We start from the raw sequence: 54677 nt of genomic DNA on the forward strand, positions 1-54677 counted from the left end.
TAATCAACAATTTCGGGGCCATCACCGAACGTGATAGATATTGTTTGAGCTTATTTTGTCGTTTGGCAGTTGAGAGTTGCAACATCAGTTCAGCTGCCGTGGTAAAGCGGGTTTTCTTCTTGGCCTGTACTGCTTTTAATCCTAACCCAATAGCTAAATGCGTTTTGCCTACACCGCTTGGGCCAAGCAACACGACATTTTCATTACGTTCAATAAACGTTAATGCGCTTAATTCCTGTATGTGTTGTTTGGGGATCCCCGTTGCAAACTTAAAATCGAACGTATTAAGTTCTTTATGTGCTGGGAATCCTGCCATCCGACTCAAAAGATTACGGGTTCGTTCATCTCGTTGTTGTTGCTCACATTTTAATAGGGACAGTAAAAACTCTCCGTAGCTTTTGTCTTGGGCAATGCATTGTTCGGCAAGTGATGACCAATGAGTCGGAATAGAATTTAATTTCAATGACTCACACAGGTGTTCAATTTGTTCATGCAATAACATGTTCACCTCCCAGCAATGCTTCGTATACGCTGATTGAGTGTTGCAAACTGACAGATTCAAGGGGCGGTACGATACGGATATTAAGCGTATCAGTCTGCGGGATAGATTGGCAAACCCTTGCTGGTAAGGGTAGAAGATACTTAACTTCCTTAGCTAGTCTATCTGCTGGCTTCTCTAACGTTGTTCCATGAATCCGCTGATGGGCAACGCGTTGTAACCAGGGCCCCACTCTTGCATTAGCTATCTCAATATCCAGTTCAAGATTATGAGCACGAAGGTCGGTATTTAATGGTACGATAAAGCTGTTTTTTAAATAGTGGTTAAAGCGCTCTACTTTCCCTTTAGTTTTTGCCCTGTAGGGCTTGCAAGCACACAATTTAAACCCGTAATCTTTCGACATTTGAAGCATTTCGACATGTAATTTATGTTCACCTTCTGCATAAGCATCCCGTTCGATGATGAGGGATTTTGCGTTATCACACAATATTTCCTGTGGTACACCACCAAAATAGTCGAAAGCTTCTCGTAAACCTTGTTGCCAGGATTCTGCTCGTTCATTATCAAAGAACTTTACATAACTCGCACGCGAATAGCCTAGCGTTGCACCAAACGCTTTTAGTGATTTTTTACCTCGCCGGATGCTGGTGAAGTCGATTTGCATTTGTTGACCTGGCTGTGTTTCAAAACGGACGACAGCTTCGGGAACAATGCTTGGTTTAAATTGACAAACAAATCGGCGTAATTGAGCAATACCGCCTTGATAGCCGCTTTCAACTACTTCATCAAATAAGACTGTTGCAGGGATCCAATCAGGTTTAGCCAGTTCAATTCGCTGAAGCAAATAAGGTTTAAAGGGTGCTAATTTAGTCGGTTGTTGACTTCTTTTAGCATAAGTTGGCATTGTCTGTTGTTGTAAATGATGTTTTACGGTGTTACGGGATATGCCCAATTCACGGGCAATTTTTCGAAGGCTTTGTCCTTGTGCAAAGCGAACATGAATATCCACAAATATCTCCTTGGTTAACATAAATTATCCGTACAAAAATGTGCGAATAATACCAAGTGGATCAGTTTTAGATGATCGTTAGTGGATCAGTTTTGCATGATCGGTGACACCACCATTTGCGTTGTTTATTGAAAAGAAAAAAACGTTATTAATTTTTATGGTATAAGCGATAAACCGGCTGCGTGCCGCCAAAAGCCGTTACAGTTTGTATCATTAGTTAATGTTAGTGGATACTGACCTTGCTGATTAGCTCTAAATTGTTCCAAAATACTGATTGAATCTAGATTTTTAGCGGAGATCCGCACGATATCGACTAATCGGCCATTGACGTTTGTTCATTGCCTAGATTATAGCAGTAGCCACTTTGCGTCTGGGTACCATTTAGGGTAAAGAGTAATTGCTTTTCCTGCGAAAAGACTTTTCTACCCTGTGGATATTTTTCACAACAAGTATCACAGTTATCTTTATGGCGATTTTCTGAGCAGGCAGTAAAACAGCGAGCTGACAGTGCTAGTGGTAGATGTCCATAACCACACGAGTTTCGCAATCTCCAAAAAAGAAGTATAAATTTAAAAACAAGAAAAAATCAGGGTGTTCATATTTTGTCGGGTTATCCATGTATTAAAGATATCCACGAGTTTCGCACAGGCCTATAAAATTCTAGAAATGGCTTAAAAGTAATGATTAATCTGCAAGTTACTGAAATGCATAAATTTACTTAATTTACAATAAGTTATATTTAATTTATAAGGTTTTATCTATTTATATATTATGCTGAATTAAACTTAAAAATAGAGCGTTTTTTTATTGGTGCGAAACTCGTGAACCAAATACTTCGACTTCAAAATTGTGGCGAAATCCTAGCTGTTCACATTGATAAAGCAGATCTTGTAACCAATCACGAGAAAGTTCAATCGGTAAGCACCAACGTATCATTCCTTGGCGATAAAGCAGGCGTAAGGTATAGGCATTGTAGCAATTGAGTCCATATCCTGCCATAAAGGGTATTTTTTGCTCAATAAGCTTATTAATGACACCGAAATCGTGTGCTTCAACTAAAAATTCACCATTATCGACCAATTTAGCTATTTGTCGAAGCTCGGCCGCGTTTTGCAATAAAGATAAACTAGAGATTACTACTTGTTTACCGTGTAAAGTTATTTCTTTTGCTAGTTCAAGCCAGTCTGCTGCTTGCATTTCTCGACGCTTACTACAAACCGTTTCACCAAGATAAATAATATCTGCGCTACTGTTCATCGCTTGTTGATAAAACTGAATTAATGTTTCTTTTGACCAATAATAAAGTACTGAACCTAAGGAATATTTCATTTTTCGTCTTATCCTATTGCCATTTACGATGATAAGCACCTAATGTGGTCTGTTTACCTTCAGAGAGATTTTCCAATACATTGCTCCAGTTTTGATTGGTAATGAATCTTTTAGGATCATTTTTGCAATAATCAATAGGTTGCCGCCAGATATGGGTAACCTGAGTTCGGGATAAGCATTATCAATTATACTTGAAGATACGTACCTGCAACAGGTATCTTTGGTTTAGATGGCATTAAACAATATGCAACCAGTCCGCCTAATAAATTCACTACAAAGTTAGCCGGAGAGCGATGTCGCGTATGCTCTATTTGACAAAGATTTTTTAACTCATCAAATACCGTTTCAATGACAGAACGATGACGCAAGATGGCTTTGTCGAAACAAGTCTGTTTAATAGGCTTCATTTTCTTCTTGATATTCGTTATAAGGCTAATTCCCATCGTTTTGAGTTGCTGTTTCAGTGAAGCCGATAAATACCCTTTATCTGCGTACAAACAACCAGAAAGATCCTTTGTCAGCTCAGGCAATGGTTTCCGATCATCGGTGTTTCCTGGTGTGAGTCGAAAACTGAGTATTTCCCCCAAATGATTGATAATTACATGAAGCTTGAAACCAAAGAACCAACCTGTTGAATTTTTTCCCCGTTCAGCTATCCCATTGAAGACTTTATGTCTGCGGATCCGTAAGTTATCACACACCGCTATCGGAGTAGAATCGGCAACCGATAGCCCCGTGCATTTTCCCTTAATTGACTCAAACAGTGCCGTTAACGCTAAGGCACTACGCGGAAGTAACTCTACACAGCGTGAATAGGATGGCAAGTTAGGAAATTCCTTCCGGAGATATAAGCGGACATAATAGAGATAAAATACCTTGAATTGCCTGAATCGGAGTTGATGAAACAACACAACCAGTGTCATCATTTCCGCCAACGAAAGCTGAGTAGACCGTCTACGACGCTTAGTACCGTTAGTCAGCAAATATTCATGCATTTTTGGCTCGAAGTCTTTGCAAAAATCATCCATCAGGCAATAAAGTTCAGTAAGATTTTCCATAATTGTTTAACAATGCTCTACTCTTTAACCAGACTGTTAGAGTATTTTAACAAAACAGGCTCATTCAACTATTTGAATATCAAGACTTTCTCTTTATTTCTTATCCCGAACTCAGGTTATGGGTAACGTCGCCAACATAAGTTGGGCTTCGCTGGTGGCCTTCGATTTTGACAGCGGCAATATCTGCCAGCATCAATTCTGGTAACAATTCCAACGTATTTAGGCTAGTAGGCTCTTCTAATACATGATATTTTTTTCCATTGAGACAGTATCTTCCTTTACAAAGAGTTGGGTAACTAGCATTTTCATTATTTGAATAGCAATCGATTAAAATGTTATTTAAGCGCGACTCCATACCTTGGTCGGTTTGTTGCCAGCGTACAAATCGGGCTGGAGAACAAGCCCCCACGGTATTGGGTGATTCTCCTGTCAGATAAGAAGAAAGATAACAGCGTCCTTCCGCCATGATGCAAAGGCTGCCGAAAGCAAAAACTTCCAATGCTACCGGGCTGGTTTTGGCTAACTGTTTAACTTGATGTAATGATAGAACACGAGGAAGCACTATTCGTTGGACAGCGAAATTACGGTGATAAAATTGAATCGCTGCAATATTTGTCACTGAAGCTTGAACGGAAACATGACGTTCAATATGGGGATATTTATTGGCCGCATATTCTAAGATAGCCAGATCAGCCAGGATTAGCGCATCAACACCGATTTGCGCAGCCATATCAACGGCGGATAGCCAGCGATTAAAACCATTGGGGTGAGCAAAAGTATTGATAGCAACATGTAATTTGCAATTATGATCATGAACGTATTTGACGGCTTCAACCAATTTTTTTTCGCTAAAATTTAAACCAGCAAAATGACGTGCATTAGTGTCATCTTTAAAACCAATATAGACCGCATCAGCGCCATTATCGACAGCTATTTTAAGGCAGGCAGGTTGCCTGCCGGACATAATAATTCCATTGATGATCCTGGCATATAGTTAGATGTCTATCGATTGTAGTCAAGGTGTAATATGGTTGTTTTGACTTAAACCAGATTACTTTCTTTTGTGAATTGATTTTGCTGGATGGAGCATAAAATTGAACGGACTTAATCGATTGTTGGTTAAATTTTGATGTGGATTCAAGGATATTAATTAATAATTTGGCAGAATTGATGATTATCATTAATGCTTAAAAATATATCATAAAAGTGTAAGAGGAATTTGCAACGTGTTAAAAAAAATTCGCCAGCAAATTATCCAACAAGGGCCTAAATTGATGCGTTTACCATTAAAAGCTACGCCTTTTATATTAGAGCGTCAAATTCTGGAGCAATTACTAAGTTGGCAATTTCAGCAGGCATTAAACGATGGCGAACTGGATTTTTTGCAGAATAAATGGCTAAGAGTTGAGGTGCAAGATGTACAACTTGTTTGGTATATTAGCCTGCAGGCAGGTAAAATCATAGTTAGTAAGGATCAACAAGCAGATGTCAGTTTTTGTAGTGATGCGAATGATTTAATTTTAATTGCCGCGCGTAAAGAAGATCCTGACACCTTATTTTTCCAACGTCGATTGCATATCGAAGGTGATACAGAGCTTGGTTTGTATGTAAAAAACCTGTTAGATGCATTTGAGTTAGAGACCATGCCGGCAATTTTACGTTTTGGTTTATTGCAATTAGCCGATTTGATTAAACTAGTACAAAATGAAAATATTGATTATAAAGAGCGTGCATTATCATGCTAATTCGAGTTGAAATTCCTATTGATGCGCCAGGTATTGATCAATTATTACGTCAAACTTTTCCCACCGATGCTGAGGCTGATTTGGTGCAGAAATTGCGTCAGGACGGTTTATTGGTATTGGGAATGGTGGCGACTGATGATAAAGGAAAAATTATTGGCTATATCGGTTTTACGTTAGTAGATGTCAACGGTGATAAGGAGTGTCAATGGGTGGGGTTAGCTCCATTAGCTGTTGATAGCGCTTATCAGCGACAAGGTATTGGGGCAAAATTGGTTTGTGAGGGATTAGATAGTCTAAACGAATTTGGTTATAAAGCGGTAGTAGTGTTGGGTGATCCGGACTATTACCGTCGTTTTGGTTTTACTCAAGCTTTACCGCATAAATTAACATGTAAATGGCCTGGAATGGAGGCCTATTTTCAAGTTTATGCGTTAGATAATGGTAATTTAGCCGATTATTCAGGATTGGTTAATTTTTCGTCTTATTTTGATGATTGCTAATTTGGCAAGATAACCAACCAGATCTAAAGGTTGGTCTGCGACAAGTTGTTCTTTTTGTGCTTTGGTTAATTGTTTTATTTGATATTCTAAGGACAATGCCTCTGAATGACTTGTTAGTTGGCATTGGTAGACTAATAAAAGAGGGGGGTTACCTCTTAAAGCTTTAGCACCTTTGCCTAAGAGATGTTGTTGTAGGCGGCGCTCGATATCTGTGGTGATACCAGTATAAAGCGCATTTTGTCCATTTCTTATCAAGTAAATTGACCAATGCTTTTTCATCATATTGGTTTGATTAAATTAGGTTTTAGTTAATTTTATAGAAAAAATAAGTCAATTTTCTATACTGATTTTGTGGTGATTATGTGCCCTGTAGGGTGTGTAAACACTATTTTAACAAAATTAAAAGAATTATTTTTTATATGTTATTCATTTTTTTTGAAAGACAGCAACAAAAAAAACTAATCCAAAATTTTAACTAGTGCCTATACTATGATCTATATGACAGGAATAACCAATAATATTGCTGAATGATAATAATCAATTAAGGAGTTTATGATGAAAAAATTACCAGCTGCTTTAATTTTGGTTTTAGGTGCGTTGTCATTCGGTGCAATCGCTGATGAGGCAAAACAAGTCATGCAATTTGCTGCCCAGCAGCCAATGGATGTTGTCTCTGTTGTTGTGGGAGAAACGCCTACTAGTGCCGTTGAGCAGTTAGCTAAAGAAGCTACCAAAAAAGGGGCAACTAGCTATTATGTTACCTTTTTAGCCTATACACAAAATAAAGTACAAGCTAATGCTCGCATCTATGGTAACAGTCAAGCTACTTCTCCAGCCTATAGATAATTGGTAGTATAAATTATCGGATGATGATAGCGCTTTAATTTTTGATAAAAACACGCTGAAGAGTTATTCTCAGCGTGTTTTTACTTAAGGATATATATTACGACTATGTTAGCTGATCAATCATCATTAGCTATTATGCAACAATATCTTTCGCGTCAGCATGTTTTTTCGCTATTTACCTCTTTTCAGTCAGATGTCTGGCCTGCCATTTGTTTTTATACCTTTAACTCCCAAACGATGTCGTTATATTTTTTGACTGAAACCAGTACTTGCCATGGGCAACTGATGCTTAAAAACCCGTTTGTGGCTGGCACTATTTGTTGTCAAAATAAAACAGTGGCCAACATACAAGGAATACAATTTATCGGTAAAGTCGATTCTCTAACCGGTAAAGAAGAAAAGCAAGCCAGGCAAGATTATAATCGACGATTTCCAGTCGCTATGGCAGCCAGTATCCCTATTTGGCAATTATCTTTACAACAGATCAAAATGGTCAATAATAAGTTAGGTTTTGGCACTAAACTGGTCTGGCATCGTGATAGTTAATTCAGTCTATGGATCACTTGATTATGACTACCTCGCCATAATAGATTGGGGTCATAGCGCGCTTGAATAAATTTACCATCAACTAATACATCAAGATAGTTAACCACGGCTCGTTGATTATCAGTTAATTGGTTAAGGGTATAACCGGTCCACAACCAAATATCTTTATCTGGGCATTCGCGTTTAATGCGTTTAACCAGTCGTAAAATCGTCTCTACATTTTGTGGATGTAATGGGTCGCCGCCAGAGAGGGAAAGTCCCTGACGAACGATCCTTTGGTCTTGCAAATCAGTGATGATTTGATTTTCTATTGCTTGGGTAAACGGTTTACCCGAATCAATTTTCCAGGTGCTTTTGTTGTAACAACCTTTGCATTGATGGAGACAGCCAGCAACAAATAACGTACAACGTGTTCCTGGGCCATTGACCACATCAACCGGGTAATATCGATGATAATTCATAATCATTATCCAAGTTGACCATTTTTCAAATGTTTAACGCGTCGTTTGACTTCTTCTTGTTTACCGCTATTGAATGGTCTAGCATCGGGACTGCCAAGATAACCACAAACGCGGCGAATAACCGAAACGCGGGTTGGATCATGATTGTCGCAAGATGGGCAGACGAATCCTTTACTGGTACAGGCAAATTCACCTGCAAAACCACATTCATAACACTCGTCAATTGGGGTATTGGTGTCATAATAGGGGATATGGTGGTAACTGTAATCCCAGACATCTTCTAATGCTTTTAAGTTATGCTGTAAGTTTGGATATTCACCGTAGCAGATAAAGCCGCCATTGGCTAAAGCTGGGTAAGGGGCTTCAAAGTCAATTTTATCGTAGGGATTGACTTGTTTTTCGACATCCAGATGAAAACTATTGGTATAGTATCCTTTATCAGTAACCTCCTCAATTAAACCGAATTCAGCCACATCTAAGCGACAAAATCGGTCACATAAATTCTCACTGGGGGTACTATATAAGCTAAATCCATAGCCGGTTTCAGCTTTCCAGTGATCTGTCGCTGCACGTAGCTGCTTAATGATCTGATAGGATTTTTGTCGCAGAGTTTGATCATCAAAAACATGTTGTTGCGTACCATCAAGTGCATTGATTGTTTCATGCAGGCCGATATAACCTAAAGAGATCGATGCACGACCACGTTTAAATATTTCAGCAATATTGTCTTCTGCTTGTAAACGAACGCCACAAGCACCTTCCATATAAAGAATTGGGGCGACACGCGCTTTGACATTTTCCAGTCTGGCGATACGCGTCATCAGTGCTTTTTTGGTAATTGCCAATCTGTTATCCAATATTTGGTAAAATCGTTGTTCGTCACCTTTGGCCTCAATTGCTATCCGGGGCAAGTTAATACTGATCACACCGAGATTATTACGTCCTTCATGAATAGCTTGACCTTGCTCTTCATAAACGCCCAAGAAACTGCGGCAACCCATCGGTGTTTTGAAAGAGCCGGTGACGTTTACCACCTGCTCGTAGTTAAGAATATCTGGATACATCCGTTTACTGGCACATTCAAGTGCAAGCTGTTTAATGTCGTAGTTGGGATCGCCATATTGGTGATTGACCCCCTTACGGATAGCAAAAACTAATTTTGGAAATACCGCGGTTTTACGATTTTTACCTAATCCAGCTAAACGATTTTGTAAGATAGATTTTTGGATTAACCGTGACTCTTTTGAGGTTCCTAAGCCAAATCCAAAGGTAACAAAAGGTGTTTGGCCATTTGCAGTGTGCAGTGTATTGACTTCATATTCTAGTGATTGAAAAGCGTCATAACACTTTTTTTCTGTTCTGCTCTCAGCATAGGCAAATTGGTCGGCAATTTGCCATTCTTTGGCAATTTTTAAGTGTTTTTTATAGCTCGCCTGAACAAATGGAGTCAGCACTTCATCGATACGATTAATGGTAGTACCACCATAAATATGGCTGGCCACTTGGGCTATAATTTGTGCTGTGACGGCGGTGGCGGTTGAAATTGATTTTGGTGGATCAATTTCAGCATTTCCCATTTTAAAACCTTTGGTTAACATGCCTTGCAAATCGATCAGCATACAGTTAAACATTGGAAAAAATGGTGAGTAATCCAGATCATGATAGTGAATTTCACCACGTTCATGCGCCATAACGACATCACGCGGTAAAATATGTTGCTTAGCATAATGTTTAGCAACAATACCTGCTAATAAATCGCGTTGAGTTGGAATAACCTTACTGTCCTTATTCGCATTCTCATTAAGTAACGAAACATTACTTTGCTCAATTAAGCCGCGAATTTCGTGAGTGAGACGGCTACGTTGTTCTCTGGCAATGTCCCGTTCATGGCGATATTCAATGTAATTTCTGGCCAGATCTTTATAAAGACCCGCCATCAGTTGATTTTCAACTGCATCTTGAATTTCATGAATATCAACGGGTTGGCGGTTGCCTAATTGTTGTTCGACGACTGAGGCGACAACTGCACAATATTGATCATCGCAAATCCCAGTGGCTGCACGCATGACGGCTTCTTTGAGCCGATTTTTATCAAAAACGACCTGACAACCATCGCGTTTAATAACTACTGCACGAGTTTCGCACAAAACTAATTTGGGTACGCTAATAAAACACGGATTTGCTCAGTAATAGCACTTTTGATTACGTCCCAATTTTGTTGATAAAGGGTTATTTTTTCAGATATACGACGTTTATGTTGTTCAAACCACGCAGAAATAGCGAGAAAAATATGATTTCTTTGCGCTCGGCTTGTGCGAGCCTGACAGCGTTCAATACCACAGTTTTGTTTAACTTCTCGATGATAAACTTCAACAGACCAACGGGCATCCATGATAGATTTGAGGTATTGACGGGTGGGATTCTCTTTGTTTGTTACTATGTAATCAATACGGCCGTTTTTGGCTGTAAATTTGAAAACGGTTACCCAACCATATCCTCGCAAGTGTATTGACGTTCCTTCTTCTGAGATGTCTAACTTGTTCAGTTGTTTGTTATGGTTAACAATCCTATTTTTCCTCAGCGTGGTTACCCAGATCCAACCATGAGAGCGAATTGATTTCAGGTTATCCAGGCTAGAATACCAAGCATCCATCACTACGGCTTCTGGCATGATCCCTCTTTTTTTAGCAAGAGTGAGCATTTCGGAAAAGTGCGTGTTTTTTGTTTTTCCATCAGAATCTTTTCATAAATAACCTGAGTTCGGGATAAGCATTATCAATTATACTTGAAGATACGTACCTGCAACAGGTATCTTTGGTTTAGATGGCATTAAACAATATGCAACCAGTCCGCCTAATAAATTCACTACAAAGTTAGCCGGAGAGCGATGTCGCGTATGCTCTATTTGACAAAGATTTTTTAACTCATCAAATACCGTTTCAATGACAGAACGATGACGCAAGATGGCTTTGTCGAAACAAGTCTGTTTAATAGGCTTCATTTTCTTCTTGATATTCGTTATAAGGCTAATTCCCATCGTTTTGAGTTGCTGTTTCAGTGAAGCCGATAAATACCCTTTATCTGCGTACAAACAACCAGAAAGATCCTTTGTCAGCTCAGGCAATGGTTTCCGATCATCGGTGTTTCCTGGTGTGAGTCGAAAACTGAGTATTTCCCCCAAATGATTGATAATTACATGAAGCTTGAAACCAAAGAACCAACCTGTTGAATTTTTTCCCCGTTCAGCTATCCCATTGAAGACTTTATGTCTGCGGATCCGTAAGTTATCACACACCGCTATCGGAGTAGAATCGGCAACCGATAGCCCCGTGCATTTTCCCTTAATTGACTCAAACAGTGCCGTTAACGCTAAGGCACTACGCGGAAGTAACTCTACACAGCGTGAATAGGATGGCAAGTTAGGAAATTCCTTCCGGAGATATAAGCGGACATAATAGAGATAAAATACCTTGAATTGCCTGAATCGGAGTTGATGAAACAACACAACCAGTGTCATCATTTCCGCCAACGAAAGCTGAGTAGACCGTCTACGACGCTTAGTACCGTTAGTCAGCAAATATTCATGCATTTTTGGCTCGAAGTCTTTGCAAAAATCATCCATCAGGCAATAAAGTTCAGTAAGATTTTCCATAATTGTTTAACAATGCTCTACTCTTTAACCAGACTGTTAGAGTATTTTAACAAAACAGGCTCATTCAACTATTTGAATATCAAGACTTTCTCTTTATTTCTTATCCCGAACTCAGGTTAAATAAGATAATTGATAGGAATTGATTCAACCTTCGTCAGATCATGCCAAAGCAAATTAACTAAACCTATGCCAGCAATAACCTCATGTTCATTACCTGAATATTGATAATGGACCATCTCTATTTTTTTACTACGTGTTTTGGCAATCAATGTATCATCGGCAATTAGTACGCAAGGGCTTTTTTTGTCTATAGAAGGTTCAACTAATCGCCATAGGTCTTTAGGTCTAAAACATCTACTTTTTAGCCATCGGCTAACAGTGTCTATAGAGAAGTAATTTATTTGATACTCGTGGGAATATCCGGGAATTGGCGGGAACTCATGGGATTTCTTGAGGTTAGAAGCGATTTTCTGATTTGATACCGATGCTTAAAAAATAAGCAATTGTTTACCTGTAAGTAAAATATTTGATACCGCTACAAACAAGCTTTAATGCCCTTTAAATTGCATTTATAAGACAGTTTTACTGGGCCAAGGCTTATTTCATGCTCTGACCCTGATGTTAGCATCAATGTGATCTATTTCTGAAATGGTTTCTCCGGCACTGATTTCAATTTTGGATAAAATCTCTCTAAGCTGTTCTTCTGACATGGATTCTAACCGTAAAGCTATTCGTTTTCTATCTCCCACAAGTTTCGCACCAATAAAAAAACGCTCTATTTTTAAGTTTAATTCAGCATAATATATAAATAGATAAAACCTTATAAATCAAATGCAACTTATTGTAATTTAAGAAAATTAATGTGTTTTAGTAACTTGCAGATTGATCATTGCTTTTAAGCCATTTCTAGAATTTTATATGCCTGTGCGAAACTCGTGTCTCCTTTTAGTTCTAGAAGTGCTTGATTTTCTGTATCAAGTAGGTGAAAAACTGTCTCAAGTCCTTTACGAGCAAGAATCTCGAATAATCTTAACTTTTCTTGATCCGTCAGAAGCGATAAAAGCTCAAAAAGCTTCCGTTCGGCATCTCCATTTGAAACCAACTTATTGGGTTCTTGGGTTTTTTTGTCGGATTCATAAATGTCGCCTTCACCATTAAGAAGCCAATTGAGAGAAACGCCTTCGTGCTCGGCTATCTTCAATAACTGGCTTCGTCTAGGGCTTGGCTTTAAGTGTCTTCTTTTATAATAATTTTTTAATGTACTAACATTAATCCCCCAAGCCCTTGCGGCTTCACTTCTAGATGAATATCTATCAACCAATTGAAAAATTCTCTCGATTACCGGTTCTTTTTCGGGTTCAAGAAAAGTACGACTAGGTTTTTTTGTCATCACCAGCACCTGCAACTTATTGCATTGATTTATAAAAAGAAATAAATAAAACCATTAAAACCACAAAGAAACCTTGAATTGGTTTCTTTTGGTTCTTATACTTTACCTGTACGCATAACTTTTCAGTTATTCATGCGGATAACTTTTTAGGATAGACGAATGATGAGCAAAAAAGAAGACATGTGTGCTGATTGGCACCCTGAGATCATTAAAGCGGAGATCCATAAGCGAGGGTTGTCGTTTCGCTTACTGTCCTTGCAAGCCGGTTACAGCAAGGATTCGCTCAAAACGGTTTTACGCACGCCCTGTAAGACTTATCAGAAGATTATTGCCCAAGCGTTGGGGGTCGAACCGGAAACCATTTGGCCCAGCCGTTACAAGATTAAAAGTTACATACGTAAGGCATCATAATTATGTTTGTTGTTGCTAAAGAACTTATTGGCGTAATGGGTCTCCCTAAAACTACTAAAGGCATTAGAGAGATATTGGCGCGTTTAACGAAAAATACGCCCGATTTGGTACGTAAACGTCCCGGCACCAAGGCTTACGAGTACCACATAGATTGCTTACCGGCGGAAGCACAATGTGCGATCCGTGAGCGTCATCTTCAACAACTGATGATCGCCGCGCCGGTGGATGCTGCTGCCAAACAACCCACTGTATCAAAGGTCAGCACCGATCCGGAGAAGCTTGGCAAGCTGGAAGTTTATCGCCGTTGCCCTGCATTGCTTGGCAATAAATTAGCCGACCTGACGGATAAACAACGTCAGATTGCCGATGCACGCATGTTATTGGTGCAACATATCCTCACCATAGGCCAACAGCCCCGTTATAGCTGCGCCCAGGCCATCCGCTTTATCGTCCAGCAGGCGAAAACCGGCCAGTTGCCCGAGAGCATCGCGCAAGCGGCACAGGTGGCCAATGCCAAGAAGGGCAAAAGCCGTCAGCTCAGTGAAATCACCCTTAAGCGCTGGCTGGCCGACTACAGAAAGGCCACTACCCCCGCCGAACGTCTGATAGTGCTGGCACCGGGTAAGCGTGAAGTCGTTAAGCCGGAGCAAATCGCCTGGTTACATGACTATCTGGCGCACTATCGCAAGCCAAACGGGTGCAGCATGAAAGAGGCCTATGTAGATTTTTGCGCCGAGTGGCAACAACGCTATGCCGATGAGCCGCTGATGTTGGCCGCGCAGCCGTCCTATGATGCGGTGCTGTATGCGATGGATAAACTCCCCGAAATCGTCAAACAGCGCGGGCGCAAAACCGGCAGCGAATATCGCCAGCTGGAAGGGTTTGTCCGCCGCGACTGGAGCAGTTTACCGGTTAACTACGTCTGGATTGGAGACGGTCACGGCATGAAGATGAAAGTCGCCCATCCCGACCACGGTCAACCTTTTTCGCCGGAAGTGACCTTTATTCTCGATGGCAGCTGCCGCTATATCACCGGCTGGAGCCTCTCGCTCTCTGAAAACGTGATTGCCGTCACCGATGCCCTACGTTATGGCATTGCCACTCACGGCAAGCCGTTTCTCTACTACTCAGATAACGGCAGTGGGGAAACCAATCTCACCCTGGATGCAGACGTGACCGGTATTCTGCGGCGGCTCGAGATTGACCACCCGACCGGTATTGCCGGCAATCCCCAGGGGCGCGGCATTATTGAACGCCTTAACCGTACCTTGCCCATGTACATTGCCCGCCGCTTTGCCACTTATTACGGTACCGGCGCTGACCGGGAAACCGTGCGCAAGACTGGCAAGGCGCTTAAATCCGCCTTAAATGCCCAGGCAAAGGGCCATGCACTGACCGTCGCCCAGCAGAGCACGCTACGCAAGCTGCCTTCCTGGGAGAGGCTGATTGATGAAATCAAGGCCGGGGTCGAGTGGTACAACGCCCGTCCGCACAGTGAATTACCCAAACGCCCCGATGGCCAGCATTACAGTCCGGCCGAGTTTCGCCGCTGGAAGCTGGAAAACGAAGCCACCGAGCTGGAATGGCTGACACAGTTTGAACTGCGTGACCTGTTTATGCCACAGACCGAGCGCACGGTCAGGCGCTGTGAAATCCGTTTCCTTAACAATATTTATTATGCCGCCAAACTGGCCGATGAGCACGACCGCAAGGTGCTGGTGAGTTACGACATTCACGATGGCAGCAAGGTTATCGTGCGCCGTATGGACGGTACTTACCTGTGTGAAGCCTTGTGGGACGGCAATAAACAGCTGGCCTTCCCGGTAACGGCGGAATACCACAACCGGCAGCAACGTATCAAAGGGATGCGTAAGCGGGGTGAGGAGAAAGTGGCGCTTGCTGAGGCAGAAAACACCCTGACGTTGCCGGGTGAGAAAGTGAATGACCTCGAGTTACCGGTCAATGTTTATCGGCAATTGGGGAATACCGCATTAAAAGCTGAGGTTGAAGAACAGAGCGACCTTGATACGGAAGCGGCACTACAGCGGGGTTTGGCATTACTGGAAGCCCAGCAGATTGACCCGCTGTTGTAAAAAAGCCATCTGGTCGGCAAACCGATGGCTGATTGAAATACAAAACAACTTTTATCAGGAGGCAAGATGATGACTGAAAACCCAGAGATTATCAAGCAGCTGCAACCGTTAATCGATACAGGCCAGGTCACCCAGGCGCAGATTGCCCGCGAAACCGGCCAGTCGAGCGCAGTGATATCCAGCTTTATCAACGGCAGTTATAACGGCAATAACCAGCGGGTCGGTGAACTGTTAACCCGCTGGCTGACGGATTATCAGCAAAAAAAGACCTTGCCTGCGCCGCCGCAGTTTGTGGAGACCGCCACGGTCAAGGAGATATGGGCGGTGTTCCAGTTTGTCCGGCTGGCGCAGTGCATGAATGTGATTGTCGGGGTGCCGGGGGTGGGCAAAACCTTTGCCGCCCGTCAGTACTGCCAGCATGCCAATACCTGGATGGTGACCCTTTCCCCGGCCCACGCCAGCATCACCGAGTGTCTGCTGGAGCTGGCGGAAGCGCTGGGCCTTAGCGACCTGCCTAGAAACAAGGGGACGCTGGCGCGTGCAATTCGGCGGCGGCTAACCGGCACTCACGGGCTGGTGATTGTCGATGAGGCTGACCACCTGGGCATTGACGGGCTGGAGCAGCTGCGCGCCATTCAGGATGCGACCGGGGTCGGTATGGTACTGATTGGTAACCCGCGCGGCCTGTCGAAATCGGCCCGCTCAACCCAGGGGGCGGATGACCTGGCCCGGTTGTACAGCCGTATCGCCCGCTCTAAACGGCTGTTAAAGGCAAAAAAAGCGGATGTGGCCGCGATTGCTGCCGCCTGGGGCATTACCGGCGAGAGTGAGCTGACGCTGGTACAGGCCATTGCCCAGAAAGCCGGTGCCTTGCGGGTATTGTCGCACACCCTGCGCCAGGCGTGGCTGATGGCCAGCGGTGATGCACAGGCCCAACTGGGGGAAAAATACATCAAGGCGGCCTTCAGGGAGGTGTATACCGAGACCGACCTGCTGCCGGCCAGGGGGTGAGCATGGGCGGCGTACTCTTTACCGACAGCACCGGACGCCAGGTGCTGCTCAATACCCGGCGGGTGGTGTCCGTCTCGCTGGAATCGTCACACAGCCTGTTAGTGTCATTTGGCAATCGGGGCGCTGCGCTCTATGTGTTGCCGGATGCGCAAGAGGTGATGATGCAGTTATGTCATGACATGAACCGTTTACTCAGGAGAGCCAATGATGAATAACCCTGTACGCCATGAAGTCCGCGCCCTGCGGCGTATGGCCCGCTACGCCAGCTATAACGTTGATGGGACTATCCGGCCCAATATTACCCTGTCACGCGGGGCAACGCCGTACCTCTGGCTGGACCGGTATGAGATGGCGGCGGCGACCTTGCCCCCGGCCCAGCAACAGTATTACCGGTGGCAGGGATTTGATGTAGATAGCTGGGAAGCGCTGCAACTGGGCTGTTATCTCTCTGGCCCAAGCCGGCGTCAGGCGTGGTACGCCGCCTGGCGCACCTTACGGGCATTGTTGTCCGGGCGGTCAGTGCCGTCCGAATCGGGGCCGGTTTTACTGAGCACGCTACTGTGTGAGGCTCGGTTATCAATGAATATGCTGAAAAGGAAAGGTCATCATGATGAACATGTTTGATGCGATGAATAGCGTGCGTTATCAGTTACGCGCGGTCGGCAGCGACATTCTGTCCGCCCGGCGTTATCGGCAGCGCCCGTTTATAAAAATTATCCCGCCGGCGGGTCAGCCGACGGCGTCCGATGCGGTGACGGCCATTACCTTGTATTACCAGGGCCAGCGGCGTCAGGTCTATGCCAAACCGTTATCAGGCTGTCTGGTCTATTGGGACGCGCAGGACTAAATGCGCCGCCGTTATCCACTCTTTTAGCGAGGAAACACGAAATATGCATTATCACCCTGAAAAATCTCCCCTAACACCCCCTGACGGCTATCGCATTAATGCGTTAGGGCATATGGTGCCGGTCAGTCATATCAAGCCGATTGACCTGTTACGCGATGAATTGATTGACAGCCTGTTTACCGAGGCGCGGCAGCTCCGGCATCAACTGGCCGAATTTAAATTGCGCGCCCTGCAACGTATTCGGGATTTTGTCGATTTATCCGCCGCCGAATATGGCGTCAATTACGGGGCCGCTAAAGGCAATGTCACCCTGACCAGCTTTGACGGGCAATATCGTCTTGTTCGGGCGGTGGGCGAACACCGTATTTTTGATGAACGTATCCAGGCGGCGAAAGAAAAAATCGCGGCCTGCATTACCAAATGGTCAGATGGCGCGGATGCCAAATTAATCGCCATCGTGAAGCGTTCCTTTAAGGTCAATAAACAGGGACAGATTGATATTAATGAAGTGCTGGCGCTACGGGATTTAGATATTGACGATGAAGAATGGCAAGAGGCGATGCGGGCGGTCAGCGATTCGATTAAGGTCAGCGGCAGCAGTACCTATCTGCGTTTTTATCAGCGGGAAGCGGACAAAGCCTATAAAACCTGAGTTCGGGATAAGAAATAAAGAGAAAGTCTTGATATTCAAATAGTTGAATGAGCCTGTTTTGTTAAAATACTCTAACAGTCTGGTTAAAGAGTAGAGCATTGTTAAACAATTATGGAAAATCTTACTGAACTTTATTGCCTGATGGATGATTTTTGCAAAGACTTCGAGCCAAAAATGCATGAATATTTGCTGACTAACGGTACTAAGCGTCGTAGACGGTCTACTCAGCTTTCGTTGGCGGAAATGATGACACTGGTTGTGTTGTTTCATCAACTCCGATTCAGGCAATTCAAGGTATTTTATCTCTATTATGTCCGCTTATATCTCCGGAAGGAATTTCTTAACTTGCCATCCTATTCACGCTGTGTAGAGTTACTTCCGCGTAGTGCCTTAGCGTTAACGGCACTGTTTGAGTCAATTAAGGGAAAATGCACGGGGCTATCGGTTGCCGATTCTACTCCGATAGCGGTGTGTGATAACTTACGGATCCGCAGACATAAAGTCTTCAATGGGATAGCTGAACGGGGAAAAAATTCAACAGGTTGGTTCTTTGGTTTCAAGCTTCATGTAATTATCAATCATTTGGGGGAAATACTCAGTTTTCGACTCACACCAGGAAACACCGATGATCGGAAACCATTGCCTGAGCTGACAAAGGATCTTTCTGGTTGTTTGTACGCAGATAAAGGGTATTTATCGGCTTCACTGAAACAGCAACTCAAAACGATGGGAATTAGCCTTATAACGAATATCAAGAAGAAAATGAAGCCTATTAAACAGACTTGTTTCGACAAAGCCATCTTGCGTCATCGTTCTGTCATTGAAACGGTATTTGATGAGTTAAAAAATCTTTGTCAAATAGAGCATACGCGACATCGCTCTCCGGCTAACTTTGTAGTGAATTTATTAGGCGGACTGGTTGCATATTGTTTAATGCCATCTAAACCAAAGATACCTGTTGCAGGTACGTATCTTCAAGTATAATTGATAATGCTTATCCCGAACTCAGGTTATAAACAACTGTCGCTCGATATCTCCAAACTGTAATGCCTTTTTAATCGATGGCTTTACATCCGGCGCGCACGTTAGGGCATCGGGCGCGCCGAATTCAGCCGAGGACATATTGATGGTAGTGAATGAAAATTTAATTTATGACGCCGCCCTGGCGCGTTGGGGGCATGACCGACAGATGTTAAAAACCATTGAGCGCTGCGGGGCACTGGCCGGCGCGCTGTGCCGTTTTCTTTCGCAGGGTCAGAATATGCGACAAGTCTGTCAAGCCGTGGCGGACATGGAAATCATGCTCGCCCAGCTTCGTCTAAACGGTCTGGCGGCGATGATTGACGATGAAAAAGTGCGCAAGCTGGCCGCCTTGTCGCAACGCCTATTGACCCAACCACCGGCGACGATAAACACGGGAGATAAGGCATGAACCGGGCTACCTTAATCAAACTTATCCATGTGGCCCGTCGGGAGTTGCAGCTGGATGAAGCGACCTACCGCGCGGCGCTGATGAAGGTGTGCGCCGATAAAACCAGTTGCCGGGAAATGACGGTACCCGAGCTGGTCAGGGTGTTACATGCCTTTCAGCAAAAAGGCTTTACCGTGCGTTCAAAGCCGGTTTTACGCGGCGTTAAACCCGCGTCACCGGTCGCTAAAATCCTTGCCATCTGGCAGACCATGCACCGCCAGGGGTTTGTGCAGTCCGGCGATGAGGCAGCACTGAATGCCTGGATAAGGCGTACCACCGCAAGGGAGAACGGTGGCCTGGGGGTGGCACAGCTGGCCTGGCTCAATCAGGATAACGCCCTGGCCGTCAAGGTGCTTGAAAGTCTTAAGCGCTGGCATCGGCGCTGCATGCTGGCGACACTCCCCCCGGGTACGCCGGCTGAAAGTTATCCGCGCGTTTGTCAGCGTTATGAGGCCGAGACCCGTGTATCGTCATAACGTCGGTAACGGGGTATCTTCACCGTGGGCAGAAGGGGCGTCTCGCTTTAGGGTTATGGGATAATATATTGTATAATAACATTATTACTCAACTCACCTGATGAGGTAGACGATGAAGATACAACAAGCAGATTTACTCGCCGATGATACCCAGCTGCATGCGTTAATTGACCGAATAGACACGGTGGATGAGGAAACCTTACAGCCTCAGTGGCCACAATTACTCGCCGCGTTGGTGGATGTGATGGATAATGAACTGCAACGCCAGGGATTTACCGCCCCCCAATCTCGCCCTCTGGCGCGTAAAATGGCGGCGGCCCTGGCCGCGTATGCGGGTGGGCGTAACTATTATTTGCCCAAAGGCGACAGTCTGCTTACGGCGTTACGCGACGATGAAATTTTCCACCGCTGGCAGCAGGGCACACCGATTGAAACGCTACGCAAGGCATACCGGCTCGGCCAGATACAGATTTATAAAGTGATTGCCACCCAGCGCCAGCGCTATGTCAAGCGTACCCAACCCGCCCTGTTTGCCGACTAACCCCTGCTAACGTATCCGAACAATCGACTGGCCCCCAGGGGACGGATTGTTAACGGAGCGTAATCCCCCGCCTTATCACGCAACGCTTACCCTGTGACCAGGAATCCCTGTATCAAGGTATCGCTATGCCGCCGTTGCCCGACCCGTTACGTAAAAAACTCCTCGCCGTCTCCGGTGCCGGTCTGTTGACTATTGCCGCCTGCTATACCGCGTTCTGGGAAGGTCACGCCCTCCAGCCCTATGCCGACAGCGGCGGGGTGCTGACGGTGTGCTACGGCCATACCGGTAGCGATATCACCCCCGAGACGACCCAAACGCCGGCGCAATGTGAGGCCCTGCTGGCGGCGGATATGCGCCAGGCTTTCGCTGTGATTGACCAGCAGGTCACCGTACCGCTGTCAGACGGGCAGCGCGTGGCGCTCGCGGCGTTTATTCACAATGTCGGGTCGGGGGCCTTTGCGCGCTCGACCCTGCTAAAGCGCCTGAATGCCGGCGATATCCCGGCGGCCTGCGATGAGTTTCGTCGCTGGGTTAAGGTGAAGGGCGTCACGCTGAACGGTCTGGTCAATCGCCGCGCCGCCGATGAATGGCTGTGTCGGCATGGACTGCCTGACCCCGAGGCGACGCTGTGAACACGTTACTTAAAACGGGGCTGACGCTGTGCCTGCTGGCGTTATTACTCGCTACTGCCGGCTGGCTCTGGCAACGTGAACGCCTGCGGGAAACCGCGCTGCACGACTTGCGCCAGGAGCGGGACGAAGCCTGGCAGGCACTGGCAGAGCAACGCCAAATACAGCAGGTATTTCATACCTTGGAGCAGACCGTCACGCATGAAAAACAACACCTGCGCGGAGAAAGCGAAAAGGACCGCCAACAGGTGCGCCAGCGGTTATCGTGGGTCAATTGTGCCCGTGAGCCTGTGCCTGGCCCTGTGGCTGACCGGGTGCGCCGCGCCGCCCGTGAAAGTGGTGACGTTGCCGCCCGTACCGCTCCCTGAAGGCTTACTGGCGGCCTGTCCGGCTCCGCTACCACCGGAGCCGTTGACCTTTGGGGCCAGCGTGGACTATTCCCTGCAACTGCTGGCCGTGATTAAACAGTGTAATGCCGACAAGGCCGCGTTGCGCCAGGCCGAGCATTACCGACAAGAGCAACCCCATGATGAGTAAACGATGGAAACGATAACCCCCTCAATACCGGACAACGGACGGACCCGAACCCCGCCCGCGCGTTATTGCGCCGCGTGCCGGGTTCCGATAGACCCGGCAAGGCTGGCCGTGATGCCCCAGGCGCGCTGCTGTGTGGCCTGCCAGGCACGACGGGAGCGGCGGCGTGTGGGTTAACGTGCTTAAAGACTCTATTGCCCCGGCGCTCTCTGCTGCCAGCACCGCAGGGGCGCTGTTTATGTGGCTGATGCGCCGCTCCTTTGCCGGACGCGAGCAGGTCGAGCGCCTTAACGCCCGTCTGCTGACGGTAGAAACCCAGCTGGGTAATGCGCCGTCGGCACAGACAGTGCATGCCCTGAAAGTGGAAATCACCGAGCTGCGCGGCGATTTGAAAGAAACCCGCGCCAGCTTGCAGGCGGTGACGCATCAGCTAGAGTTACTGGTGGAAAAAGCCCTTTACCGGAGTGACGGATGATTGACGATATTTTGACGCAAGACCAACGCCTGGTGATAGTGCGTTCACTGAATGAGTATCACGGCGAATTAAATGAATCGGTGTTGCAGGACTGCCTCGACGCCTACGGTCATAAGGTGTCGCGCGACCGGGTGCGCGTGTTACTGGCCTGGCTGGCGGAGCAGGACCTGTTGCGGCTTGATACCTTGCCCGGGGGTTATCTAGTGGCCCATCTGAGCGGGCGCGGGCAGGAGGTCGCCGAGGGTCGCGCAACCGTGCCGGGCGTGAAGAAGCCACGTCGGCGCTAGGGAGGTCGCGATGGAAGAAAACCTCACGCGCGGGCGCGCCAGTAAGGTGGATTTATTACCGGCGGATATTCGTCAACGCCTGTTTGCCCTGCTGCGAGAAAAACGCATTACCCAGTTACAGATTGTGGACGAGATTAACCGCCTGATTGATGCCGCAGGCCTCCCGGTCGAGCAACAACTGTCCCGCTCAGGGGTGAACCGGCTGGCAACGCAAAACGAGCGCGTGGCGCGGGATTTACGCGAGCTGCGTGAGCAGACCCGCGCCCTGACCGCTGAACTGGGCGAAAAACCCACCGGCGAAACCTCGCGGCTGATTATGGAGATGGCGCGCTCCCTGCTGTTCAAGGGCATCCGCAAGCACCAGATTGCCAGCCAGGATAACGACGAGATTGATATTGATTTTCTCAAAGAAGCCATGCTGGCCGCCCAGCGCCTGGAGCGCACGGCAGAGATGAGCCACAAGCGCGAGGCACAAATCCGCCAGGCTTATGCTGAGGAAGCGGCGAATGCCGTCAGTGAAGCGCTCCGTGGACAAGAGGGCATGAGTCACCAGATGGAAAGCAAAATCCGCGACATTTTGCTGGGTAAGGCCTAATGCATTTTTTAACGGTTTGATTTTTAATGGAAACAGACAATGCGAACCGCTGAACAACCGGCCCCGATGCACCGATTGACCGACCCGCGCAAAATTGACCTGCGCGAGGCCACCCGCGCCTGCGGCGTCGATGTGCCCGAATCACTGGCGTTACCCGAAAATGAACCGGTGTTTTTGCCTTATCAACAACGCTGGTTCCTCGACGACAGCCCGGTGTGCATTGCCGAAAAATCCCGCCGTACCGGCCTGACCTGGGCCGAGGCCGGGCGCAACGTCATCACCGCCAGCAAGTCGCGGCGCGATGGCGGACGCAACGTGTTTTACGTCGGCAGCAAGAAGGAGATGGCGCTGGAATATATTGCCGCCTGCGCGCTGTTTGCCCGCGCCTTTAACCAGCTGGCCCAGGCCGATGTTTACGAGTCCACTTTCTGGGACAGCGAGAAACACGAGGAAATTCTCCAGTACATGATCCGCTTTCCGCACAGCGGCTTTAAAATTCAGGCGTTAAGCGCTCGCCCGTCCAACCTCCGTGGCTTGCAGGGCGACGTGGTGATTGACGAGGCGGCGTTCCATGAATCCCTTGAAGAGCTGCTCAAGGCGGCGCTGGCGCTCAACATGTGGGGCGCGCGGGTGCGGTTGATTTCCACCCATAACGGGGTCGATAACCCGTTTAATGCCTACATTCAGGACGCCCGCGAAGGGCGCAAGGATTACAGCCTGCACCGCATCACGCTCGATGAGGCGATTGGCGAGGGACTGTATCGCCGTATCTGCACGGTCACCGGGCAGATGTGGTCGCCTGACGCCGAAAAATCGTGGCGCGATAACCTGTATAAAAATGCCCCCAATCGCGAATGTGCCGAGGAGGAATACGGCTGTGTGCCGCGCAAGTCGGGCGGTGCCTATCTTGCCCGCCCGCTGATTGAGGCGGCGATGGCCCCGACAGGCCGTGTCCCCCTGCTGCGCTTTGAGGCCCCGGCGGTATTTGAACTGTGGAGCGCCGCGCAGCGTGAAGCTGAAGTGGAGGCCTGGTGTCAGGCGCACCTCGAGGCGGTGCTGACGACCCTTGCGCCGGACTGTCGTTACTGTTTCGGCGAGGACTTTGCTCGCAAGGGCGATCTGTCGGTGTTTGTGGTACTGGCCATCGCCCCGGATTTAAGCAAGCGCGAGGCGCTGCGCGTCGAGCTGCGCAACGTCACCTATGACCAGCAAAAGCAGATAATGCTCACCATCCTGACCCGGCTGCCGCGTCTGGTGGGGGCCGCCTTTGACGCCACCGGCAACGGCGGCTATCTGGCCGAAGCCGCCCGGCTGCATTTCGGCCCGGACATGGTGGATTGCGTCACGCTCTCGGCAAAATGGTATGCCGAATGGATGCCCAAACTGAAAGGTGAGCTGGAAGCGCAAAACCTGACCCTGGCCCGCCATCAGTCCACGCTGGATGATTTGCTGCATATCAAGGTAGTGAACGGGATACCGCAAATTGACAAGGGCCGCAGCAAGGATACGCCGTCAGGCGTTCAGGGCGCGCGCCGTCACGGCGACTATGCGGTGGCGCTCTGTATGGCCAACCGCGCCGCCGCGCTGGACGGTTTTGTGCTGGATGAGGCGGCCTGTCAGGCATTGCCAGCCCGTATCCGGGCGATGGAGTATGCCGATGAGGTCGGCGATGACGATGATAACGCTGATGAGCGAGGATGCTGGTAATGAAAAGGCTTGTAGATATTCAGGGACAGCCGCGGGTGTTTTCACCGGACAGCCAGACGGCAAAGACCGATATTCCCCAGGTGGCCAGCCGTGCGCCAGAACATCCGGCGTCCGGTATCACCCCTAACCGTGCCGCACGCTGTTTGCGGGCGGCAGAGCACGGTGACATGACCGCTCTGGTGGATTTGGCCGCCGATCTGGAAGAAAAAGATACCCATCTGTTTTCTGAACTCAGCAAGCGCCGCCTGGCGCTGCACAGTGTGGAATGGCGTATTCAGCCGCCGGATAACCCCAACGCCCAGGAGAAAGCCCAGGCAGTGGCGCTGGAAGCGCGGCTCACCGATGCGCCCTGGTTTGACAATGCGCTGTTTGACGCCACCGACGCCCTTCTCAAAGGCTATGCGATGCAGGAAATTATCTGGGGTCCCCGGCGCGGCGGCGAATTTTTCCCGCGCGCTGTCCACTGGCGCGATCCGGCGTTGTTCTGCGTCAATCCCGACGACTACCGCGAGCTGCGGCTGCGCGATGGCAGCTATGCCGGACAGGTGTTACAGCCGTTTGGCTGGATTTGCCATGAGGCCAAGGCCAAAACCGGCTACCCCGGCACCCAGGGGCTGGTGCGCACGCTGATTTGGCCGTTTATCTTCAAGAATTACAGCGTGCGGGATTTCGCCGAGTTTCTGGAGATTTACGGACTACCGTTGCGGGTGGGGAAATACCCCAGCGGCGCGAGTGCCGAGCAGAAAAGCGCCCTGATGCGGGCGGTGATGGATATTGGCCGCCGGGCCGGGGGGATTATTCCCGCCGGCATGAGCCTGGAGTTTGAGGCCGCCGCTAACGGTCAGTCTGACCCGTTTATGGCGATGATTGCCTGGGGAGAGCGCGCGATATCTAAAGCGATCCTCGGCGGGACACTGACCTCAGAGGCGGGCGATAAAGGCGCGCGCTCGCTGGGCGAGGTGCACAATGCGGTGCGCAAGGAGATCCGCAACGCCGATTTACGCCAGCTGTCACGGACCTTTAACCGTGATCTCATTTATCCGCTGCTGGCACTGAACAGCCCGGTCCCGCTTGACCCGCGGCGACTCCCCCGCCTGGTGTTTGATACGCTGGAATGTGAGGATATGGCCAGCTTTGCCGAGGCTATTCCCAAACTGGCGACCGGCATGGCGATACCGGTTTCCTGGATCTACGATAAGCTGCGCATTCCAGTGCCGGATGGCAATGAGGCGGTGTTTACCGTCTCGTCACCACCGGCAGTGGCGCAAACGGCGCTATCCGCGACCCTCACACCGGCAGCGCCGATAAGCGACGCGCTGGACGCGGTGCAGACAGCACTTGACGCCCCGGGATTGAACGCCAGTGCCGACCCGCTACTGGCACCGGTGATAGCCGCTATCCGTGAGCAGGGGCCAGAGGCGGCGCTGGAGCAGGCGGCGATTCTTTACCCCGAGATGGACGACCGCGCGCTGATTGAACTGCTGACCCGCGCCACCTTTGCACTGGAAGTCTGGGGGCGTCTCGATGCCACAACCGATTGATTTGGGCGTCGTCGCCCGCCTGCCGCCAAAAGAGGCCATCGCCTACTTCCGCGCCAAGGGGTATCACATCACCTGGAACTGGTTTGAGCAACAGGCGGACGTTCATGCCCGGATATTTACCGTCGCCAAGGCGGCGCGGCTGGACGTCCTGAGTGCGATCCGTGACGAGGTGGATAGAGCAAAATCACAGGGAATATCCCGGCAGGATTTTATCGACACGCTGACGCCCCGGCTGCAAACGCTCGGATGGTGGGGGAAGCAGGTCGTGGTCGACAGCCAGGGCAAGGCCGAAGTCGTACAACTGGGCAGCGCCCGCCGTCTGGCGACGATATATAACGTCAATACCCGCGTCGCCTATAATGCCGGGCGCTATGCACAGATGATGGCCACCGCAGACCTGTATCCCTACTGGCAGTATGTCGCCGTCGGGGATAGCCGCACCCGGCCCTCGCATGCCGCCCTGCATGGCAAGGTCTTTCGTTACGATCACCCCTTCTGGCAAAGTCATTACCCGCCCAACGGGTTTAACTGCCGCTGCCGGGTACGCGCCTTGTCAAAACGCCGACTCGATGCGTTGGGCCTGCACGTTACGGAAGAGGCCGGTCAGCTACACACGCATGAGGCAGCGGCGGGTGTCGATAAGCGTAGTGGGGAAATCGTCACCAGCCCCGTGACCACCTTTGATGATGGCAAGGTAAAAATGACGCCGGATGTGGGTTGGTCCTATCACCCCGGCGCGGCGGCGTTCGGTGTTGACCAGACCATGATCCGCAAACTCCTTGAGGTCAAAGACGCGGCGCTGCGTGAAGCCGTGGTGCAGGATCTGAACAACAGCCCGGTGCGTCAGTTGAGTTTTTCGCTGTGGGCCACGCGCATTATGCAAAGCCGGCGTGCCGGCAACGGCATTCACACGCTGGGCTTTTTGCCGGAAGCCATTGCCCGTGCGGTACAGGCACGCACGGGGCAAGCACCGGCCCGTCTGCTGGCAATGAGCGAAAAAAACCTGTTGCATGCCGACAGTGACAAGCACCCTAAAACCGGGGTGGCATTGTTGCCCGAGGATGTGGCCGCACTTCCTGGCTTGTTGGCAAAGCCTCAAGCTGTACTCTGGGATAAGGCTCACCAAAACCTGCTTTTTCTTGTGCCAGGAAAAGCGGGGCTGGCACGTATTGTGGTTAATGCGTCTTATGGCGTTAAGAAACACCCGGATACCCTGGATGTGGTGATCAATGCTTATCGCATTCTCAACCTCAATAAAGTGAAATCTGATTTGGCCGGTGGCAAGCTAGAACTGCTGGCAGGAACGTTAGACTAAACCGGTGGCAGGGATCGAACCTGCATACATGTTATGCCCCATTGCTGGGACTGACATCGACTTTACCATTAAGCGTACACCGGTCTATTGGCTGTATTTTAACCGACCCCCATACGGAGGGCAAGATGTCACAGACTGAATTAACCGCAGTGATTGATCGCCAGCGCCTGCAAACCCTGTTTGCTGAACTGCAACGCGTTGGCGAAGACGGCAAGGCGATCACCCGTATCGTTGCCGCCAGCCTCCTTTCGGCCACTGAGCAGGCGTTTGAACGCGAACGCGCGCCGGATACCGGGGCAGCTTGGGCACCCTTGAGCGATCCGTATCGCCGCTGGCGTGAGCGGCACGGCTATAGCCCGATCAAGGTGTTAACCCGTGAGGGCGATATGGCGCGCTCGGTGAGCATCGACTGGGGGGATAGCTGGGCGCGTATCGGGGCCAATGCGCCGCAGGCGGCCATCCATCAGTGGGGCGGCAAACCGGGGATGCGTCCGGGGCCGGCAGCCATCCCGGCCCGTCCGTTTATGGGACTGGATCCGACCGGCGAGCGGGATATCCTTGACGCCCTGGCGCAACGCCTGTCCAACGCCCTGCACCCATAAACGCCAGTGCGCCCCACCACGCGATGATGACGGAGAAGGTATACCTTGCATCAAAAAAATCTTTTGAACGCGCTACGGCGTTTTTGAAGGGGTTTTGAACGGGGTTATTCAGGCGATCGCCCGCCGTTGTCAGTGCCCATTGAAATCTGCCCCCCTGCCAACGTAAAACTGGCCCCCTCTTTGATTGTTAATGTAGCGTAATCCCACCGTCCGCACTCAGGCTGCCACACTGCCGGCATGACGACAAAACCCCCTGTTCCCAAGATAGCCTATGCGGTGCTCAACGCCGCGACGCTCTCGCCCTTTGATCATGACGGCTGGTGTCAGGTGATGCCCGCCGGCCATGTCCGGGCGCGTGACGGTCGCCCCGAGACGCCCGCCGAAGGCTGGCTGATTAACGAAGCCGCGTTTAACCGCATGGTGGCGCGGGTGGTGGCACTCAATCAGCCTGTCAAAATCGATTATAACCACCAGACGCTGTTTAAACAGGAAGCGGCCCCGGCAGCCGGCTTTGTTCCGGCTACCCCGGCACGTTTTCGCTGGGACGACAACACCGGGGTCTGGGTCAAGCCGGAGTGGAACCCGCCGGCGCTTGAGCGCCTAAAAAACAATGAATTTCCCTATTTTTCGCCGGTGATGGGCTATGACGCGCGCAGCGGCGAACCCCTGGAGCTAAGAATGTTAGCCATTACCGGCGATCCGGGTCTGACGGGCCTGCGCCCGGTGGCCGCTCTGAGCGCCGAAGATATCTACCAGGCGTTAACTGTTCCCCCTTCCTCCCCTAAGGAGCCTGCAATGAATCCATCGTTAACAGCGCTGCTGGCCGCGCTGGGCCTGACGGTGCCGGAGGGCGGCGAGCTGACCGATGAGGTCGCCACCGCCGCCCTGTCTGCCGTGACCACGCTAAAAAGCCAGGCGGACAAGGCTACCGCGCTGGAAACCACTATGGCGGCCCTGTCCGCTGACCTGAACGCCCTGAAAACCCAGGCACCGACGGCGGCCGTGGATTTACGCCGCTATGTCCCGGTCGAGACCTATAACGCGGTGCGTGAGCAGGTGGTGTCACTGTCCGCCGACCTGGGAAAAACCACCCTGGCGCAGACGCTGGACCAGGCCGAGCAGGACGGGCGGATATTGAAATCCGAGCGCCCCTACCTGGAAACACTCGGCGACCAGATGGGTGTGACGGCGCTGTCGGCGCAGCTAGCGACGCGCCAGCCGATAGCCGCCCTGACCCGGGTGCAGACCGAAACCCTGACGCTGCCGCCCGAAAACCGTGAAAAAACCGCCACCGTCGCCCTGTCGGCGGAAGAGTTACAGGCCGCGCGCGTGCTGGGGATGACCCCGGCGGCGTTCCAGAAAATCAAGACCGAGGACGCACTATAATGCCAACCCCCATTACCCCGTCGCAAATCACTGCCCTGATGACCGGCTTTCGCAAAGAGTTTCAGAACGGGCTGGCGATGGCCCCGTCTCACTATCAGCAGGTGGCGACCAGCGTGCCCTCGACGTCAAAATCCAATACCTACGGCTGGCTGGGGCAGTTTCCCGCGTTCCGTGAGTGGGTCGGTGCACGCAGTATCCAGCAGATGAAAGTCTATGGTTACACCATCAACAACAAGACCTATGAAGGTACGGTGGCCATTACCCGCGATGATTTCGAGGATGACAATCTGGGCGTGTATACCCCGCTGTTTCAGGAAATGGGGCGCGCTGCCGCCGCACAACCGGACGAACTGGTGTTTACCGCCTTGCGCGACGGCAATAAAACCGACTGCTACGACGGTAAACCTTTTTTTGATAGCGAGCATCCGGTCTATCCCAAGGTCGACGGCACCGGCACCGCCAAAAAGGTCGCCAACCAGTTGATTGAAAAAACCGGCACCGGGGCAACAGAAAAAGACTACGAGGGGGCGGTATGGTATCTGCTGGACTGCTCACGGGCGCTTAAACCGCTGATTTTCCAGAACCGCCGCCCGCCGGAGTTACTCGCCCTGACCAAGGTCGATGAGGGGCGCGCGTTTACCGATAACGAATTTGTCTTTGGTGCCTCCGCCCGGCGCAATGTGGGCTACGGCTTCTGGCAGATGGCTTACCGCATGCAGGCGTCACTGACGCTGGATAACCTCTGGAAAGGCTGGAGCGCCATGCGCGGCTTTAGTGCCGATGGCGGTCGCAAGCTGGGTATTCGCCCGACCCATCTGGTGGTGCCGGTGGAGCTGGAAAAAACCGCCACCCAGTTACTGGAGCGGGAATTACTGGCCGAGGGCAGCACCACGGTCTCTAACGAAATGAAAGGCAAGCTGACACTGTTGGTGGCGGATGCGCTCTAAACGCCCTTTAAACCGGGTTTTAACGGTCATTAACGGAGAGTCAGTGGATGTATGCCAGTGAGCAGGATTTACGCGCCCGCTATAGCGCCCCGTTGATAGAAAAACTGGTCGACGGGCGCGGCGATGAGGCGGCAGCCCGGCAGAAAGTGGACCAGGCGCTCAGCGATGCCAGCGCCCTGATGGACAGCTTTATCGCGGCCCGTTACGCGCTGCCGCTCTCGGTGGTGCCGTCGGTGCTGAAACAGCATGCCTGCACCCTGGCGTTTTACTACCTGAATGACGAGCGGGCCACTGAGCAAACCCGCCAGCGTTACCAGGATGCGCTGCGCTGGCTGGAGGCGGTGAAAAAGGGTGAACTGCCGCTCGGGGTGGATAACGATAACCAGGCTCCCGACAGTGCCGACCTGCCGCAGATGCAGGCCGAGGCGTCGGTGTTCGGGCGCAGGCAGAAGGGGTTTATCTGATGATTGTCTCCACCGAAAACGCCTTGCTGGCGCGACTACATGAGGTATTTGGCAACACGTTGCGTGATATCGCCACCCATCCCGGCGACTGGAGCGAGGCGGGGCTGCGTGATGTGCTACTTACACCGCCCTCGGTATATCTGGTGTGGCTGGGAGCGCAGGCGGGTCAAGTGAAAGGGGTGATTGACAGCCGTTTTGTTTTTTACGTGGTGGCCGAGGTTATCAATGGTGCCGAGGGAGACCGCCCCGGCCTCTACCAGATAGTGGCGCGGCTGATAGCGGGCTTGTCGGGTTTTCGTCCCGGTCATGCCGGACCGATGCGTTTTGAAGAAGGGCGCAACCTGTACACCGAGCAACAGGGGCAACATGGCGTGGTGCTGTATGGCACTTATTTCACCTGCGAGGAGCCGGTGCCGCCTTTGCTTCAGGATGACGGTGTGGATGCGTACCTGCGCCATTATCAAACCTTTACCCAGACGGACGGCAGCCCGCCGTTCGCCGCCCCTATCACCCTGCGCGGAGAGAACAACGACCATGAATGACACCGATAACGCTTTGATGCGCTTCCCTAACCCGCATGACTTACCGATGATTTTTGTGGTGCCGGCCCCGGAGCGTGCGGTGCGTGAACCGAATTCCCTGCGGATGTTACCGGATACGGGGGCCTGGGTGCCGCGCAATGCTTTCTGGCTAACACGCCTGCTGCGTTTCAAGGATGTGCTGGAAATCCCGCCCCCATCCAAACCGGCGGCCACCCGGCAAACGTCAGCCCCTGCCGCCTTGAGTAAACAGGAGTCGCCTTCATGACCATAAGCTTTAATGAAATCAGCGCCGGGGTTCGCCTACCGCTGACGCATATTGAGATTGATAATTCGCAGGCCGTCACCGGTACCCCGACCACGCTGACCCAGGTGCTGATGTTGGGTCAGGCCGCCATCAAGGACGGCAAGGTCGACGGCAGCGGCGCAGTAGACACGCCGGTCCGCATCACCCGCGCCGATCATGCCGCGACACTCTGGGGCCAGGGATCGATGCTGGCGGCGATGGTGAGGGAATTTTTAACCGATAACCCGGATGCGGTGTTAACCGTGATGGCGCAGGGTAACGGGGCGGGCAAGGCCGATGCCGGCAGCCTGACCTTATCGGGCACAGCACAACAGGCCGGGGTACTGAATGTCTATCTCGGCGGTGTGCGGGTGCGCGTGACGGTGGAGAAAGGCCAGCAGGGTAAGACGGTCGGTGATGCGTTGGCGACAGCGATTAATACCCTGCCGTCGCTGCCGGTGACCGCGGTGTCTGCCGCGCCGGGGGGTGAAAATGTCACTGCCGATCAAACGGTGGTGACCCTGACGGCACGGTTTATTTCCGACTATTCGGCGCAGGATATCCGCCTGAATTATTACGATGGCGAGATAACGCCGCCCGGGCTGGCAGTGACACTTGCCGCGCCCGCTGCACGGGCGACGAACCCTGATTTGGCCAACAGTATTGCCGCGCTGGGGGATACCCAGTATCACCATATTGTCATGCCCTGGCTCGATGCGGCTAATCTGAAATTATTGAGTGAAGCGCTGCGCGATCGCTGGGGACCGACCAAAATGTCTGACGGCATCGCCTGGGCGGCCCATACCGGCAGTCTGGGGGAAATCACCCAGTTCGGTAAGACGCGCAATGATTTTCTGCTGACCTGTAGCGGCATTCAGCGCGCCCCCGAGCCGGGCTATCTGTGGGCGGCCACCCTGTGCGCCATTGGCGCAAAACATTTAAGTCTTGATCCGGCGCGCCCGCTGCAAAGCCTGCGCCTGCCGCGACGGCTGGCGCCGGCATTGTCTGACCGGCTGCGCCCCAATGAGCGTAACCAGCTGCTGTATGACGGCATCGCTACCGTGACCGTGGGGGCCGACGATGGGGTGCAGATTGAGCGGCAGATAACCACCTATCGTACCAACGCCTATGGCGATCCGGATCCGTCTTACCTCGATGTGAATACCGTGGCGACGCTGTCTTATCTGCGCTATTCCACCGGGGTACGCATCACCCAGCGCTTTCCGCGCCATAAGCTGGCCGATGACGGTACGCCGGTGGCACCGGGGCAGGCGATGGTGACGCCGGCCATTATCCGCACCCAGTTACTGGCGCTGGCGATAGAGTGGCTGGAGGCGGGGCTGATTGAGAACTTCGAGCGCTTCCGCGACAGCCTGATTGTCGAGCGCAACAAAAACGACCGCAACCGGGTAGACGTACTGTGCAGGCCGGATGTGGTCAACCAGTTCCGCATTTTCGCAGAACAAATTCAGTTCATTTTGTAAGGGGGTACGATGGCATTTGGCAAACTGCAATACCAGGGCAAGGCCATTGTCCGGGTTAACGGGCAGGAATACCCGACCCTGACGGGGGCCACCTTTACCCCGTCCGGGGAAAAACGCGAGGAAGTGACCGGCGCACGCGTTTATGGCTACAAATCGACACCTCGCGCCGCCACGCTGGAATGCAAATTCCCGGCGCGGGGTGATCTGAGTGTGGACGTCATCAACGGCTGGCACGATGTCACGCTGGAGTTTGCCGCCGATTCCGGCGAAACGCACATGATGACCAACGCCTGGAGCAACGGGGAAGAATCCCTGACGGACGCGGGCGAAATTTCCGCCAAATTTACCGCCATTCGCAGCCAGCGTGTGGCGTAAGGAGCAAGCATGACCCACAGCATGGAAACCCTGGCGGCGGCCCACGAGGTTGAAGGGGTGTCGCCGGATATCGCCAGTGTCGCCGACGAACTGGCGCGCGGGCAACTGACCCTGGTTGACGGTCTGGTCACCGGCAGCGGTGATGATGAACAGCGCCATACGGACGTCACCCTGCGGCCATTAACCGGCAAGGACATTATTGATGCCGAATTGGCCGCCGAGCGGGTGGTGCAGACGGCTAACGGCTCAGAGTTAGTGCGTTCGCCAGCGATGGTGGAGTTTGAGCTGCTGCGCCGCCAGGTCGCCCGGCTGGGCAACCTCAACGGCCCATTGTCGCTGCTGCAACTGAAAAGCCTGTCGGCGCGGGATATTGAACGCCTTATCATCGCCCAGCGTCTGGGCGGCAGCGCGCTGGCCGGCCAGCTGGCGGCTGATGCGGGGCGACTGGATGCAGTGTCGGGAAAAAATTGAGGAAGCGGCGCTGATGCTCGCAACCGTTACCAAATCGGGCATGGACTGGGCGCTTTCCCTGCCGTTAATCCGGCTCTACCGGCACTGCCAGCAAGCCACCCATTTATTACAGCGTGAGTAACCGATGGCAGAAAAAAAAGTCAAAGCCGCCGTCATTGTTGACCTGCTGGGCACCCTGCCCCGGCAGGCGCGGCTGTTCGGTCAAAGTCTGGTCGGCATGGGGCGGCAAGGCGGCGCATCCCTGCACGGTCTCGGTCTGCGGGCGAATAGCCTGGGAAGTCAGCTTGACCGGCTGGGCCATCAGGGCCAGCGCACCTTTAGCGGTCTGCGCCTGGGGCTGGCGTCGGTGTCATCCGGTTTTGACCATCTGGAGACGCGCGCCAAGGCGGCCTATGGCGGCGTAGCACGCCTTTACGGGCTGCTGGCCGGGGGCGCGGCACTGGTTGGCCTGAAAAAAGCCTTTATCGACCCGGCGGCGGCAATGGAAAACATGACGCTGCGTCTGAACTCCCTGAACCATCATGATAAAGCCCAGACCGACGCTGACCTGAAATGGGCGCTACAGAATGCCAAGGACTCTACCTGGGGATTGCAAGGGGTGGTGCAGGAATACACCGCCAGTCGCGGGTTTGGCATAAGCCGTGAAGAAGCGCGCCACTTTATTACCATGCTGGAAGACCAGGGTGCGCGACACGGCTGGACGCTGCCGGAAGCCCAGGGAGCCTCTCTTCAGCTCAAACAGATGTATTCGCGCAAAAGCATTCAGGCGCAGGATGCAAGCCTGCTGACCGGCTATGGCATTGACGTCTATAGCGTGCTGGCAGAAAAGCTCGGCAAAAGCCGTAACGAACTGACCCAGCAAGGCGAAAAAGGGTTACTCGGGGCAAAATCGGTTGCGCTGTTGTTCCAGGCGCTGCGCGAGCAGGCCAAAGGGGCGCAGAAAGACGCCATGAACTCGTGGACGGGACTCACTTCCCAGCTGGGTCATGTCTGGCAGCAGTTCGCCGTCAAGGTAATGAATCAAGGGCCGTTTAAACGGCTTAAAACCGAGTTAAAAGACTTTCTGGATGTTGCCGGCGAGGCGCAGGAAAGCGGTTTGCAGGACCAATGGGCCAACCGGCTGGCCAGTCGTTTTAATGGCGTATTCGACAGCGCCCGCCGTGGGGTCACGCTGTTTAAAAATGGCCTGAACCGGGTCAATGCTGAATTGATAGCGCTACGCCAAGCCGGTTACGGCGACACCCTCGACACTATCGGCAAATATGCCGCTAACACCGCCAAAGCCATGCTGGCGATTTACGTCGCCTCGAAACTGGCCCGTGTCGGCATGGCGATAGCCCGTCCCGCCTGGGGGCTGTCGAGTGCGCCGGTACGCTATCCGTGGCGGGCTTATCGGTGGTGGTGTGGGCGCGGCAAAAATGCCCCGGCGGGTTTGCCTGGTCCCGCACCGTTTGCGATGGGCGGCGGACTGGGCGCGCCGGTGAGCGTGTTGGTCACCAACTGGCCGGCGGGCGGCGTCGGGGGTGGCAGTGAGACTTATGTCGATGGTAGCGGACGCACCCGCCGTAAAGGCTCGCGCCTGCGTCCGGGCCGTCCAGCGCTCTCGGTGCCGCGCTCCCGTTTGGGGCGGGCGGCCTCCGCCGTCTCAGGCTTCTTTGGCGGCCTGGTCAATCGCACTGGCGCACGGTTAAGCCGACTACCGGGCGTAAGCACGGTCGGGCGCTGGCTGTCCGGTGTGGGCGGCGGGTTGCGCGATATGGGGCAGCGCGCGCGTGGCCTGCTGGGTGGGGCCACGGCGCGGCTATCCGGTTTCACCGGCTGGCTGGGACGGTCTACGGGGGCACTCGGGCGCGGCGCAATGCGCCTGGGCGGCCCGGCGCTGACGGCGTTGTCGCTGGCCCCGACGCTGCTGGACAAGAATGCCAGCGCCGAGGATAAAGGTGGCGCACTGGGGTCGGCAACCGGGGCAACGGTGGGCGGCCTCGTCGGGGCCATCGGTGGCCCGATTGGGGCAGTGGCCGGCTCGATGCTGGGTAGCGTGCTCGGCGAAAAACTCGGCGGCTGGCTGGGCGATATCTACGCCCGGTGGGACAAGCAGGACGAGCAACAGGCGATGCCGCCACCCGTGAAAGCCCAGGCCGACATGCGTATCGCCCTGGCCCCGGGCCTGGTGCTGCAAAACAGCGCCGTCACCGACAGCAACGCCTTTGGCTTACAGCTCGATGTGTATAACGGCGATAATTATCATATTTATTGAGGTGCGCAGATGAAAAGTACCGGTCAGGGCCGCTTTCGCGGCGTGCCTTTCTGGGTTTACAAAGAGCAGCGCAGTCGCGGCGGTCGCCGGGTGGTGCGGCGGGAATATCCGCTGCGCGAACACGGCGGGGCAGACGATTTAGGAAAAAAACTGCCTGAGCACACCTTCACCCTGTCACTGACCGGCGATGATGTGCAGGCGCAGCGGGTACGGCTGACGCAGGCGCTCAATGCGCCGGGACCGGGCGAGCTGTTGCACCCGGACTGGGGTACGCTGTCGGTGCTGGTTGAACATTTTGAAAGCCGCTACAGCGTCGATAACCAGCGTCTGGTGGAGTTTACCGTCACGGTGGTGCCGGTGACCGATGAGACCGCCCCTACGGTGGCGCAAGATACCGCTGGGGTGGTCAATCACTTAGGGGATGGCACGCTGGCCGCACTCTTTTCCACCCTGGCTGACGGCTGGCAGACCTCGTTGCATGACGCGCAGGCATTAATGGATACCGTTAGCGAGCAGGCCAACACGCTGGAAAGCGCCCTCACGGGTCTGGGGCTGCTGGCCGATATGCAGAGCTTTATCGCCTCGTTTACCGCCCTGCGCGGCAATATCCAGGGCATTATCACCACCCCCGACCGCCTGGCGCTGGCCTTCAAGGGCATTTTTCAGGGCATACAGCGCCTGCCGGCTTACCCCCAACCTGAGCAGATAAAAAACCGGGCACGCGCGCCAGTCTCCCCGCAGCCCGGCGCTCTCCAGCACCAGATAGTCCAGCTGGCCGACCGGCTGGACAGCGCTTTGGTCCGTCAGGATCGCCTGCGCGATAGGCAGGGGCTGCAACCTGCCACTCGCGCCACGGTGCAACTGCTGCACAATACGCTGCGCCTGGCGGTGGCGGTGGTGCAGGTACAGATGTTGTCGTCCCTGCTTACCGCCAGTCTGGCGGCGGTCGGCCCAAACGCACCGGCGCAGGTGTTGCCACACACGGTCTCGCCCGCCCCGCTGCCGCTCAGTGACAGCGCCAGCGTCTGGCTGGAAAGTACGCCGGATGTGGTGCGCGTCAGCCAGCAGGTCGCGCGCCGACTGGATGCGTGTGCCCTGACCAGCTCGGCGCTGGGCTATCAGAGCCTGGCCTTGCAGGTGCGGGCGTTAAGCCGCGCCTTTGTGGCGGATTTATCCCATCGCGGCGTGGCGTTACCCGGCCTGATCCAGGCCGCAGTGACAATCACCGAGCCGGCGCTGGTGACCCTGTACCGCATCACCGGCGATGCGCGTGACACGGCGCGCTTTATTCGTCGCAACCGGCTGCGTCATCCGCTGTTTGTGCCGGGTGGCGAGCGCGTGGAGGTGCTCGGTGGCTGAGGTGGCGTTGCGCATCGACAACCGGATTTTTACCCACTGGCTCTCGGTCAGCATTACCCGGGGGCTGGCGCGTCTGGCCGGGGATTTTACCCTCGGGATCATGATGCCCGGCCAGGCGTTGCCCGACAGCCTGCGCGCCGGCGGGGCGCTGGCGCTGACCCTTGACGGGCAACCGGTCATCACCGGCTACCTGGACAGCGTATCGCACAAGATGGGGGCCGACGCGGCACAGGTCACGATAAAGGGCCGGGATAAAACCGGCGATCTGGTGGATTGTTCGGCGATCTATCCGGGCGGTCAATGGCGTCACCGCACCCTGCAACAGATTGCGCAAGACCTGTGCAGCCCTTTTGGCATTGCGGTGCGCTGGGCGGTGTCTGACCCCGAGGCCGCCAAACCCTTTACCTCCTTTACCCTTGAACTGTCTGAAAGCGTGGCGGATGTGCTGAGCCGGGCGGCGCGTCACCGGGGCGTTTTGGTGACCAGTGATGCCGACGGCGATCTGGTGTTTACCCAGGCGGCGAACACCGCCACTGACACCCTGCGTCTGGGGGAAAATCTGTTGTCCGCCGAGTACACCGAAGACTGGCGCGATCGCCACAGTCAATATCTGGTTAAAGGCCACGGCGGCGGCGGTGGGCACGCGGGCGACGCCAACACCAACGCGCTACGCGCTGCCCCCAAGGGAGAAAGCGACGATCCCGCGATTGCTCGTTACCGCCCCAAAGTGATTCTGGCTGACAGCAAACTGACCCCCGCCACCGCACGGGCGCGCGCGCTGCGGGAAAGTCGCCGGGCACTGGCCCAGTCAGAGCGCTTTACCGCCGTGGTCAAAGGGTGGCGGCGCGAAAGCGGCGAACTGTGGCAGACCAACCGGCTGACTCGCGTCATTGCGCCGCGTCTGTCGATGGTCAGTCGTGACCTTTTAATTAGCCAGGTGCGGTTTGATCTCGATGCAGACCAAGGGGAGCGTACAACGCTAATTCTTGCCCCACGCGAGGCGTTTATCGTGCCGGCGGAGGCGGAGCGTCAGGCCAACGGGGCTGACGGTGGCGTCGATGGCCTGGTGCGGGCCTGGCTTAACCAGGGGAATAAACTCGATGAGTAATATCGCACTGCAACGCCTGCTTGCCCCGGTGATGCGCGGGATCCGCCTGTTGTTCGGGCGGGGCGTCCTGACCGGGGTGAATGACGGTCTGAAAGCGCAAAACGTCCAGTTGACGGCGCTGGACGGCGAAACCTTCGATGAGGTCGAGCGCCCGCAACAATACGGGCATATCAGCGTGCCGTTGCCGGGGGCTGAGGTGGTGTTTGCCTGCCTGGGCGGCAGTCGTGATCAGGCGACAGTCCTGGTGATAGAAGACCGCCGTTATCGACCGACCGGGCTGCCCGCCGGGGATAGCGGCCTGTATCACTATGAAGGGCATCGCTTGCGTCTGACCCGGGACGGGCGCTGCATCATCACCTGTAAAACACTGGAAGTGGTCGCCGAGCAGGAGGCGGTGTTTAACACCCCGACCGCGCGTTTTACCGATGATGTGGTGATTGAGAAAAACCTGACGGTGAAACAGAACATGACGATTGCCGGGAACGCGGAGTCCCAAGGTCCCTTTGCCGCGCCGGAAGCCGTTATCGGTGGCGTCAAACACAGCACCCACCGCCATCAGGAAAATGGCCAGGGCAGTCTGACCGGGGGGCCGCAATGAGCGACGCGGCGCTGCGCTGGATGAATGGCGAGGGGATGCTGTTACAGGCGGGCGCAGATTTACTCGCCGACGACAGTCTGACGACCACGGTGCTGCTGTGTCTGTTTACCGACCGGCGCGCTGAGATCTCCGACCGTTTGCCGGATGGTGGCCATGACCGGCGCGGATGGTGGGCGGACAGTTATCGCGACCGCCCGGTGGGTTCTCGGCTGTGGCTGCTGTCACGGGAAAAGGCGCTGCCTGCGGTATTGGCGCGGGCAGAAGCCTACGCCCATGAGGCGCTGCGTGGCCTGCTGGACGCCGGGATGATCAGCCAGTTGCATTGCCAGGCGAGTGCCCCGCTGCCGGGCTGGCTGCGGCTGACCGTGCGCCTGACGCTCAAGGACGGCAGTGCGCGCCCGTTTACCTTTAAAGCCCGTTTGGAGGGGATGTAAATGCCGTATCAGATACCCACGCTCGGCGAGCTTATCAGCCAGACGCAGCAGGATGTGGCGCAACGCCTGCCGGGCGCGCTGCCGGCCGAGGACAGTCTGTTGGGGGCCATGGCGATGGCGCAGGCCGGGCTGTCGGCGCTGGAGCATGAGCACCTGGGCTGGATAGCCCGGCAGATTATTCCGAGCGATGCCGACGAGAGCGAGCTGCTCAAACATTGCGCCTTTTGGGGCGTGGTGCGCAAGCAGGCCGCCCGGGCCAGCGGCCCGGTCAGGCTGTCGCTGTATGATGCCGCCAGTGTGCCGGTTGGCGCGCGTTTGCAACGGGCCGACGGCGCGCTTTACCGCCTGACAGACGCCGCCCAAGGTAAGGCGGGAACCTTAACGGTTAACGTCGAGGCCGACCAGCCGGGGCTGGCAGGTGACTGCGGTGCGGGACAGACACTCGGTTTTGTCACCCCGGTTGCCGGGGTGGCCCCGCAGGCGCTGACCGATGCGCCCGGGATCCGGGGCGGCGCTGACCGCGAGCGCGTGGAGGAATTGCTGTCGCGCCTGCTGTATCGGGTGCAGTTTCCCCCAGGCGGCGGCACACGCTGGGATTACGAGCGCTGGGCGCGCGAGGTGCCGGGCGTCACCCGCAGCTGGTGTCTGCCCACCTGGAACGGGGCGGGCACGGTGGGCGTGACCTTCGTGATGGACCATCACCCGGATATCTTCCCCGGCCCGGCCGATATTGCGCGGGTGACCGACTATCTCGCGCGCCACCGGGACCCGGCCACCGGCGAGTGGGTCGGCCAACCGGAGGGGCCGACGGTGACGGTGTTTGCGCCGGGGGCAAAAAAGGTCGATATCACGCTGCGTATCGCCCCCAATACCCCGGATAACCAGGCCCGTATCCGCGAGGCGCTCAGGCAACTGTTTTACACCGCGGCCAAACCGGGCGAAACCCTGTTGCCCTCGGCATTCTGGCGCGTGCTGTCCGGGATAGGCGGACTGGATGATTACGCCCTGAAAACCCCGCTGACGCCGGTCAGTAGCGGAAAAACCGAGCTACTGGTGATGGGGGATATCACATGGCTTTAAAAGCACACCAACGCGCACTGCTGCAATTGCTGCCTAATGGCCTGGCCTGGGACAAAGCGCCGGATACGCTGCTGGCGTCGCTGGCCGACGGCCTGGCCCGCAGCACAGCACGCGTCACCGAACGCGCCGAGCAATTGTTGGCCGAGCGTTTTCCGCTGACCGCCACACGGTTGCTGGCTGACTGGGAGCGTTTTTTAGGGCTACCGGACTGTGATATCGGCGACGATGCCGGTATCGATGAGCGCCAGCGCTATGCGGCCAACAAGCTGCGGATGAAACCGAGCCTCAACCGGCAGTTTTACATTGACCTGGCGCGGTCTTATGGCTTTACGGTGAGCCTGAGCACCTTGCCGGATAATCAGTGGGTCACGATGGTGACGATTGAGACCCACGTGGACTATCGCCCGATGCATGTGCTTGACCCGATCACCACGCCGCTGCGTATTTATTACGCCGGGATACTCGAATGCCTGTTAAACCGCTATAAGCCGGCGCATCAGGACTTTCGCTATGTGTATGCTGACAAAAAGGAGAAAGGCTAATGTATTTTTTAGATAACAACAGCGGCATAGCCACCATGCCGCCGCTGAAAGAAACCCAGAGCACTACGCCGTTATGGTTTACCGAGGGTGACGGCCACAAGGGCATCAGCTGGCCGGGGGAGGACTGGTTCAATATCCAGCAAGCCGAACAACTGGCCTTGCTGGAAGCTGCGGGCATCCGCCCGGATAAGGGCAAGCTAAACCAGCTGACGTTGGCTATCCGGGCGATTATCGGTCAGGAGGCGTTACTGAAAACCCAGGCATTGGCGGAAATTGCCGCAGCGGGCAAAGGGGCACAGAAAAAGGCCCGTACGCATCTGGGCCTGGGCAAGCTGGCGACCCAGGACGGCATTCAGGAGGCGACGCTTCACCGCAAAGGGATAGTGCAGTTAAACAGTTCCCCTCGCAGCGCGGACGAAACTACCGCCGCGACGCCTAAAGCGGTCAATGACCGGGTGAATGCGGTTGTTGACAAAGCGCCGTCTGATTTAGATACGCTGAACAAGCTGGCGAAAGCGATCAGCAATAACCCCAAATTTGCTGAAAACGTCATGCAAATTTTGAGTCAAAAACTGGCAAAAAATGAGAATGGGGCCGACATCCCGGACAAAAATCAATTTATAAAAAACCTTGGTTTAACGGAAACGGTAAATCTGGCTAAAAATGCCACACCCAATCAGCGTAAAATTAACGGCAAAACTCTCACTCAGGATGTGCAGCTAACTGCCACAGATGTTCATGCTGTTACACCCGAAGTATTGCGTGTCGAAATCCCGGTAGGTATTCCCCTGCCTTGGCCTGCTGAAAGAGCGCCGACCGGTTGGTTTATCTGCAACGGTGAGCCATTCGATAAGAAAAAATACCCGCTTTTAGCACTCGCCTATCCATCAGGAAAACTCCCTGATTTACGTGGTGAGTTTATTCGTGGCTGGGATGCTGGGCGAGGCGTGAATCCTAGGCGTAAGGTTTTATCGTCTGAAACTGCATCACTCGAGAGCCACGCTCATGGTTATCGGGACAGGTATTATGTTGAAGATGATGGTCCACTAGGCCACGCAAACAATAAAGAAAAAATGCCTGTAGGGTATAATGCAGATACAGGTTCACGTGCTACGGATGGAGATAATGATTCTTTTCTATTCATTGACAAAACAACGTCTAATGCAGGCGGTAGCGAAACCCGCCCGCGAAATGTCGCGTTTAACTACATTGTCAGGGCGGCCTGATAATGTTGAGTTAGTAGCAAACCAGCTCCCATGTTCTCGGCGCTTTAATCCCTGTTCTGGTATAATCTGCACTGATAATTAACGATTTTCCGACTATTTCGACATAAGTACCTAAATTGCCCTCGGGAGCAATACCTTTGTATTTTACCGTCGCGTTTGCCGAGAAAATGGCATGAGGGACGGGACAAGGTAAAGATACCGTATAAATCTGTCCGGCATTGAGTGGTGGTGTGATGCCCCATTGTCTGATAAGGCCGCTGTCACCACATTTCCACCATCCATTCGTAGCGAGGTGAGCTGTATTTTTTGCTCCTCGATTGTTAATCTGCATATTAAGCCAGCTGCTTAACGCCCCGCCCCAAATAGGGCCAGTTACATCACCATTTTCTTGATAAACCGCGGTTCTGCCGCCCCATGAGATATGCAAATTGCTATGAGTATTGATGGTTCCATCAATTTCTACACTCTTTAACCAATGCAATCGATCATTATTCCAGGAAGCTACTTTTGCATTATTAGCATAAAATGCCACGTTGCCATCGCCATTAGCCCGTAATCCTGAATCGTTATCGCCGATATGCACAGATTGGGTCACATGGAGGTTGCCATTGACGCTACCACCCGTTCGTTTATCCAGTGCATTTTTTGCACAATCTACCGTTTCCGTTAAACCAAGGTTTTTTGTAAAAAAGGATTTCGCCTGTTTCCTGCCAAAATAAGCCTAAATCATGGCTTGATGAGGAAAATGCATGGCAAAAAACACTGTATTTACCGTTCAAATTTTAGCCAAAATGCCGATTTAGGGCTAAAATCGAGGTTTTGATTAAATTTTAATCCATTTTGGGGTGCTTTATGTACAGCAAAATCTCACTACTGAACTCTTGTCGGATAACATAAAACATCAGCGATATAGACGATCAATAAAGTGTTATCGATCGTCAAAACAGATCAATTACAGTGGCTTAACTACATTCACAATACTTAACGTGTAACATGATATTTTTTAATTAAATAGGGATATCAGAAGATGTTACAAGAGATACGTTGCTGTGGTTGTCACCGGTTGCTGGCAAAAGCAAACGCGATTTACATCCAGATCAAGTGTCCGCGTTGTAAGGCATTTAATGAAATGAGGATGAGCAGTCCCTCACCCAGCGTCTCCGAACGCCAAACGGAGACCAGTAATGAAGCACATCAATACGTCCCGTATCCTCACGCCGCCCAAACCGATTTTCGATAACGAGCAGATTGTCGGATACGGCTCACACGAGCTGAGGGTAGAAACCATTGCCTGCTGGCTGGCCCGCGTTATTGTAACAAGTCGGCATTATAGCCGGCGATTCGTTAATAATTCCTGGCTACATCTTGGGGTATTCTCAGGTCGGGCACTGGTTGGCGTGATGCAGTGGGGGTACGCCCTGAATCCTAACAGCGGTGCAAAAGTGGTCTCCGGCACGGGGAATCTTGAGTATATGGAGCTTAACCGCTTGTGGCTGCATGATGACATGCCTAAAAATTCAGAGTCACGAGCGATCAGCTATGCACTGAAAACTATCAGGTTACTTTATCCTCAGGTGCAATGGGTACAATCCTTTGCAGATGAGCGCTGTGGCCGTTGTGGCGTAGTGTATCAGGCCAGTAATTTTGAATATATCGGCAGCCATTACTCGCGATTCTATGAGCTTGATGGTGAGTGGTATCACGAAATAGCTCGCACCGCGATCACGCGAGGCGGCAAGCGAGGAGAATACCTGAGGGCCAATATAGCGCGTGCAACCGTTCATCGCTTCCAGCAGTTCCGATATATCCGCTTTTTGAACAAACGCGCGAAGAAGCGCCTCAATACAAAATTATTTAAAGTGCAACCTTATCCTAAGCCGGAAACGTTAAAACCAAGTTCATGATGTTTTTAGCACGAGTTTCGCACAGGCCTATAAAATTCTAGAAATGGCTTAAAAGTAATGATTAATCTGCAAGTTACTGAAATGCATAAATTTACTTAATTTACAATAAGTTATATTTAATTTATAAGGTTTTATCTATTTACATATTATGCTGAATTAAACTTAAAAATAGAGCGTTTTTTTATTGGTGCGAAACTCGTGTTTAGGAGAAGTAAAATATTTACCTCGATACCGCAGTTAGTATCAAATAACTTTCCTTTGTGTGTTTTTTGAGCGTATCAAATATTTTGCCTTTCGGTATCAAATGATTTGCCGCGCTATATGTCATGAGATAAAGGCGATGGGCTTACTTCTGATAACGCTAAACCAGAGTATCTTAAACTGCTTACTTGTAAGAATGTTTTATAGATATCTTTAATACATGGATAACCCGACAAAATATGAACACCCTGATTTTTTCTTGTTTTTAAATTTATACTTCTTTTTTGGAGATTGCGAAACTCGTGGTTAAATTTGATTAATGCTCAAGGTGGTGTAATGGCACTCGTTTCAGATAATTATGGACTTGATGCTACATTAGCAACCGGGGTTGGTATTACTTTGCGTAATAGTGTTGCTCAACCTGGTATTACTGGTATCGGGCCCAGTGGAGAAAATGTTGGCTGGTATCCTGTGCTTAGAGATGCTAAAAATCTGGGTCCTTCAGTTTCTGGTTATACACATTACTTACACTGATACACCGCGGTACTACAGCAATTACCAGGTCAAGTTATTAAACCAGGAAAAATACATGCTACCGCGTATGTATTGGTAAAAGTATAATGAAGCGACTAACAGTTGTTGTAGCATGCTTATCACTATTCTGGCTGATACCAGGTAAAGCTGGGATCATGGCCAATATGACCCGAATTATTTACCATCAGGGTGATAAAGAACGTTCTGTTTTGTTAGCCAATACTAATAAATACTCGGTTATTGTGCAGAGTTGGGTGGATCATGGTGAAGCAGATCCACAAGCAGAAACACCTTTTGTGTTGCTTGCTTCAATTTTTCATCTGCCAGCGCAAAAAATCCAGGCTATCAGAATTGTTTATAATGGTGATCATCTGCCGGATGATAGAGAGTCAGTTTTTTGGTTAAATTTGTATGAAATACCGCCTAATTTACATCATCAAGCGTTAAATTAGAATAATGCTAAAGTTAGCCTGGCAATGAATACACAATTAAAATTGTTTTATCGCCCGAAAAAATTGGCTGATTTTCCCGCCAAGCTGGCAGATAAAATAACCTGAGTTCGGGATAAGAAATAAAGAGAAAGTCTTGATATTCAAATAGTTGAATGAGCCTGTTTTGTTAAAATACTCTAACAGTCTGGTTAAAGAGTAGAGCATTGTTAAACAATTATGGAAAATCTTACTGAACTTTATTGCCTGATGGATGATTTTTGCAAAGACTTCGAGCCAAAAATGCATGAATATTTGCTGACTAACGGTACTAAGCGTCGTAGACGGTCTACTCAGCTTTCGTTGGCGGAAATGATGACACTGGTTGTGTTGTTTCATCAACTCCGATTCAGGCAATTCAAGGTATTTTATCTCTATTATGTCCGCTTATATCTCCGGAAGGAATTTCCTAACTTGCCATCCTATTCACGCTGTGTAGAGTTACTTCCGCGTAGTGCCTTAGCGTTAACGGCACTGTTTGAGTCAATTAAGGGAAAATGCACGGGGCTATCGGTTGCCGATTCTACTCCGATAGCGGTGTGTGATAACTTACGGATCCGCAGACATAAAGTCTTCAATGGGATAGCTGAACGGGGAAAAAATTCAACAGGTTGGTTCTTTGGTTTCAAGCTTCATGTAATTATCAATCATTTGGGGGAAATACTCAGTTTTCGACTCACACCAGGAAACACCGATGATCGGAAACCATTGCCTGAGCTGACAAAGGATCTTTCTGGTTGTTTGTACGCAGATAAAGGGTATTTATCGGCTTCACTGAAACAGCAACTCAAAACGATGGGAATTAGCCTTATAACGAATATCAAGAAGAAAATGAAGCCTATTAAACAGACTTGTTTCGACAAAGCCATCTTGCGTCATCGTTCTGTCATTGAAACGGTATTTGATGAGTTAAAAAATCTTTGTCAAATAGAGCATACGCGACATCGCTCTCCGGCTAACTTTGTAGTGAATTTATTAGGCGGACTGGTTGCATATTGTTTAATGCCATCTAAACCAAAGATACCTGTTGCAGGTACGTATCTTCAAGTATAATTGATAATGCTTATCCCGAACTCAGGTTAAAATAACTTTTACCCTGCAACAAAAAGATCAAGAATGGGTCTTGATCTCCAAAAATTCATCACCTTTTCATATTTCCTTTTCTCAAATCGTTTTTGACAGTCAGCATCAGCGTTATCCGATTAAACAACAGCACGAGTTTCGCACGGGCATATAAAATTCTAGAAATGGCTTCAGAACAATAATTAATCTGTAACTTGCTAAGACGTATAAATTTACTTAAATTACAATAAGTTATTTTTAATTTATGAGATTTTTTCTATTTATATATTATGCTGAATTAAACTTAAAAATAGAGCGTTTTTTTATTGGTCACGAGTTTCGCACAAAACTAATTTGGGTACGCTAATAAAACACGGATTTGCTCAGTAATAGCACTTTTGATTACGTCCCAATTTTGTTGATAAAGGGTTATTTTTTCAGATATACGACGTTTATGTTGTTCAAACCACGCAGAAATAGCGAGAAAAATATGATTTCTTTGCGCTCGGCTCGTGCGAGCCTGACAGCGTTCAATACCACAGTTTTGTTTAACTTCTCGATGATAAACTTCAACAGACCAACGGGCATCCATGATAAATTTGACGTATTGACGGGTGGGATTCTCTTTGTTTGTTACTATGTAATCAATACGGCCGTTTTTGGCTGTAAATTTGAAAACGGTTACCCAACCATATCCTCGCAAGTGTATTGACGTTCCTTCTTCTGAGATGTCTAACTTGTTCAGTTGTTTGTTATGGTTAACAATCCTATTTTTCCTCAGCGTGGTTACCCAGATCCAACCATGAGAGCGAATTGATTTCAGGTTATCCAGGCTAGAATACCAAGCATCCATCACTACGGCTTCTGGCATGATCCCTCTTTTTTTAGCAAGAGTGAGCATTTCGGAAAAGTGCGTGTTTTTTGTTTTTCCATCAGAATCTTTATCATAAATAAGATAATTGATAGGAATTGATTCAACCTTCGTCAGATCATGCCAAAGCAAATTAACTAAACCTATGCCAGCAATAACATCATGTTCATTACCTGAATATTGATAATGGACCATCTCTATTTTTTTACTACGTGTTTTGGCAATCAATGTATCATCGGCAATTAGTACGCAAGGGCTTTTTTTGTCTATAGAAGGTTCAACTAATCGCCATAGGTCTTTAGGTCTAAAACATCTACTTTTTAGCCATCGGCTAACAGTGTCATGAGATAAAGGCGATGGGCTTACTTCTGATAACGCTAAACCAGAGTATCTTAAACTGCTTACTTGTAAGAATGTTTTATAGATATCTTTAATACATGGATAACCCGACAAAATATGAACACCCTGATTTTTTCTTGTTTTTAAATTTATACTTCTTTTTTGGAGATTGCGAAACTCGTGTTGGTGCGAAACTCGTGAACAGATGGATATGATGACGCCTCCATTTTCAGAGCATATATATCGATTTGAACAACCATTTTCTCAGCACAATGGACAGATAATCTTTTCATATCTGAATGATGCCGGTTTTTCTGTGCGAGAAATAACCACTCTGCAAACACCTTAGTTTGCTCACCTAGATTAATAGTTAAAAACTATAAATCCGAATTTTTTTGGCCTATTAGCTTTTATTTAACAAAAGAGCATCTGCTGTTTGCCGGCTGTTGTTTGGGTTTTATCGGTTGATTAGTTTGCTCCTGTTGCGTAACAATATAATTAAGGCCCAATATTTCACTGGTGTATCGGCGGATCTGGTTAAGTAATGTTGGATTTTGTTCTAAATGCTGACCATAGGATGGAATGATTTCATGTAATTTGGCATTCCACTGATTTTTTACTTTATCAGGAAACGCCTTCTCTAATAAATTTAACATAATATAAGGCGAGGTTGATGCGCCAGGTGAAGCGCCAAGCAGACCAAAGACGGTTTTATCATCAGAGATAAAAGTTTCCGTGCCGAACTGTAGTGTGACGGGTTTATTTTTGGCATTTTTTATGATTTGTACGCGTTGCCCAGCGATTACTAATTGCCAATCTGCTTTTTTGGCGTTTGGGTAATATTCTAACAAAGATTGATAACGTTCTTCATCATTTAACATTAACACGAGTTTCGCACCAATAAAAAAACGCTCTATTTTTAAGTTTAATTCAGCATAATATGTAAATAGATAAAACCTTATAAATTAAATATAACTTATTGTAAATTAAGTAAATTTATGCATTTCAGTAACTTGCAGATTAATCATTACTTTTAAGCCATTTCTAGAATTTTATAGGCCTGTGCGAAACTCGTGATTAATTGACTGACTAAATATCTCACTAAATCTAAGTGTTTGATGCCAATGGCAATGATGGGAATTATATTACTGTCATTGGTAGCAGCAAAAAGATCTAGTTGACTACCATATTTGAGAAATTTATTAGAATAAGTCGCAAAAGGTCCGAATAGCACATATTTTTTACCCCCCAAATAGCGCGTATCGATATGGGGAACTGACATAGGGGGAGCGCCAAGTGCTGGTTTTCCATAAACTTTTGCGGTATGTCTGTTGACTACCTCAGGGTTATCGGTAACAAGAAATTCACCACCAACAGGAAATCCGGCATACTGTTTTGCTTCTTCTAACCCTGTGTATTGTAGTAATTTAATCGTTGCACCACCTGCACCAATAAAGATTAAGCGAGTTTTTATATGACTCTCTTCGCCGGTTGTGAGGTTTTTAAAACCGACACTCCAAGTGCCATCATCATTACGACTAATTGCGTTCACTTCAGCTTTGGTCTGTAACTTAAAGTTTGGATGTTTGAGCAGATTGGCAACTAACTGACGGGTTATTTCACCATAGTTTACATCAGCGCCAATATCCATTCGTGTTGCTGCAACGGGTTGTTTTGCATCTCGCCCTTCTATAATAAGTGGTGCCCACGATTTAATTTCCTCCGCAGAGGTAGAATATTTCATGCCATAAAACATAGGATTTTTGATCATAGCTGCATAGCGTTTTGCTAAGAAATTAATGTCATCTTTTCCCCAAACAAAGGCAATGTGTGGAACAGGATTTATAAAAGTTTGGGATTGGTGGAGAACCCGGTGTTTTAGTTGGTAAGCCCAGAATTGTTTGGAAATTTCAAATTGATTGGCAATTTCTATTGCTTGAGTGATATCAATTTGCCCATCTTTTTCAGGTGTATAGTTCATTTCCATGAAGCCTGAATGACCGGTACCTGCATTATTCCAGCCATCAGATGTGTCACCCGCGATCCTATCTAGTCGCTCATACATGCGGATTTGTCAATCTGGTTGCAATTCTGCTAAATATGTAGCTAGTGTCGCACTCATAATACCAGCGCCGATAAGCACAATATTAACAGTAGGTTCATTGGTTGAAGTATTGATCGTGTTTGAAGCTGTTGGCCTAAATAAATAAATTAAAAAAATAATTACTAACAGACCAATAATCCCAGCTGTATATTTTAATGATCTCTTCATATGAAAATGCACCTTAATTATCGATGAATCACATCAAACATAAGAATTAATTATGGTATTATGTTGCTCACTCCGCAATAATTTGATGATTAATTACATAATATGTTGTTTATTATAAAATATTATTGTTTTTTAATTGTTAAATATTAGTAACGGTTTAATTTTTTATAAAAAATACTTATAATTAGGTATAAAAAAATACTTTTTGTGTTCTAAAAATAGGTAAAAAGTGATAATACTGCTTAAAAGTTAGTATTTAATGGTGATAAAATAGGCAAAACAAGGGTTAATACTGTTATTAATCAAACTTTAATTGGTAAATTGTTTTTTCATAGTTACTTTATTATTAATATAAATAATATCCATGATAATTAAATAAATTTTTTATTATTATTTTTTGACGGCCTTGGTGTAGATGTAGAGAAGTAAAATGATGGAACTTTTGATTGGTGTATTGGTTACGATTGGAATAGGTCGTTATATTATTAAAGGCTATTCGGCCACTGGTGTTTTAATGATAGGCGGAATATTGCTGCTTATTATCAGCGCAATTATGGGGAAAAATATATTACCGAATGATGTGCCAGTGACGGGTTGGAAAACCACCGATATTTTAGAATATATCAAATATCTACTGATGAACCGTGGTGGTGATTTAGGGATGATGATTATGATCTTATGTGGTTTTGCTGCTTATATGACTCATATCGGGGCTAATGATGTTGTGGTCAAAATAGCATCTAAGCCATTACAAATGATTAATTCTCCCTATGCATTAATGGTTGCAGCCTATATTGTTGCTTGCTTAATGTCACTGGCTGTGTCTTCAGCAGCGGGACTAGGGGTCTTATTGATGGCGACCCTATTTCCGATTATGGTGAATGTCGGCATTAGTCGCGGCGCCGCTGCAGCAATCTGTGCCTCACCTGCGGCAATAATTTTGGCTCCTACATCAGGTGATGTTGTGTTAGCAGCGAAAGCATCAGGCATGCCACTAATTGATTTTGCTTTTAAAACCACCTTACCGATTTCGATTATTGCTATGGCGATTAGCCACTTTTTTTGGCAGCGCTATCTCGACAGACGTGAGCAAGGTAAAAACCGAAAAGCTTGATGTTAATGAAATTAAGACCAATGCGCCTGACTATTATGCTATTTTACCTTTTACACCGATTATTGGGGTTTTAATTTTTGATGGTAAATGGGCACCTCAATTACATATTATTACAATTATTGTTGGCTGTATTATTCTAACGAGTCTGATTGAATTTGTGCGCTGTTTTAAAGTAAAAACGGTGTTTGATGGGTTAGATGTTTGTTATCGTGGTATGGCTGATGCATTTGTCTCAGTTGTCGTACTGTTGGTGGCTGCCGGGGTATTTGCGCAAGGATTAAGTACTATTGGTTTTATTTCCTCGTTGATTAATTTGTCACAATCTTTTGGTTCTGGCGCTATAATGATGATGATTGTGCTGGTGGTGATTACTATGTTGGCGGCGATGACAACCGGTTCCGGTAATGCGCCATTTTACTCTTTTGTTGAATTGATACCACGTTTAGCCAGCCAAATGGGAATTAATCCAACTTACTTGGTGATCCCTATGTTACAGGCCTCTAATCTTGGTCGAACAATGTCACCTGTATCTGGCGTGGTGGTTGCGGTGTCTGGGATGGCAAAAATTTCGCCTTTTGAGGTAGTTAAACGTACGTCTATTCCAGTTTTAGTTGGACTATTGGTTGTTATTATTGCGACTGAAATTTTAGTTCCAGTTCATCCTATATAAATTTTCCCTTTTACATCAAATCCGGAACGATGGCTGTAATCATGTTCCGGCTTTGATGAACAGGTATGTTGGCCATATTTTAACCTCATGTTTAGGGTTGATATTTATCATTAATTATCACTTTCCTGATGGCCCGTTTGATCACTAATGTAAATTCTCTCTGCAAGGTAATTAATCATGTTTTTGGTAGCAGAATTGATAGTTGGCGCAATTTTGGGGTTAATTATTAGCTTAACGGGTGTTGGTGGGGGAGTTGTTGTAACCTATTTTTTTGGTATGGATGCCTTGTCTGCTGTTGCAACCGCCAATTTTCTCTCTATGTTGATGAAAATCTCATTTTCTTATATACATTTTCGTTTAGGCAATGTTCCGATTAAAAGTGCCATGGTTGTGTTAGCTATTATGATACCTGCCACAGCATTGACAAGTTATCTGGTAAGTTATTTTAGCCAATTACAAAGTTATCAACAGCAAGTTGAGTTAGGCATTAATATAACCTGAGTTCGGGATAAGAAATAAAGAGAAAGTCTTGATATTCAAATAGTTGAATGAGCCTGTTTTGTTAAAATACTCTAACAGTCTGGTTAAAGAGTAGAGCATTGTTAAACAATTATGGAAAATCTTACTGAACTTTATTGCCTGATGGATGATTTTTGCAAAGACTTCGAGCCAAAAATGCATGAATATTTGCTGACTAACGGTACTAAGCGTCGTAGACGGTCTACTCAGCTTTCGTTGGCGGAAATGATGACACTGGTTGTGTTGTTTCATCAACTCCGATTCAGGCAATTCAAGGTATTTTATCTCTATTATGTCCGCTTATATCTCCGGAAGGAATTTCCTAACTTGCCATCCTATTCACGCTGTGTAGAGTTACTTCCGCGTAGTGCCTTAGCGTTAACGGCACTGTTTGAGTCAATTAAGGGAAAATGCACGGGGCTATCGGTTGCCGATTCTACTCCGATAGCGGTGTGTGATAACTTACGGATCCGCAGACATAAAGTCTTCAATGGGATAGCTGAACGGGGAAAAAATTCAACAGGTTGGTTCTTTGGTTTCAAGCTTCATGTAATTATCAATCATTTGGGGGAAATACTCAGTTTTCGACTCACACCAGGAAACACCGATGATCGGAAACCATTGCCTGAGCTGACAAAGGATCTTTCTGGTTGTTTGTACGCAGATAAAGGGTATTTATCGGCTTCACTGAAACAGCAACTCAAAACGATGGGAATTAGCCTTATAACGAATATCAAGAAGAAAATGAAGCCTATTAAACAGACTTGTTTCGACAAAGCCATCTTGCGTCATCGTTCTGTCATTGAAACGGTATTTGATGAGTTAAAAAATCTTTGTCAAATAGAGCATACGCGACATCGCTCTCCGGCTAACTTTGTAGTGAATTTATTAGGCGGACTGGTTGCATATTGTTTAATGCCATCTAAACCAAAGATACCTGTTGCAGGTACGTATCTTCAAGTATAATTGATAATGCTTATCCCGAACTCAGGTTAATATACTTATTGTAGTCGCTCTTATTTATTCCCTTTTTCTGTTTATTTATCGGATATTTTTTTCATTTTCAATCAACCAGTTTGAAAGAAATAATACTATTGATATCAAGTCATTATTATTGCCGGCTATCAGTGCTGGCGTAGTGCTTGGTGCTACCGGAGTAGGTGGTGGTGGTGTTGTATTACCGCTATTGCTACGCTATCTAAAATTATCTATCAAACAAGCGATTGGCACCGCGATTTTTATAACAACTATTTTGTCAGGTTCATCAGCAATTGCTTATATGCGCAATGGACATACTCACATTATTCTTGCGCTTACCCTATGCATAGGATCATTAATGACTATTCCGTTAGCCAAATATTTAATGTTGCGTTTATCTGATCGTGTTTTGCAGTATCTAACCCTGTTATTTATTTTATCTAGTGCCATTATGATGAGTATAAAGTTATGGCATTATTTTTAGCGCCCAAAAATATAAGAACCCATCGTTTGTGGAATTTCAACACTCTGAAACATAAGTAATCCGGCAATAACTAACACTATTCCACTGATTAACATTATTCCTAAACTCCAGTAAGGATTGACATTAAACCCTTGCCATTTCGAAAACCGAATAGCTAAATGGCGAGCGCTATGGACTAGTAAAGCAATTCCGCTAATAGTTATTGCAGTTCCTAAGGCCATCATTAGCGCGGCGATAATCCTCCAAGAATAAACACCGACTACATAAGAAAAAAGTAGAACAATTAATGCGCCAGAGCAGGGACGTGCTCCCATCGCGGCTATAACTGCAAGTTGGGTTCGCCAATTGCCTTGTAATTCATCATTAGACAATACGTGTTTGTGGCCACAATTGCAGTCATGAGCATGTTGATGTTGGTTAGGCGAATGGATTTTAGTAAATTGAAAGGGGGCTTGACGAGATT

At 49.7% G+C, this 54677-nt stretch carries 65 protein-coding genes and 11 pseudogenes (2 of these 76 cut by a window edge); 53 read left to right on the top strand and 23 right to left on the bottom strand.

Features of this window, described 5'->3' with window-relative positions; translation table 11 throughout:
• The 7 genes and pseudogenes from istB to ubiU all read right to left on the bottom strand — a co-directional run.
• Positions 1-502, bottom strand: the 5' portion of a protein-coding gene (gene istB / locus V3224_RS15870; protein WP_334467780.1) for an IS21-like element helper ATPase IstB. 260 nt of this gene lie to the left of the window's left edge; 502 of the gene's 762 nt are visible here — the first part of the coding sequence; its start codon is at positions 500-502; its stop codon lies beyond the left edge, outside the window.
• The gene (gene istA / locus V3224_RS15875; protein WP_334471678.1) at positions 489-1529 is read right to left on the bottom strand and encodes an IS21 family transposase; all 1041 of its coding nucleotides are present in this window, start codon (positions 1527-1529) and stop codon (positions 489-491) included. Before istA ends, istB begins: the two co-directional genes overlap by 14 nt.
• A 134-nt stretch (positions 1530-1663) precedes the next feature.
• Positions 1664-2037: pseudogene (locus V3224_RS15880) on the bottom strand (U32 family peptidase); the annotation flags it as partial.
• A 302-nt stretch (positions 2038-2339) separates the two neighbouring features.
• Positions 2340-2837: pseudogene (locus V3224_RS15885) on the bottom strand (U32 family peptidase); the annotation flags it as partial.
• 13 nt (positions 2838-2850) lie between these two features.
• A pseudogene (locus V3224_RS30100) lies at positions 2851-3003 on the bottom strand (ubiquinone anaerobic biosynthesis protein UbiU); the annotation flags it as partial.
• A 19-nt stretch (positions 3004-3022) separates the two neighbouring features.
• Positions 3023-3895, bottom strand: coding sequence for an IS982 family transposase (locus tag V3224_RS15890; protein WP_334467716.1), 873 nt, complete (start codon positions 3893-3895; stop codon positions 3023-3025).
• 124 nt (positions 3896-4019) lie between these two features.
• Positions 4020-4870 (bottom strand): annotated as a pseudogene (gene ubiU / locus V3224_RS15895) (ubiquinone anaerobic biosynthesis protein UbiU); the annotation flags it as partial.
• Positions 4871-5121: 251 nt separating this feature from the next.
• Here ubiU and ubiT point away from each other — a divergent pair.
• Entirely contained in the window at positions 5122-5640 is a 519-nt protein-coding gene (ubiT, locus tag V3224_RS15900) for a ubiquinone anaerobic biosynthesis accessory factor UbiT (protein WP_032114405.1), read from the top strand.
• Complete coding sequence (locus V3224_RS15905) at positions 5634-6140, top strand: GNAT family N-acetyltransferase (RefSeq protein WP_334471681.1); 507 nt, start codon at positions 5634-5636, stop codon at positions 6138-6140. The genes ubiT and V3224_RS15905 overlap by 7 nt, the downstream gene beginning before the upstream one ends.
• Here the strand turns inward: V3224_RS15905 and V3224_RS15910 are convergent.
• The gene (locus V3224_RS15910) at positions 6099-6422 is read right to left on the bottom strand and encodes a GIY-YIG nuclease family protein (RefSeq protein WP_442890537.1); all 324 of its coding nucleotides are present in this window, start codon (positions 6420-6422) and stop codon (positions 6099-6101) included. The two genes, V3224_RS15905 and V3224_RS15910, sit on opposite strands and share 42 nt — an antisense overlap.
• A gap of 273 nt (positions 6423-6695) precedes the next feature.
• On the opposite strand from V3224_RS15910, the gene V3224_RS15915 reads away from it, so the two are divergent.
• Both V3224_RS15915 and V3224_RS15920 read left to right on the top strand, forming a co-directional pair.
• Positions 6696-6986 (top strand): YdgH/BhsA/McbA-like domain containing protein, encoded by a 291-nt coding sequence (locus V3224_RS15915; protein WP_334471682.1) that lies wholly within the window; start codon positions 6696-6698, stop codon positions 6984-6986.
• Between the two features lie 105 nt (positions 6987-7091).
• Positions 7092-7532: a YhbP family protein gene (locus V3224_RS15920; RefSeq protein ID WP_334471683.1), complete on the top strand. Its 441-nt coding sequence runs from the start codon at positions 7092-7094 to the stop codon at positions 7530-7532.
• On the opposite strand, the gene nrdG is transcribed toward V3224_RS15920, so the two are convergent.
• The 6 genes and pseudogenes from nrdG to V3224_RS15950 form a co-directional block, all read right to left on the bottom strand.
• On the bottom strand, positions 7529-7993 hold the full coding sequence (nrdG, locus tag V3224_RS15925; RefSeq protein WP_334471684.1) for an anaerobic ribonucleoside-triphosphate reductase-activating protein: 465 nt from the start codon (positions 7991-7993) through the stop codon (positions 7529-7531). The two genes, V3224_RS15920 and nrdG, sit on opposite strands and share 4 nt — an antisense overlap.
• 5 nt (positions 7994-7998) lie before the next feature.
• Positions 7999-10140 (bottom strand): anaerobic ribonucleoside-triphosphate reductase, encoded by a 2142-nt coding sequence (nrdD, locus tag V3224_RS15930; RefSeq protein ID WP_334471686.1) that lies wholly within the window; start codon positions 10138-10140, stop codon positions 7999-8001.
• A 2-nt stretch (positions 10141-10142) separates the two neighbouring features.
• Positions 10143-10736 (bottom strand): annotated as a pseudogene (locus tag V3224_RS15935) (transposase); the annotation flags it as partial.
• Positions 10737-10772: 36 nt separating this feature from the next.
• Complete coding sequence (locus V3224_RS15940; RefSeq protein ID WP_334467716.1) at positions 10773-11645, bottom strand: IS982 family transposase; 873 nt, start codon at positions 11643-11645, stop codon at positions 10773-10775.
• A 119-nt stretch (positions 11646-11764) separates the two neighbouring features.
• Positions 11765-12034: pseudogene (locus V3224_RS30105) on the bottom strand (IS701 family transposase); the annotation flags it as partial.
• Between the two features lie 506 nt (positions 12035-12540).
• Positions 12541-13035, bottom strand: a complete 495-nt coding sequence (locus V3224_RS15950; RefSeq protein WP_334471690.1) for a helix-turn-helix domain-containing protein — start codon at positions 13033-13035, stop codon at positions 12541-12543.
• Positions 13036-13194: 159 nt separating this feature from the next.
• On the opposite strand from V3224_RS15950, the gene V3224_RS15955 reads away from it, so the two are divergent.
• From V3224_RS15955 to V3224_RS16035, 19 genes are all read left to right on the top strand, one after another.
• Entirely contained in the window at positions 13195-13446 is a 252-nt protein-coding gene (locus V3224_RS15955; protein WP_442889993.1) for a helix-turn-helix domain-containing protein, read from the top strand.
• Positions 13447-13448: 2 nt separating this feature from the next.
• Positions 13449-15539, top strand: coding sequence for a Mu transposase C-terminal domain-containing protein (locus V3224_RS15960; RefSeq protein ID WP_334469533.1), 2091 nt, complete (start codon positions 13449-13451; stop codon positions 15537-15539).
• Positions 15540-15608: 69 nt separating this feature from the next.
• The gene (locus V3224_RS15965; protein ID WP_334470340.1) at positions 15609-16550 is read left to right on the top strand and encodes an AAA family ATPase; all 942 of its coding nucleotides are present in this window, start codon (positions 15609-15611) and stop codon (positions 16548-16550) included.
• A gap of 2 nt (positions 16551-16552) precedes the next feature.
• Entirely contained in the window at positions 16553-16765 is a 213-nt protein-coding gene (locus tag V3224_RS15970) for a hypothetical protein (RefSeq protein ID WP_334469532.1), read from the top strand.
• A complete protein-coding gene (locus V3224_RS15975) occupies positions 16755-17174 on the top strand; it encodes a hypothetical protein (protein WP_334469531.1) in 420 nt (139 codons plus the stop codon). Before V3224_RS15970 ends, V3224_RS15975 begins: the two co-directional genes overlap by 11 nt.
• Positions 17158-17397 (top strand): hypothetical protein, encoded by a 240-nt coding sequence (locus V3224_RS15980; protein ID WP_334469530.1) that lies wholly within the window; start codon positions 17158-17160, stop codon positions 17395-17397. The genes V3224_RS15975 and V3224_RS15980 overlap by 17 nt, the downstream gene beginning before the upstream one ends.
• A gap of 43 nt (positions 17398-17440) precedes the next feature.
• Positions 17441-18049, top strand: coding sequence for a DUF3164 family protein (locus V3224_RS15985; RefSeq protein WP_334470338.1), 609 nt, complete (start codon positions 17441-17443; stop codon positions 18047-18049).
• A gap of 111 nt (positions 18050-18160) precedes the next feature.
• A complete protein-coding gene (locus tag V3224_RS15990; protein ID WP_334469528.1) occupies positions 18161-19033 on the top strand; it encodes an IS982 family transposase in 873 nt (290 codons plus the stop codon).
• A gap of 142 nt (positions 19034-19175) precedes the next feature.
• Positions 19176-19481 carry a hypothetical protein gene (locus tag V3224_RS15995; RefSeq protein WP_334469526.1) on the top strand — a complete coding sequence of 102 codons (306 nt, stop codon included), beginning with the start codon at positions 19176-19178 and terminating at the stop codon, positions 19479-19481.
• Positions 19478-19996: a gp16 family protein gene (locus V3224_RS16000; RefSeq protein WP_334467893.1), complete on the top strand. Its 519-nt coding sequence runs from the start codon at positions 19478-19480 to the stop codon at positions 19994-19996. Before V3224_RS15995 ends, V3224_RS16000 begins: the two co-directional genes overlap by 4 nt.
• A 112-nt stretch (positions 19997-20108) precedes the next feature.
• Positions 20109-20537: a Mor transcription activator family protein gene (locus tag V3224_RS16005; protein ID WP_334467895.1), complete on the top strand. Its 429-nt coding sequence runs from the start codon at positions 20109-20111 to the stop codon at positions 20535-20537.
• Between the two features lie 125 nt (positions 20538-20662).
• The gene (locus V3224_RS16010; RefSeq protein ID WP_334467897.1) at positions 20663-21169 is read left to right on the top strand and encodes a lysozyme; all 507 of its coding nucleotides are present in this window, start codon (positions 20663-20665) and stop codon (positions 21167-21169) included.
• A complete protein-coding gene (locus V3224_RS16015; protein WP_334467898.1) occupies positions 21166-21534 on the top strand; it encodes a hypothetical protein in 369 nt (122 codons plus the stop codon). The genes V3224_RS16010 and V3224_RS16015 overlap by 4 nt, the downstream gene beginning before the upstream one ends.
• The gene (gene lysC, locus V3224_RS30110; protein WP_442889673.1) at positions 21506-21703 is read left to right on the top strand and encodes an Rz1-like lysis system protein LysC; all 198 of its coding nucleotides are present in this window, start codon (positions 21506-21508) and stop codon (positions 21701-21703) included. Before V3224_RS16015 ends, lysC begins: the two co-directional genes overlap by 29 nt.
• 3 nt (positions 21704-21706) lie before the next feature.
• Positions 21707-21877 (top strand): TraR/DksA family transcriptional regulator, encoded by a 171-nt coding sequence (locus V3224_RS30115; RefSeq protein ID WP_442889627.1) that lies wholly within the window; start codon positions 21707-21709, stop codon positions 21875-21877.
• Positions 21867-22175: a DUF2730 family protein gene (locus V3224_RS16020; protein WP_334467899.1), complete on the top strand. Its 309-nt coding sequence runs from the start codon at positions 21867-21869 to the stop codon at positions 22173-22175. The genes V3224_RS30115 and V3224_RS16020 overlap by 11 nt, the downstream gene beginning before the upstream one ends.
• Positions 22172-22462, top strand: coding sequence for a VpaChn25_0724 family phage protein (locus V3224_RS16025; protein WP_010618208.1), 291 nt, complete (start codon positions 22172-22174; stop codon positions 22460-22462). Before V3224_RS16020 ends, V3224_RS16025 begins: the two co-directional genes overlap by 4 nt.
• 10 nt (positions 22463-22472) lie before the next feature.
• Positions 22473-23057 carry a DUF3486 family protein gene (locus V3224_RS16030; RefSeq protein ID WP_334467901.1) on the top strand — a complete coding sequence of 195 codons (585 nt, stop codon included), beginning with the start codon at positions 22473-22475 and terminating at the stop codon, positions 23055-23057.
• Positions 23058-23096: 39 nt separating this feature from the next.
• Positions 23097-24764, top strand: a complete 1668-nt coding sequence (locus V3224_RS16035) for a hypothetical protein (RefSeq protein WP_334467902.1) — start codon at positions 23097-23099, stop codon at positions 24762-24764.
• Positions 24765-24783: 19 nt separating this feature from the next.
• Here the strand turns inward: V3224_RS16035 and V3224_RS30120 are convergent, their stop codons facing one another.
• Entirely contained in the window at positions 24784-24933 is a 150-nt protein-coding gene (locus tag V3224_RS30120; protein ID WP_442889630.1) for a hypothetical protein, read from the bottom strand.
• On the opposite strand from V3224_RS30120, the gene V3224_RS16040 reads away from it, so the two are divergent.
• Together V3224_RS16040 and V3224_RS16045 are read left to right on the top strand one after the other, a co-directional pair.
• The gene (locus V3224_RS16040) at positions 24932-26305 is read left to right on the top strand and encodes a DUF935 domain-containing protein (protein ID WP_442889632.1); all 1374 of its coding nucleotides are present in this window, start codon (positions 24932-24934) and stop codon (positions 26303-26305) included. The genes V3224_RS30120 and V3224_RS16040 overlap by 2 nt on opposite strands.
• Entirely contained in the window at positions 26289-27620 is a 1332-nt protein-coding gene (locus V3224_RS16045; RefSeq protein ID WP_334467906.1) for a phage minor head protein, read from the top strand. The genes V3224_RS16040 and V3224_RS16045 overlap by 17 nt, the downstream gene beginning before the upstream one ends.
• Here V3224_RS16045 and V3224_RS16050 read toward each other — a convergent pair.
• Positions 27620-27704 (bottom strand): annotated as a pseudogene (locus tag V3224_RS16050). The gene V3224_RS16045 and the pseudogene V3224_RS16050 overlap by 1 nt on opposite strands.
• A 41-nt stretch (positions 27705-27745) precedes the next feature.
• On the opposite strand from V3224_RS16050, the gene V3224_RS16055 reads away from it, so the two are divergent.
• A complete protein-coding gene (locus V3224_RS16055) occupies positions 27746-28222 on the top strand; it encodes a phage virion morphogenesis protein (protein WP_334467908.1) in 477 nt (158 codons plus the stop codon).
• A 104-nt stretch (positions 28223-28326) separates the two neighbouring features.
• Here V3224_RS16055 and V3224_RS16060 read toward each other — a convergent pair whose 3' ends face one another.
• The gene (locus tag V3224_RS16060) at positions 28327-28461 is read right to left on the bottom strand and encodes a hypothetical protein (RefSeq protein ID WP_334467910.1); all 135 of its coding nucleotides are present in this window, start codon (positions 28459-28461) and stop codon (positions 28327-28329) included.
• Between V3224_RS16060 and V3224_RS16065 the strand changes: the two genes are divergently transcribed.
• The 17 genes from V3224_RS16065 to V3224_RS16145 are packed head-to-tail and all read left to right on the top strand — an operon-like array spanning position 28460 to position 42778.
• Positions 28460-29608 (top strand): phage protease, encoded by a 1149-nt coding sequence (locus V3224_RS16065; protein WP_334467911.1) that lies wholly within the window; start codon positions 28460-28462, stop codon positions 29606-29608. The genes V3224_RS16060 and V3224_RS16065 overlap by 2 nt on opposite strands.
• Positions 29608-30555 carry a Mu-like prophage major head subunit gpT family protein gene (locus V3224_RS16070; RefSeq protein ID WP_334467912.1) on the top strand — a complete coding sequence of 316 codons (948 nt, stop codon included), beginning with the start codon at positions 29608-29610 and terminating at the stop codon, positions 30553-30555. Before V3224_RS16065 ends, V3224_RS16070 begins: the two co-directional genes overlap by 1 nt.
• A gap of 47 nt (positions 30556-30602) precedes the next feature.
• A complete protein-coding gene (locus tag V3224_RS16075; RefSeq protein WP_334467914.1) occupies positions 30603-31019 on the top strand; it encodes a gp436 family protein in 417 nt (138 codons plus the stop codon).
• Positions 31019-31561, top strand: a complete 543-nt coding sequence (locus V3224_RS16080) for a phage protein Gp37 (protein WP_334467915.1) — start codon at positions 31019-31021, stop codon at positions 31559-31561. The genes V3224_RS16075 and V3224_RS16080 overlap by 1 nt, the downstream gene beginning before the upstream one ends.
• A gap of 46 nt (positions 31562-31607) precedes the next feature.
• Positions 31608-31826 (top strand): DUF2635 domain-containing protein, encoded by a 219-nt coding sequence (locus V3224_RS16085; protein ID WP_334468087.1) that lies wholly within the window; start codon positions 31608-31610, stop codon positions 31824-31826.
• On the top strand, positions 31823-33328 hold the full coding sequence (locus tag V3224_RS16090; protein ID WP_334467917.1) for a phage tail sheath subtilisin-like domain-containing protein: 1506 nt from the start codon (positions 31823-31825) through the stop codon (positions 33326-33328). Before V3224_RS16085 ends, V3224_RS16090 begins: the two co-directional genes overlap by 4 nt.
• A 9-nt stretch (positions 33329-33337) precedes the next feature.
• The gene (locus V3224_RS16095) at positions 33338-33703 is read left to right on the top strand and encodes a phage tail tube protein (RefSeq protein WP_334467919.1); all 366 of its coding nucleotides are present in this window, start codon (positions 33338-33340) and stop codon (positions 33701-33703) included.
• Between the two features lie 9 nt (positions 33704-33712).
• Positions 33713-34174, top strand: a complete 462-nt coding sequence (locus V3224_RS16100) for a hypothetical protein (protein WP_334467921.1) — start codon at positions 33713-33715, stop codon at positions 34172-34174.
• Positions 34152-34295 (top strand): hypothetical protein, encoded by a 144-nt coding sequence (locus V3224_RS16105; protein WP_334467923.1) that lies wholly within the window; start codon positions 34152-34154, stop codon positions 34293-34295. Before V3224_RS16100 ends, V3224_RS16105 begins: the two co-directional genes overlap by 23 nt.
• A 3-nt stretch (positions 34296-34298) precedes the next feature.
• Positions 34299-36431 carry a tape measure protein gene (locus V3224_RS16110; protein ID WP_334467925.1) on the top strand — a complete coding sequence of 711 codons (2133 nt, stop codon included), beginning with the start codon at positions 34299-34301 and terminating at the stop codon, positions 36429-36431.
• Positions 36432-36440: 9 nt separating this feature from the next.
• Positions 36441-37790: a DNA circularization protein gene (locus V3224_RS16115; RefSeq protein ID WP_334467927.1), complete on the top strand. Its 1350-nt coding sequence runs from the start codon at positions 36441-36443 to the stop codon at positions 37788-37790.
• A complete protein-coding gene (locus V3224_RS16120) occupies positions 37783-38898 on the top strand; it encodes a phage baseplate assembly protein (RefSeq protein ID WP_334467928.1) in 1116 nt (371 codons plus the stop codon). Before V3224_RS16115 ends, V3224_RS16120 begins: the two co-directional genes overlap by 8 nt.
• Entirely contained in the window at positions 38891-39496 is a 606-nt protein-coding gene (locus V3224_RS16125) for a phage baseplate assembly protein V (protein ID WP_334467929.1), read from the top strand. The genes V3224_RS16120 and V3224_RS16125 overlap by 8 nt, the downstream gene beginning before the upstream one ends.
• A complete protein-coding gene (locus tag V3224_RS16130) occupies positions 39493-39930 on the top strand; it encodes a phage GP46 family protein (RefSeq protein WP_334467930.1) in 438 nt (145 codons plus the stop codon). The genes V3224_RS16125 and V3224_RS16130 overlap by 4 nt, the downstream gene beginning before the upstream one ends.
• Entirely contained in the window at positions 39931-41010 is a 1080-nt protein-coding gene (locus tag V3224_RS16135; RefSeq protein WP_334467932.1) for a baseplate J/gp47 family protein, read from the top strand.
• The gene (locus V3224_RS16140; protein WP_334467934.1) at positions 41001-41552 is read left to right on the top strand and encodes a YmfQ family protein; all 552 of its coding nucleotides are present in this window, start codon (positions 41001-41003) and stop codon (positions 41550-41552) included. The genes V3224_RS16135 and V3224_RS16140 overlap by 10 nt, the downstream gene beginning before the upstream one ends.
• A complete protein-coding gene (locus V3224_RS16145) occupies positions 41552-42778 on the top strand; it encodes a tail fiber protein (RefSeq protein WP_334471692.1) in 1227 nt (408 codons plus the stop codon). Before V3224_RS16140 ends, V3224_RS16145 begins: the two co-directional genes overlap by 1 nt.
• Positions 42779-42788: 10 nt before the next feature.
• Here the strand turns inward: V3224_RS16145 and V3224_RS16150 are convergent, their stop codons facing one another.
• Positions 42789-43373: a gp53-like domain-containing protein gene (locus V3224_RS16150; RefSeq protein WP_334467938.1), complete on the bottom strand. Its 585-nt coding sequence runs from the start codon at positions 43371-43373 to the stop codon at positions 42789-42791.
• Positions 43374-43805: 432 nt separating this feature from the next.
• Between V3224_RS16150 and V3224_RS30125 the strand changes: the two genes are divergently transcribed.
• Positions 43806-44018: a Com family DNA-binding transcriptional regulator gene (locus V3224_RS30125; RefSeq protein WP_442890541.1), complete on the top strand. Its 213-nt coding sequence runs from the start codon at positions 43806-43808 to the stop codon at positions 44016-44018.
• A complete protein-coding gene (locus V3224_RS16155; RefSeq protein WP_334471694.1) occupies positions 43963-44682 on the top strand; it encodes a Mom family adenine methylcarbamoylation protein in 720 nt (239 codons plus the stop codon). Before V3224_RS30125 ends, V3224_RS16155 begins: the two co-directional genes overlap by 56 nt.
• Positions 44683-45005: 323 nt before the next feature.
• On the opposite strand, the pseudogene V3224_RS30130 reads toward V3224_RS16155, so the two are convergent.
• Positions 45006-45119: pseudogene (locus V3224_RS30130) on the bottom strand (IS701 family transposase); the annotation flags it as partial.
• 55 nt (positions 45120-45174) lie between these two features.
• Here V3224_RS30130 and V3224_RS16160 point away from each other — a divergent pair.
• The 3 genes from V3224_RS16160 (at position 45175) to V3224_RS16170 (ending at position 46958) form a co-directional block, all read left to right on the top strand.
• The gene (locus V3224_RS16160) at positions 45175-45417 is read left to right on the top strand and encodes a hypothetical protein (protein WP_334471695.1); all 243 of its coding nucleotides are present in this window, start codon (positions 45175-45177) and stop codon (positions 45415-45417) included.
• An 86-nt stretch (positions 45418-45503) separates the two neighbouring features.
• Positions 45504-45869, top strand: coding sequence for a fimbrial biogenesis chaperone (locus V3224_RS16165; RefSeq protein WP_334471696.1), 366 nt, complete (start codon positions 45504-45506; stop codon positions 45867-45869).
• Positions 45870-46085: 216 nt separating this feature from the next.
• On the top strand, positions 46086-46958 hold the full coding sequence (locus V3224_RS16170) for an IS982 family transposase (protein WP_334467716.1): 873 nt from the start codon (positions 46086-46088) through the stop codon (positions 46956-46958).
• A 358-nt stretch (positions 46959-47316) separates the two neighbouring features.
• On the opposite strand, the gene V3224_RS16175 is transcribed toward V3224_RS16170, so the two are convergent.
• Positions 47317-48291, bottom strand: a complete 975-nt coding sequence (locus tag V3224_RS16175) for an IS701 family transposase (protein WP_334471697.1) — start codon at positions 48289-48291, stop codon at positions 47317-47319.
• Between the two features lie 55 nt (positions 48292-48346).
• Here V3224_RS16175 and V3224_RS16180 point away from each other — a divergent pair, with 55 nt between their 5' ends.
• Entirely contained in the window at positions 48347-48526 is a 180-nt protein-coding gene (locus V3224_RS16180; protein ID WP_334471700.1) for a hypothetical protein, read from the top strand.
• Between the two features lie 61 nt (positions 48527-48587).
• Here the strand turns inward: V3224_RS16180 and V3224_RS16185 are convergent, their stop codons facing one another.
• On the bottom strand, positions 48588-49058 hold the full coding sequence (locus V3224_RS16185; RefSeq protein WP_442890632.1) for a malate:quinone oxidoreductase: 471 nt from the start codon (positions 49056-49058) through the stop codon (positions 48588-48590).
• A gap of 152 nt (positions 49059-49210) precedes the next feature.
• Positions 49211-50449: pseudogene (locus tag V3224_RS16190) on the bottom strand (malate:quinone oxidoreductase).
• 430 nt (positions 50450-50879) lie between these two features.
• On the opposite strand from V3224_RS16190, the pseudogene dcuC reads away from it, so the two are divergent.
• From dcuC to V3224_RS16210, 4 genes and pseudogenes are all read left to right on the top strand, one after another.
• Positions 50880-52233, top strand: a pseudogene (gene dcuC / locus V3224_RS16195) (anaerobic C4-dicarboxylate transporter DcuC).
• 177 nt (positions 52234-52410) lie between these two features.
• Positions 52411-52725, top strand: a pseudogene (locus tag V3224_RS16200) (TSUP family transporter); the annotation flags it as partial.
• Positions 52726-52845: 120 nt separating this feature from the next.
• Positions 52846-53718 carry an IS982 family transposase gene (locus V3224_RS16205; protein WP_334467716.1) on the top strand — a complete coding sequence of 291 codons (873 nt, stop codon included), beginning with the start codon at positions 52846-52848 and terminating at the stop codon, positions 53716-53718.
• 37 nt (positions 53719-53755) lie between these two features.
• Positions 53756-54214 carry a sulfite exporter TauE/SafE family protein gene (locus tag V3224_RS16210; RefSeq protein WP_334472053.1) on the top strand — a complete coding sequence of 153 codons (459 nt, stop codon included), beginning with the start codon at positions 53756-53758 and terminating at the stop codon, positions 54212-54214.
• Here V3224_RS16210 and V3224_RS16215 read toward each other — a convergent pair.
• Positions 54211-54677, bottom strand: partial view of a nickel/cobalt transporter gene (locus tag V3224_RS16215; RefSeq protein WP_334471702.1) — the 3' portion only. Its footprint extends 313 nt past the window's final position; only the last 467 of its 780 coding nucleotides appear in the window; its start codon lies off the right edge, out of view; the stop codon is at positions 54211-54213. The genes V3224_RS16210 and V3224_RS16215 overlap by 4 nt on opposite strands.

The organism is Arsenophonus sp. PmNCSU2021_1 (assembly GCF_036919435.1).
Taxonomy (GTDB): domain Bacteria; phylum Pseudomonadota; class Gammaproteobacteria; order Enterobacterales; family Enterobacteriaceae; genus Arsenophonus; species Arsenophonus nilaparvatae.

Excerpts from the sequence above, each read along its gene's own strand:
- istA (WP_334471678.1), bottom strand. The coding sequence starts at position 1,529 with ATGTTAACCAAGGAGATATTTGTGGATATTCATGTTCGCTTTGCACAA.
- V3224_RS15890 (WP_334467716.1), bottom strand. The coding sequence starts at position 3,895 with ATGGAAAATCTTACTGAACTTTATTGCCTGATGGATGATTTTTGCAAA.
- V3224_RS15905 (WP_334471681.1), top strand. The coding sequence starts at position 5,634 with ATGCTAATTCGAGTTGAAATTCCTATTGATGCGCCAGGTATTGATCAA.
- V3224_RS15910 (WP_442890537.1), bottom strand. The coding sequence starts at position 6,422 with ATGATGAAAAAGCATTGGTCAATTTACTTGATAAGAAATGGACAAAAT.
- V3224_RS15915 (WP_334471682.1), top strand. The coding sequence starts at position 6,696 with ATGAAAAAATTACCAGCTGCTTTAATTTTGGTTTTAGGTGCGTTGTCA.
- V3224_RS15920 (WP_334471683.1), top strand. The coding sequence starts at position 7,092 with ATGTTAGCTGATCAATCATCATTAGCTATTATGCAACAATATCTTTCG.
- nrdG (WP_334471684.1), bottom strand. The coding sequence starts at position 7,993 with ATGAATTATCATCGATATTACCCGGTTGATGTGGTCAATGGCCCAGGA.
- V3224_RS15940 (WP_334467716.1), bottom strand. The coding sequence starts at position 11,645 with ATGGAAAATCTTACTGAACTTTATTGCCTGATGGATGATTTTTGCAAA.
- V3224_RS15950 (WP_334471690.1), bottom strand. The coding sequence starts at position 13,035 with ATGACAAAAAAACCTAGTCGTACTTTTCTTGAACCCGAAAAAGAACCG.
- V3224_RS15955 (WP_442889993.1), top strand. The coding sequence starts at position 13,195 with ATGATGAGCAAAAAAGAAGACATGTGTGCTGATTGGCACCCTGAGATC.
- V3224_RS15960 (WP_334469533.1), top strand. The coding sequence starts at position 13,449 with ATGTTTGTTGTTGCTAAAGAACTTATTGGCGTAATGGGTCTCCCTAAA.
- V3224_RS15965 (WP_334470340.1), top strand. The coding sequence starts at position 15,609 with ATGACTGAAAACCCAGAGATTATCAAGCAGCTGCAACCGTTAATCGAT.
- V3224_RS15970 (WP_334469532.1), top strand. The coding sequence starts at position 16,553 with ATGGGCGGCGTACTCTTTACCGACAGCACCGGACGCCAGGTGCTGCTC.
- V3224_RS15975 (WP_334469531.1), top strand. The coding sequence starts at position 16,755 with ATGATGAATAACCCTGTACGCCATGAAGTCCGCGCCCTGCGGCGTATG.
- V3224_RS15980 (WP_334469530.1), top strand. The coding sequence starts at position 17,158 with ATGATGAACATGTTTGATGCGATGAATAGCGTGCGTTATCAGTTACGC.
- V3224_RS15985 (WP_334470338.1), top strand. The coding sequence starts at position 17,441 with ATGCATTATCACCCTGAAAAATCTCCCCTAACACCCCCTGACGGCTAT.
- V3224_RS15990 (WP_334469528.1), top strand. The coding sequence starts at position 18,161 with ATGGAAAATCTTACTGAACTTTATTGCCTGATGGATGATTTTTGCAAA.
- V3224_RS15995 (WP_334469526.1), top strand. The coding sequence starts at position 19,176 with ATGGTAGTGAATGAAAATTTAATTTATGACGCCGCCCTGGCGCGTTGG.
- V3224_RS16000 (WP_334467893.1), top strand. The coding sequence starts at position 19,478 with ATGAACCGGGCTACCTTAATCAAACTTATCCATGTGGCCCGTCGGGAG.
- V3224_RS16005 (WP_334467895.1), top strand. The coding sequence starts at position 20,109 with ATGAAGATACAACAAGCAGATTTACTCGCCGATGATACCCAGCTGCAT.
- V3224_RS16010 (WP_334467897.1), top strand. The coding sequence starts at position 20,663 with ATGCCGCCGTTGCCCGACCCGTTACGTAAAAAACTCCTCGCCGTCTCC.
- V3224_RS30115 (WP_442889627.1), top strand. The coding sequence starts at position 21,707 with ATGGAAACGATAACCCCCTCAATACCGGACAACGGACGGACCCGAACC.
- V3224_RS16025 (WP_010618208.1), top strand. The coding sequence starts at position 22,172 with ATGATTGACGATATTTTGACGCAAGACCAACGCCTGGTGATAGTGCGT.
- V3224_RS16030 (WP_334467901.1), top strand. The coding sequence starts at position 22,473 with ATGGAAGAAAACCTCACGCGCGGGCGCGCCAGTAAGGTGGATTTATTA.
- V3224_RS16035 (WP_334467902.1), top strand. The coding sequence starts at position 23,097 with ATGCGAACCGCTGAACAACCGGCCCCGATGCACCGATTGACCGACCCG.
- V3224_RS16040 (WP_442889632.1), top strand. The coding sequence starts at position 24,932 with ATGACCGCTCTGGTGGATTTGGCCGCCGATCTGGAAGAAAAAGATACC.
- V3224_RS30120 (WP_442889630.1), bottom strand. The coding sequence starts at position 24,933 with ATGTCACCGTGCTCTGCCGCCCGCAAACAGCGTGCGGCACGGTTAGGG.
- V3224_RS16045 (WP_334467906.1), top strand. The coding sequence starts at position 26,289 with ATGCCACAACCGATTGATTTGGGCGTCGTCGCCCGCCTGCCGCCAAAA.
- V3224_RS16055 (WP_334467908.1), top strand. The coding sequence starts at position 27,746 with ATGTCACAGACTGAATTAACCGCAGTGATTGATCGCCAGCGCCTGCAA.
- V3224_RS16065 (WP_334467911.1), top strand. The coding sequence starts at position 28,460 with ATGACGACAAAACCCCCTGTTCCCAAGATAGCCTATGCGGTGCTCAAC.
- V3224_RS16060 (WP_334467910.1), bottom strand. The coding sequence starts at position 28,461 with ATGCCGGCAGTGTGGCAGCCTGAGTGCGGACGGTGGGATTACGCTACA.
- V3224_RS16070 (WP_334467912.1), top strand. The coding sequence starts at position 29,608 with ATGCCAACCCCCATTACCCCGTCGCAAATCACTGCCCTGATGACCGGC.
- V3224_RS16075 (WP_334467914.1), top strand. The coding sequence starts at position 30,603 with ATGTATGCCAGTGAGCAGGATTTACGCGCCCGCTATAGCGCCCCGTTG.
- V3224_RS16080 (WP_334467915.1), top strand. The coding sequence starts at position 31,019 with ATGATTGTCTCCACCGAAAACGCCTTGCTGGCGCGACTACATGAGGTA.
- V3224_RS16085 (WP_334468087.1), top strand. The coding sequence starts at position 31,608 with ATGATTTTTGTGGTGCCGGCCCCGGAGCGTGCGGTGCGTGAACCGAAT.
- V3224_RS16090 (WP_334467917.1), top strand. The coding sequence starts at position 31,823 with ATGACCATAAGCTTTAATGAAATCAGCGCCGGGGTTCGCCTACCGCTG.
- V3224_RS16095 (WP_334467919.1), top strand. The coding sequence starts at position 33,338 with ATGGCATTTGGCAAACTGCAATACCAGGGCAAGGCCATTGTCCGGGTT.
- V3224_RS16100 (WP_334467921.1), top strand. The coding sequence starts at position 33,713 with ATGACCCACAGCATGGAAACCCTGGCGGCGGCCCACGAGGTTGAAGGG.
- V3224_RS16105 (WP_334467923.1), top strand. The coding sequence starts at position 34,152 with ATGCAGTGTCGGGAAAAAATTGAGGAAGCGGCGCTGATGCTCGCAACC.
- V3224_RS16110 (WP_334467925.1), top strand. The coding sequence starts at position 34,299 with ATGGCAGAAAAAAAAGTCAAAGCCGCCGTCATTGTTGACCTGCTGGGC.
- V3224_RS16115 (WP_334467927.1), top strand. The coding sequence starts at position 36,441 with ATGAAAAGTACCGGTCAGGGCCGCTTTCGCGGCGTGCCTTTCTGGGTT.
- V3224_RS16125 (WP_334467929.1), top strand. The coding sequence starts at position 38,891 with ATGAGTAATATCGCACTGCAACGCCTGCTTGCCCCGGTGATGCGCGGG.
- V3224_RS16130 (WP_334467930.1), top strand. The coding sequence starts at position 39,493 with ATGAGCGACGCGGCGCTGCGCTGGATGAATGGCGAGGGGATGCTGTTA.
- V3224_RS16135 (WP_334467932.1), top strand. The coding sequence starts at position 39,931 with ATGCCGTATCAGATACCCACGCTCGGCGAGCTTATCAGCCAGACGCAG.
- V3224_RS16140 (WP_334467934.1), top strand. The coding sequence starts at position 41,001 with ATGGCTTTAAAAGCACACCAACGCGCACTGCTGCAATTGCTGCCTAAT.
- V3224_RS16145 (WP_334471692.1), top strand. The coding sequence starts at position 41,552 with ATGTATTTTTTAGATAACAACAGCGGCATAGCCACCATGCCGCCGCTG.
- V3224_RS30125 (WP_442890541.1), top strand. The coding sequence starts at position 43,806 with ATGTTACAAGAGATACGTTGCTGTGGTTGTCACCGGTTGCTGGCAAAA.
- V3224_RS16155 (WP_334471694.1), top strand. The coding sequence starts at position 43,963 with ATGAAGCACATCAATACGTCCCGTATCCTCACGCCGCCCAAACCGATT.
- V3224_RS16165 (WP_334471696.1), top strand. The coding sequence starts at position 45,504 with ATGAAGCGACTAACAGTTGTTGTAGCATGCTTATCACTATTCTGGCTG.
- V3224_RS16170 (WP_334467716.1), top strand. The coding sequence starts at position 46,086 with ATGGAAAATCTTACTGAACTTTATTGCCTGATGGATGATTTTTGCAAA.
- V3224_RS16185 (WP_442890632.1), bottom strand. The coding sequence starts at position 49,058 with ATGTTAAATGATGAAGAACGTTATCAATCTTTGTTAGAATATTACCCA.
- V3224_RS16205 (WP_334467716.1), top strand. The coding sequence starts at position 52,846 with ATGGAAAATCTTACTGAACTTTATTGCCTGATGGATGATTTTTGCAAA.